Below are 56041 nucleotides of genomic sequence, written 5' to 3' on the forward strand. Positions count from 1 at the left end.
GCTAAATCCCGAGGCAGCAACCGAATTGCTTGACGACCATAGAGCGTTGGAACCACCTGATCCCATCCCGAACTCAGCAGTGAAACGACGCATCGCCGATGGTAGTGTGGGGTCTCCCCATGTGAGAGTAGGTCATCGTCAAGCTTCTACACCAAACCCCCGGCCCTCGTAAGAAGGTCGGGGGTTTGTCTTTGCGCGACAGTAATTATTAAGCTGTTAGACGCGGTTCTACGATGTGTACTTGGCTATGAGGGCTTATGAACAGCTTGCTAAGGCTACTCTGGTATCAAGGCGGCAGCCTATTGGCGTCAGCTCCGGTGACACGGTGATGCCGGCCTAGGAGCTGGCCGACGGATGGAACAGATCCGCGAGCTGCTGGGCAAGAAGACGATGGAAGCAGAACTCCTCAAGACGCAGTAGAGATTGCCCGTTCGCGAAAATGGATTGCGCGCTCGTCCTTGTTGCCGGGGGCGACTAGTGAAGCTGGTCAGCAAAAGTCTCGATGTGTCGCGCTCGCAACTGACGGCTCGAATCAGACAAATCCCGAAAGCATAGAATTCGATGGCAGCGTGTGCTCAACGATGCAGCGCTGGTGGAGCGGATAAAGGCTTCGATCTACGATTTACCCAGCTATGGCGTTACTTGCGGACGGCCGACAGGCCTGGGTGGCACCCTGGATCACGGCGTTGTGTCGGTGCGCCTCCTCACGTAACGGTAACAACAGCACGCGAGCATGACGCAAGGTCAGCTGGGCAGTGCTCTGCATCTAAGGTTGCGTGCATGAGCGCGTAACGGTAGGTCGTCGTCCACCAACTGGCCGAGTCGCTGCCGCTCGCCGAGCAGCTTCATCAGCACTTACTCGACGCGGCACACGCCTTGCTCGGAAGCGCCATCTGACGCGGCCAGTTGGATCATCGGCTCGACGTATTCATCCAGGTCGCCGGCATCTTGGCATAGTGTGATGCAGCGGAATCTGCCGATCGCTGTGGCCACGCTGATCAGCGCTGCTCATCGTTGGCGAGCTTGTCAGCACGTCGTGCACGCGCATACGAGCAGGCGCAGCCGGCAGACGGCAGACGGGGCCTGGCCATCGCGGATTTCGACGGCGTCCTGAGGATGCCCTGCCAGGCGTTCGAGGTGGCGCAAGTAGGCTTCGATATCCAAGCACAGCCGAGCCGATGTTCGTGGCGCAGAAGACAGGAAGCCGTGGATCTACGCGTTCAGCTCGAAGCGATTCGGGCTTTTCGCCATCGAGGCCAGGATGTCCAGGCGGATCCAATTGGACTGCCTGAACCCGGTGCAAATCAGCCCAAACCGATTGTTGGATTCGCGCAATGAGCCGCTCGGCCTTCCCGCGTTGTGGGTTTCCGGCCACAATTCACACCTGAGGCGCCGCCTGAGTCCGCACGGCTGGCCAAGAGGAATTCGACATGAGCAGCAACGACCGCGTCATCATCTTCGACACCACCCTGCGAGACGGCGAACAGAGCCCCGGCGCTTCCATGACCGGCGAAGAAAAACTGCGCATTGCCAAGTCCCTCGAACGGCTGAAGGTTGACGTGATCGAAGCCGGCTTCGCCATTGCCAGCCCGGGCGATTTCGCCGCGGTCAAAGCGGTGGCCGATAACATCAGGGACAGCACCGTATGCAGCCTGGCTCGCGCCGTCGATGCCGATATCGAGCGCGCTGCCGAAGCGCTGACCGGTGCCAACTCAGGGCGTATCCACACCTTTATCGCCACCAGTCCGATCCACATGCAATACAAGCTGCGCATGCAGCCGGACCAGGTCGTCGAGCAGGCCGTACGCGCCGTGACCAAGGCTCGCAACCTCTGCGCCGACGTGGAGTTTTCCTGTGAGGACGCCGGGCGTTCGGAAATCGATTTTCTCTGCCGTATCATCGAAGCGGCGATCAATGCCGGCGCGCGCACCATCAATATTCCGGACACCGTCGGCTATGCCATTCCGCATCAATATGCCGACACCCTCCGCCAGTTGCTCGAACGCATTCCCAATGCCGACAAGGCGGTGTTCTCCGTGCATTGCCACAATGACCTCGGCCTTGCCGTCGCCAACTCGCTGGCGGCCGTTGTAGCGGGCGCGCGCCAAGTCGAGTGCACCATCAATGGCCTCGGCGAGCGCGCCGGCAACGCCGCGCTGGAAGAGATCGTCATGGCGATCAAGACTCGCCAGGATCTGCTCAACGTGCACACCCGCATCGAGACCGAGCACATTCTCAGCGCCTCGCGCCTGGTCTCCGGCATCACCGGCTTTCCGGTGCAGCCAAACAAAGCCATCGTCGGCGCCAATGCATTCGCCCACGAGTCTGGCATCCACCAGGACGGCGTGCTCAAGCACCGCGAAACCTACGAGATCATGTCCGCGCAATCGGTCGGCTGGAATGCCAACAAGATGGTCATGGGCAAGCATTCCGGCCGCGCCGCGTTTCGCTCGCGGCTCGATGAGCTGGGTATCGTGCTGCCCGGCGAGGGTGAGCTGAACGCTGCCTTTGCGCGCTTCAAGGAATTGGCCGACAAGAAGCACGAGATTTTCGACGAAGACTTGCAGGCGCTGGTCTCCGACACCCTCACCGAAGACGTGCAGGAGCACTTCAAACTGGTGACCCTTGAGGTATCGAGCAAGACGGGTGAAGTGCCGGATGCCAGGCTCGTCCTGAGCGTGGACGGCAGTGAGCGGCCTGCATCGGCGCAGGGCTCCGGTCCGGTCGATGCGACCTTCAAGGCCATCGAATCGGTAGCCAATTCCTGCGCCACGTTGCAGCTGTATTCAGTTAACGCCATCACCAAGGGCACCGATTCGCAGGGCGAGGTCACGGTGCGGCTGGAGAAAGGGGGGCGCATCGTCAATGGCAACGGGGCCGATACCGATATTGTCGTGGCCTCCGCCAAGGCCTACCTGAATGCGTTGAACTTGATGCAGGTGGGTGCCAAGGCCCATCCGCAGGTGACCGGGGTTTGATTACCGAAAGCCGACGTCGGGCCTTCCTCGACGCTATGCAGGTCAGCACTTGGCTGCCGAGGACCGAGCTGCCCTTCGCCGCGCCTTCGCGTCCAGAGCTGCTGCAATTCGTCGAGCCTGAACCCGAACCCGCGCCAGTCATCGAACTCGAACAGCCAGTCGCGCAGCCGGCCCCTTTGACGCCCAAGCCGGTAACCGCTACACCGGCTGCCGCGGCGAGCCCGGCGGCAGATGCGGTTCGCTCGGTTATGCCGCGCATCGCCATGCCCGAGCCTAAAAAAACGGCCCTGAAATCCGACGAGCAGCAGGCGTCCGCCGTCGAGCAAAAAGTCGCAGTGCCGCCGCCGCGTTTCGCCTTGCAGTTGCTGCGTGCGGGCAACGTGCTGCTGTTGGTGGAGCTGCCGACGGGCGAGTCCTTCCAGAGCCGCGACCCAGCTTACATCCTGCTCAAGGACTTGCTGCGCGCCGCCAGGCTACCGGACAAGCCGCAGCAGGTCGGTGACGGCGAGCCGATTCGCTGGCCGCTGTTGCATCGCGGCAGCCTCGATCAGGGAATCGAGGCCGCACGCGATTACGTGCAGGGTGTGGTCGCCGCTGAACTGGAGGAAATGGGGTGTGCCTGCCTCTGGCTAATCGGCTCACCAGCCCTTCGTTTCGCTGGCGAAGTCGAGGCGGATGCGTGCTATCGCGAGCACACCGTCGAAGGTTTGGGGCTTGTGCTGACCATGCCTGGGCTCGAACAGCTGATGGAGCAGCCTGAAAGCAAGGCGCAGCTGTGGAAGGCCATGCGTCGTAGCATGCCCCGCTGGGTAACCGGTTTATGAGTGGCTCCCTTGAGTAGTGTTGAATGAGTGATGCAGTCAGCTTCCGCCCGATGACCGCGGCGGATATCGAAACCGTCCTGAAAATCGAATACGCCGCGTTCAGCCATCCTTGGACCCGAGGCATCTTCACCGATGCGCTGACGGCTTATGAATGCTGGGTCATGTTCGAAGGTGAGCAGCAGGTCGGGCATGGTGTGATCAACGTCATCCTGGACGAGGCGCACCTGCTGAACATCACCGTCAAACCGCAGAGCCAAGGCCATGGCCTCGGTTTGCGGCTGCTCGAACATCTGATGCAGCGGGCCCACGAGCGTGGCGGTCGAGAATGCTTTCTGGAAGTGCGCGCCAGCAATGCACCGGCTTACCGGCTGTACGAGCGCTACGGTTTCAACGAAGTGGGGCGCCGCCGGGGCTATTACCCATCGGCTGATGGACGAGAAGATGCCTTGGTGATGGCTTGCACCCTGATCGACTGACCAGCGAAAGGGAATTGAAAAGGCCGGGTTCGGATGAGTCCGGCCTTTCGTTTGGTGCTCGACGAAACCTTTCGGCCTGAGCCCGATGAGCGTCACCTGACGAGATTACCGCCCCGGCGCTTTGTCCCGCCCCGAGTCCAGCGGGGCGTCGCCGCCCAGTTCGTTGTCATCCATCAGGTCATCGTTTTCGTGCAGTACGGCATCGCCACCACCTAGGCCAGTATCCGGATCGCCATCGGCAGGACCATCCCAGGCCTTGCCATCCAACGGGTCATAGCGGGCCTCTTCGGCCTCGTCCAGATCCACGCCGGCGCCGATGCGGTGTTCGGAAACTTCACTCAGATCCTGATCGGCTGGGCCGCCATGGCCGCGTTCGTGGGGCGAACGTGCACCGTCCTCCTTGATCAGCGTTTCCGGTGCTAGGTCATCCATGGTGGCGCCGTCATCCAGCACTTCGCCGGAGGACATGCCGGCTTCGGCGACACGCTCCGGCGGGAACTCATCCTCTATCTCTTGCGCAGGGGCCTCGTCACCGATACGGCCCTTGCGTTCGTCCCGACGCTGATCGAAATCGAGCTGCTCGATCGAGCCCATGCGGTCTTCGGTATCGTCGATTTCAGTGGGGGTGTAGGGCTTGCGATCGTTCATGACAACCTCCTGCGAAATTGCGGTCTTGCAGATTGTGACCCGGTGTCGCGGTGAAGATTCAGGCTGACCGCTGGCCGGCTCGGGCTTTATAAACCAAGCTGCAAGAGCCCTTCGCGTAACGCTTACGGGGCTGTCGCGTTGCAAAACGAGCGAACCACTGGCGAGGATCGAGAGTCTCAGAAACATGAACGAATCCGATGATCTATCTGGGCTGGACGTCCGCCACTGCGCTTTTTTCTTCGACGTCGATGGCACGCTGGCTGAGATACAGCCTCGTCCCGAACTCGTTTTCATCCCGCCTCGCTCGCTGGTGGCGCTCGAACATCTGCATGTCAGCGAGATCCCCATAGCGGTCATTTCGGGACGCCCGCTCAGCCAGCTCGACGATCTTCTCTCGCCATTGCGCCTGCCGGCTGCCGGTGTGCACGGTGCTGAAAGACGTACTGCCGAAGGCCAGTTACGGAATCTGGCGCTGGACAACGTTCTGTTCGACCGCATCCACCAAGAGCTGGAAAAAGCGTGCGCTGAGCTTCCCGGTCTATCGCTGGAAAACAAGGATGTCGCCTTCGCGTTGCATTTCCGGTTGGCTCCAGAACTGGAAGATGCCGCTCGTGCTCTGTCTGAAGACTTCATCGGGCGCTACGGCGACGTGCTGGCCCTGCAGCCAGGCAAATGCGTGTTCGAACTCAAGCCGCGTGGCGCCAGCAAGGGCGAGGTGATTCGCACCTTCATGCAGGAAGCGCCTTTCAAGGAGCGAACGCCTGTTTTCATCGGTGACGATTTGACCGACGAGGCGGGCTTCAAGGTTGTCAATGAGCTGGGCGGGTTAAGCATCAAGGTCGGCACCGGCGCGACCGAAGCCACGCAGCGTCTGGATTCGGTAGAAGCCGTCGGCGCCTGGCTCGAAAGCCTACTTAGCGCACTATCCGAACAGCCGGTAAATCCAATAAAACCAGACTGAAGCGAGAACCATCCATGAGCCGATTAGTAGTGGTTTCCAACCGCGTAGCGCCGATTAAGGCCGGGAAGGTCGCTGCTGGCGGACTTGCAGTGGGCGTCTATGACGCGTTGCGCCAGGCCGGAGGCATCTGGTTTGGCTGGAGCGGTGAGGTAAGCAGCTCCCCGCAAACCAACAGCGAGACCATCGGTAACATCACCTACGTGACCCTGGGGTTGACCAAGCAAGACTACGATCAATATTACCGTGGCTTTTCCAACGCCACGCTCTGGCCGATCTTCCACTACCGCATCGATCTGGCTCGCTACAACCGTCAGGAATACGATGGCTACAGACGGGTCAATGCCATGCTGGCGGAGAAGCTCAAGCCGCTGCTCAAACCCGACGACATCATCTGGATCCACGATTACCACCTGATCCCCTTCGCCGAATGCTGCCGTCAGTTGGGCATTCGTAACCGCATCGGCTTTTTTCTTCACATCCCGTTTCCGCCGCCGGAAATTCTTACCGTCATCCCGCCGCATAACGAGCTGCTCAAAACGCTCTGTTTCTACGACCTCATCGGGTTTCAAACTGAAACCGATCGTCTCGCCTTTCAGGACTACATGACCCGTGAAGTGCGCGGCATTCTGGAATCCGACGGCAGCCTGACCGCCTATGGGCAGAACTTCCGCGCCGGCGTCTATCCGATCGGGGTGGTCCCGGATGAAATCCACGACTTGGCCGAATCCTACAAAGGCCGTCGCAAGCCCATGCGCCGCACCACCGACATTGCCCGCAAGAAGATCATCAGCGTCGATCGCCTGGACTATTCCAAAGGTCTGTTGGAGCGTTTCAAGGCCTACGAGGCCTTTCTCGAGCGTTACCCGGAGCACCGTCGCTCGGTCGAATTCATTCAGATCGCGCCCACCTCCCGTTCTGATGTGAAGACCTATCAGCACATCCGCCAGCAACTGGAAAGCGCGGCGGGGCACATCAACGGTTGGCTGTCGGATCTGGACTGGACGCCGCTGCATTACCTAAACAAGAGCCATGATCGGCGTGTGTTGATGGGCCTGTTCCGCAATGCCGACATTGGTTTCGTCACGCCGTTGCGCGACGGTATGAATCTCGTGGCTAAGGAATACGTCGCATCGCAGGATCCGGAAGATCCCGGCGTGCTCGTGCTGTCGCGCTTCGCCGGGGCCGCCCGTGAATTGACCTCCGCGCTGATCGTCAATCCCTATGACTGCATAGGCATGGCCGAAGCACTGGACCGAGCCCTGCGCATGTCGCTCGCTGAGCGCAAGGATCGCTACGAGCACATGATGCGCGCCATCCGCGCTGCCGACCTCGATGCCTGGCGCGACAACTTCCTGCGTGATCTGCGCGCCTTTTCATCCCGACCGCGTGCCGAAGTGCCTTCGAATCCGCTCTTCACTGTTTAGCTTGTGACGTCCCGGCCGGCGTGCTTGTCAAAACGTGGTCCGGTTCGTAACGTGCGTATCGGATTACAAAGGGGCTATCGATGAGCAAAGATCTTCAACAACTAATCGAAAACAACGCGCGTTGGGCTGAAGCCATCAACGAGGAAGACCCGACGTTTTTCGCCAAACTGGCCAAGCAGCAGGTGCCGGAGTACCTCTGGATCGGCTGTTCGGACGCACGCGTGCCTGCCAATGAGATCGTCGGCATGCTGCCGGGCGATCTGTTCGTCCACCGCAACGTCGCCAACGTCGTGCTGCATACCGACCTCAACTGCCTGTCCGTCATTCAGTACGCAGTAGACGTGCTCAAGGTGAAGCACATTCTGGTCACCGGCCATTACGGCTGCGGTGGCGTTCGCGCCTCCATGCGTGACGACCAGCTGGGTCTTATCGACGGCTGGCTGCGCACCATCCGCGACCTGTATTACGAGCACCGCGAGCACATCGCCAGCTTCCCTACCGAGGAAGCCCAGGTTGACCGCATGTGCGAACTGAACGTCATCCAGCAGGTCGCCAACGTCAGCCATACCAGCATCGTCCAGAATGCCTGGCACCGTGGCCAGGCACTGTCCGTGCATGGCTGCATCTATGGCATCAAGGACGGAATCTGGAAGGACCTCAACGTCACCATCAGCGGCCCGGAACAGGTGCCACCGCAATACCGTTTGCGCCCGCATCGGCCAGTCTGATGGCGAACCGCCAAGGATGGGCCTTCGCTGGTCTTCTGCTCGCCGTGCTCTGCTGGAGCGGCAATGCGCTGGTAGCGCGCGCCTTCCACGATGCGATCCCACCGCTGGCCTTGTCCTTCTGGCGCTGGGTGCTGGCGACCTGTCTGCTGTTACCGTTCGTTGCGCACTCGATCTGGGCTCACCGCGCGGCATTGCGTGCGGCAGGCTGGCGCTTGCCGATCGTCGCCGCGCTGGGCATCAGCAGCTATAACTCGCTGCTGTACACGGCAGCGCAAAGCACCGAAGCCATTAATCTCACCTTGGTAAACACCTGCTTGCCGCTGTTCACCTTTATCGGTGGCGGCCTGCTGTTGAACGAATGGCCGGCACGGCGCGCCTGGTTCGGTATGGCCATTGCGGCTGGAGGGCTGGTCTATCTCATTAGCCGGGGCAGCTGGGAGGTGTTCAGCGGACTGTCGTTCCAGGCAGGTGATTTGATCATGCTGGTGGCGGTGCTGGTCTGGGCGCTTTACACCTTGCTCCTGCGGCGCTGGTCAGGCTTTCTCCAGTTGCCACCGCTGACGCTGCTGGGCGTGCTGATGCTGCTCGGCGTACCGATGATTATGCCGTTCTACCTGTACGAACTGGGCCAAGTGGGCGGATTCACACCAACCCCGACCAACCTCGCCGCCATCGGCTACACGGCCATCTTTGCCTCGCTGGCGGCCTATTTGTCATGGAACCACGGCGTCAAAACCGTTGGCGCGGCGAAGGCTGCCATGACGACCTACCTGATGCCGGTTTTCACCGCGATTCTCGCCTGGCTGGTGCTGGGGGAGGGAGTGCAGCTGTTCCATCTGGTTGGTGGTGGGCTCATCTTCGCCGGTTTGCTGCTGGCGACCCAGACTACGGTGCGCCGGGCGGTTCGCTGATGCCGAGCCCGACTATCTGCAGTTAGCCCCGCCTCGGCGCCATGCAAGTCACTTAGCAAGTTCGATTCGAGATCCGACCGTCCACGAAAGCAGCAGGCGCACACCGGCTCCAGTGGGAGGCGCGACCTCGCGGCGGATACAGGCCGCAGGCCGGTCCGAAACGCAGGCGTGCCTAAGTCGACAGCGTTTGAACAGCAATCACGCTCTTCGGCGGGGCTTGTCGTCGTCCGGCTATTTTTCTATCGCTGTGTCCTTCAGCGCTTGCTGTTACCGCAAACCATATGGCCCTTCATGGCCTCCTGCTTGACGATGAACTCACCCACCAGCGGGCGGCTGTGCAGAAAGTGCTCGGTGGTCTTGTGGTGAGCCAAAGCCGCTTCATCGCGGTACAGCTCGTAGAGATAGACGAGATCGGGATCCGCCAGATCCTGGATGACATCGAATACCAGGCAATCCGGCTCGTTCTGCACCGAAGCGGCGGCGTTGACGCGCATGGCCTCCATGAACCTGTCGAACGAGCCCGGCGCGAGTTGGGTTTTCAGAATGAGGCAGTACATGAACACTCCATTTTGTTTTAATGTGAGCGTTCGATTGTATACAAGGAATAAAAAGATGCCACAGCGTCCCGGTCGCCTTAATGGCCTGCGTCATCTGGCGCTCACCGCGCCGAACCTCGAAGAATGCGAACGTTTCTACGTCGACGTGTTGGGCATGGAGGTCCTCAACCGCGCCAGCAAGGATCTCGTCTACCTGACCTGCGGCAACGACAACCTTTCCCTCGGCCGCGCTCGGGAAAAAAGCAGCGGCGTCCAGGCGATGGATCACTACGGCTTTATCGTCGACAGCCTGGACGAACTGCACGCCTGGTACGAATACCTGAAAGCCCAAGGCGTAACCATGCTCGACCGCCCCTTCGCCCACCGCGACGGCGCCCATAGCTTTCATGTGCTCGATCCCGCAGGGAATACTGTCCAGCCGCTTTACCATCCGGCGATATCGGGGCAGCGGTTTAGTTGAGGTGAGGGAACGGCAGCGACGCTTTGCTGAACACCTTTCCTTGATATGGCGGTTTCGATAGCGTCCGGCGCGTTATGCCTGGCTGGCTTTGCTCGGTTATCGCTGCAATATGGCGACACTGATTATCAGCGTAGCCAACGCGCTAAGGATGACGAGTCCGCCTAGTGCGTAACACAACCCATCCCACAGGCTTCCTGGCTTTGGATAGCAGCCTTTAGTAACCAGTCGTATGGTCGATCGACCGAGTTGGTAGCACAGTACCTCTATCAGGAAGTCGCAGATCAGCCCGAGCATGCCGAGGGCTCCTATACCGGTGCGTGTTGTTCAGGCGCTAGTGAACAGGCTAAGAAGCCCAGGGCGCAACGATCTGCAAATCCCCAACAAACAAATGAGCCGCCACCATCTAGACCACCGCACCAATCAACCCCAACGAGATGCCCAACCACAATTCCAAGCGCGATCTGTTTCCAGAGGCCGGCGTAGTTGTTGAGCGAAATAGCGGCGATGCGGTAGGGCGTTTCGCGCTCGGCGCGGATGTTGTCGAAGTCGTCTTTCATGGCGTGCTCTCGGGGCGGTGGGCTGAACGGCGGGCACAAAAAAGGGTTCAGCTTTCGCTGAACCCTTTCTTGAATTTGGCTACGCAGGAACTTGAACCCCGGACCCCAGCATTATGAGTCACTTGAGTAGAACTCTATTAATGCATAAGGTCCCATAATTAGCCCTCCGCGGGACCCCTTTGGCCTCACTAATACAGCGTGTTCCTTGAGAGCGAATTTGGGTAGTCACGCTTTAGAACGGGGTCCTGCCCTTGTTCTCCCCTGCGGCTCTTATCAGCTTTGCTGGAATAGCTTTTGTCGAGGTTTTGACTTGCTCCTCGGAAATATCTTCAACTTCCAAGACAAACCCTAGGCCCAGCGTCGAGATTTTTTGCTTAGTGTCGCCAATGACCAGCTTCCAACGCCGCTCTAGGAATTCTAATAGGTAAATCCCTCGTCGCAAAATTTCTATCGCGTTCCATTCTTCGGACATCGAAACTTGGATTTCAGAAAGACATCCGTATCTATAACCAACTTGGTTTATCTCGGATCCTTTTTTAATGTCAAAACCCTTGTTGCTAAGAGAGGAGTTTTTACCATGCGAAACGGGTAGCAAGTTACCTAGAGAGTTTCGTAGTGCGTTTCTCTGCTTTACATTGTAATTCTTAAATCTATCTTTCCAATAGTTGTCGTGCGCTCGCTGTGGAAATATATGTTCGATGGTTTTATGATCTTTTTCGTAACTGTCTTTGTTTTGATCTTTTGCCCATATTAGCAATTCCCTAGTTGTTTTGGATTTCTTCCTTAATTCTTGCTCATACTCGTACAAGAAATATCTTATAAGGCCCCAGCCATAATAGGCGTATCTAGAGTTATTGCCTATTGATCGAATGGATTCATGGAATTCTGTGGACTTTGAATAAGCCTCGGTTATTTCAGTTATTGATCTAACAATCTGCTCTGCATTTTTCCTTTTTGAAATCAGGTCAACAGTTTCCTCTAGTATGTCAACCGCTCCGAAACTGCTGAAGTGATACGGTGTAAGCCTATGGCAAAGTTATAACGCTCAATAGCTTCGAGCAAGCGCTCGCGCTCCTTGGGCGCTTTGACCGTATTCATAGTTGCGAGAGCCATATATCCGCTATTGCCAATCCGATTTATCTGAGCTAGGCGGTTTTTCTCGATCTCACTAAACGAGCTTTGTTCCGGAACCTTAACCTCGTAGTACGCACGCACCAGTTCTTTTAAGCTTTGGGAGTAATTAAATATATCTTGAATGGTCAGGGAGCTATCAGACGATTCTAGTTTTTTTGCTGTAAAAATATCTTCTAATAGCTTGTCTTTGAACTGTTCTTGAAAGAGATGCTCGCGCCGGAAGGTATTGAGATAGGCCTCGTCTTTATTATTCAATTTCGGCGAGAAATAAAAAACGTAGTGAGTTCCTAAAAAGCCATCATCATCAGATCCGCTGTCATCGATCTTGCCTAGGTAATGATAAACTGACTTCCAGCTTTCATTAATAGCTTTACGTAAGTGGTCGCTCTCAGTGCGCTCACCGTTCATTTTAGTCGAGAGATATATCAATCGATTTTTCAATAGTTCCAAGTGGGAAAGAGGCTTGCCTCTGTTGTTCATTGTCTCAAATGTCACGAAGACATCGAGGTCTTTCTCAATGTAAAATATGTTAAAAAGAAAATGCTGTGTCAGCTTTGTGTAAACTTTCTCAACATTTTCCTTCGTTAGTTTTGAAAGTTTTTCGAAAAAAAACTCTTTTGCAGAGCGCAAGTTTTTTGTATATATAGTTTCTTCTTGGGTGGAATGGATTATGGACTGATCACAAAATATGCTCTGCTTGAGATACTCGTAACTTGGATTGTCTTTTTCATAGCCAAACAAGTAAGATTTTGATATTCCTCTTCCTTTCGTTTCATATATATACTTTTTTAATATTTCGCTTTTATCCGTATAGTTGAGTAACTCCCCATCTTCCATCCTTTCAAGTATGGCTTGTATTAAGATAACCGCTGTCGTTAGGCGCTGCTGTCCATCTACGATATACATTGGAGCATAATTTTTTGACTCTATTATCCATGTATCATCTTCCCAGCGTTCATAGTTTTTCTTGCTTACAGGCTCTAATGTCAAGACTCCTGTGTAGTGGCTTTTGCCTGAAGGTAGTTGCTCAATGTCTCCCCAGAAATCCTTAAGATGTTTTTTGCCCCACGAGTATCCACGTTGATAGTCAGGGATTCTAAAAACTACTTCTGTGAAAATTTTCGAAAGAGATTTTAATTCTGATTGCATTACGTCGCCCTCTCACCGCTTTTTATACGCTTGTCCATACACAGCTGATAGCCGCTTATTTAGCTATTACCAGTCTATTCTTCTAGTTCCATCGATGCAGTCTTTGACGTCTTCATCAATGACGTTTCCAGGCTTAATGCATTCCTTCATGGTGCGGCGAACCCCGCGATTGGCTTCGCGTTCGCGTTGGTCCTGAGCTTTGAGGTTGGTGCGGGCGGCTTCGCCCATTACGCCGTTGGAACCAGCGAAGAACTCGTTGACTAGGCGCGTCATGGTGTTGCCGTAGGCTTCGGCAGTAGGCCGCATTGCATCACCGACCTGGGTGGCAATGGGTTTGGACTCTTCAGCGAGGGCGGGGTTTGAGACTAGGGCTAGTGCCAGCAAAATCCGTTTCATTGGTCTTCTTCATTCCTTCGGCGTACCAGCTCTAGCTACTTTCTGCTGATCGCTATCCCGCGTTTGGATTGGCCAAACTTCGGTTGGCCTCGTCGTAGTTTGACTCGTCGGGCCATTCTCTGATGGCGCATCGCTATTGGGCAATGCCACTTTGGCTATCTATGCATTTCCGACCAAGGTGCAACGATCTGCAGATCGCCCACGAGCAACTGCGCCGCCACCATCCAGACCACCGCGCCGATCAACCCCAACGACAGATGCCCGACCACGATGCCGATGGCTATCTGTTTCCACAGCCCGGAATGCTGGTTAGCTTGGATAGCAGCGGTGCGGTAGGGCGTTTCGCGCTCGGCGCGGATGTTGTCGAAGTCGTCTCTCATGGTGCGCTCTCGGTGCGGTTGGCTAAACGGGCACAAGAAAGGGTTCAGCTTTCGCTGAACCCTTTCTTGAATTTGGTGGCCGTGCAAGAAAAAAAGAGGATGCGCTATGCACATTTGCCACCGGATCATCTGCGGTCTGCACTACGGCTATCTACGTTGGTTCAGAGCGCTCCTAGAGTTCTATGAGCCACGCCTGCTCCAAGGTCTTTACCTGTAGGCGCTCCACAGTATCACCGGGTTTTGCCCAGGCGTGTCCTCTGCTTGAGCTGTGATCAGGCCATTCCTCACTCGCCATACCATTAACTTTTTCCCAAATGAATCAGTTCCGAATCTGGCACCTGACATTTGGTCTAGGCGTGGGAAGTCCGCAAGCTTTCTTGAAAGATAGTCTTGCAACTGATCAAAGCTCCCGTCAGCAAATTCGATGCGTACGTTGCTTAGCTTTTCTTGAGTGAAGAAGAACGTTACCAGTCGTGCTGGAATGTTGTCGTACGCATTGCTGATATGCGCTGAGCATAAGTAGTCATTTTGAGCTGTGATGCGTTCTGACGGGCCAAGATTGCCGTAGCATTTAAGCTTATGGCCCCGTGCCTGATTCTCGCTGATGACCGACGCTTGGTCTTGCGCGAAGAAACCGTCTGGCGAATATGAGAAGGTGGGCGTACCCAGACGACCATACCAGTCGATGACCTTGTGTTGATAATGCAGCGGCAGTAGCGGGAATAGGAGTTTCCCAACTCCAAAAAGGACAACCGCGAATAAGATGGACTTTAGAAGTTTCATAAGCATCCTGCTTTTGAAGGTGTAGGCGTCAGGTAGTCAAGCTGTAGTCACGAGCGGGCACAAAAAAAGGGTTCAGCTTTCGCTGAACCCTTTCTTGAATTTGGTGGCTACGCAGGGACTTGAACCCCGGACCCCAGCATTATGAATGCTATGCTCTAACCAACTGAGCTACGTAGCCAAGTGGCGCGCATTATTCGCGCCGCGCGGTTGTGTGTCAACCCTCCGGGTGCGCTTTTTCTACCTGCTTTTTCAAACGCTTATGCCGCCGGTCCGACCGTTGCCGGTGCGCTGTCGATCAATCCCATTTTGGCGCGAAGTCGGGGTTGGCCAGGCGCTCGTTGCGATCCAGCGTGGCGATCTGCTGCATCTCTTCATCGGTCAAGCGCAGCTCCTGAGCAGCCAGATTGGCGGCGAGGTTTTTGCGCTTGGTGGAGGAGGGGATTACGGCGAAGCCCTGTTGCAGCAACCAGGCAAGGGCGATCTGTGCGGGGCTGGCGTTGTGGGCTTCGGCGATGCGCTGCAGCACTTCTTCCTGCATCACCTTGCCGTAGGCGAGCGGCATATAAGCGGTGATGTGGATGCCCTGGCTGCGGGCGAAATCGATGACCTTGCGGTTCTGCAAGAAGGGATGCACCTCGACCTGATTGGTGGCGATGTTCTCGGCACCGATGGCGTCGATGGCCTGTTGCATATGGCTGATGGTGAAGTTGGAGATGCCGATGGCGCGAGTCAGGCCTCGCTGCTTGGCGTCCATTATCCGGGCTAGGTAGTCGGCGACGGCCAGCTCGTCATTGGGCGACGGCCAATGCACGAGGGTGAGGTCCACCTGTTCCATGCGCAGTTTGCTCAGGCTTTCCTCTAGGCTGGGGATCAGGCGGTCGGCGCCAAGGTTGCTGGTCCAGACCTTGGTGGTCACGAACAGCTCGTCGCGCGGGACGCCGCTCTCGGCGATGGCCTGGCCGACTTCCGCTTCGTTGTCGTAGATCTGCGCGGTGTCGATGTGGCGATAGCCGAGTTCGAGGCCCATCTTCACCGAATCGATGACTTGCTGACCCTTGAGGCGAAAGGTGCCGAGGCCGAATGTGGGAATGGTCATTGAGGGTTCTCCTGTGGGGTTCTCTTAGGGTGAGTTCAATGCGAGGCGGTAAGTACCGGCTCGTGAGTATCGGTGCCTGAGGTATGGGCTGGTGCTGTACCGGCCTTGCGATCCAGCCGGCCGCTCCAGAACGTCAGTGCCAGGGCTCCCAGCACGACCAGCGAGCCGATCCACGCGGTATGGATCAGACCCATGGAAGCGACGATATGTCCGCCGAGCCATGCGCCACCGGCAATACCGAGGTTGAACGCGGCGATGTTCAGGCCCGAGGCGACGTCCACAGCCTTCGGCGTGTAGTGCTCGGCCTGGCGTACCACATAGACCTGCAGGCCGGGCACGTTGCCGAAGGCCACGGCACCCCAAAGCAGTACGGTTGCCAGCGCCAGCCAGGGATTGCCGGCTGTGAAGGTGAGGGCGAAAAGCACAACAGCCAGGAGCGTAAAGATCAGCTTGAGTGCATTGATCGGCCCGCGGCGGTCGGCCAGCTTGCCGCCCCAGATATTGCCCACTGCCACCGAGACGCCGTAGACCAGCAGAACCAGGCTCACCGCGCCTTCACCAAAGCCGCTGATCTGCTGCAGGATCGGCGCGAGAAAGGTAAACGCGATAAAGGTGCCGCCGTAGCCGACGGCCGTCATCGCGTAGACCAACAGAAGGCGCGGCTGTTTCAGTACGGCCAGTTGCTGAACGATGGAGGCGGGCTTGCTGTGCTGAATGTTGCGGGGCACGAAGAGCAGGCTGCCGATAAAGGCGATCACACCGAGCAGCGACACGGCGAGAAAGGTTTCCCGCCAGCCGAACTGCTGACCGATGAAAGTGCCGAGCGGCACGCCGGTTACCAGGGCGACGGTGAGTCCGGTGAACATAATGGCAATGGCGCTGGCGGCCTTTTCCTTCGAGACCAGGCTAGTGGCGATGGTCGAACCGATGGAAAAGAACACGCCGTGGGCGAGGCCGGTGACGATGCGCGCCAGGATCAGCGACTCGTATCCCGGTGCCTGCCAGGCCAGTAGGTTGCCGGCGGTGAATAGCACCATCAACGAAAGCAGCAACAGCTTGCGTGGGACCTTGCCGGTCAGGGCGGTGAGCAGTGGCGCACCGACCGCGACGCCGAGGGCATAGAGGCTGACCAGCAACCCGGCGGAAGGCAGGCTGACGGCCAGATCATTTGCGATGGTGGGAATCAGGCCGACGATGACGAACTCCGTCGTGCCGATGGCGAATGCGCTGAGGGTTAGCGCGAGCAAAGCGATGGGCATGGGATAAAACTCCGGTTGAATTGCATGGCGCGCAGTGTCTACCGCAGACTCATGCGGAAAAACCGGGTCTCAGGCCAAACATAATTGACTGCGAGTCACAGATGAAAACCACGCTCGACGAATTGCAGGCCTTCACAGCTGTCATCGATACCGGCTCCATCTCCAGCGCGGCCATGCAGCTGGGGCAGACCGCCTCGGGCGTCAGCCGGGCCCTGAGCCGGCTCGAAACCAAGCTCGCCACCACGCTGTTGCGCCGCACCACTCGGCGTCTCGAGCTGACGGAGGAGGGCGCGGCCTTTCTGATTCAGGCCAGGCGGATTCTCGAAGCGGTGGAAGAGGCCGAGGAGCAGATGTCGCGCCGGCTGCAGCGACCGGCCGGGCGGTTGCGGGTGAATGCTTCCGCGCCTTTCATGCTGCATATCCTGGTGCCGCTTATTGGCGGATTCCGCGAGCGCTACCCGGACATCGAGCTGGAGTTACACAGCAGCGACCAGATCATCGATTTGCTCGAGCACCGTATCGACCTGGCGCTGCGCCACGGTCCGCTACGCGATTCCACCCTGCATGCCCGGCCATTGGGCCGCAGCCGGATTCGGGCCGTGGCCAGCCCGGACTATCTGGCGCAGCGCGGCATGCCGCAGCAGGTCGAGGTCCTGGCGAAGCACAGCCTGATCGGCTTCACCCAGCCGGAAAGTCTCAATCACTGGCCGCTGCGTCATCCGCTCGGCGAGACCTGGCCCATCGTGCCGGGCTTGTGGGCATCGAGCGGCGAGACAGTGAGGCAGCTGGCGCTGGCCGGCCAAGGCATCGCTTGCTTATCTGACTTCATGACCGCGCGCGATCGCGCCGAGGGCACGCTGGTCGAGGTGCTGGCCGAGGCGAATGCCAGGGTGCTGCAGCCGATCCACGCGGTGTACTACCGCAATACCGCGCTTGCTGCGCGCATCACCTGTTTTCTCGATTACCTCAGCGAGTGCCTGGCGGAGCAGGCCTGGACGCGTCACGGATGACCGGTTCGAACGATGCAGGGCAGTGCCTGCCTAACTTTGCAGGCATACCTGCGAGGAGACCCTCATGCTCAGCACAGCCTTTCCAAGCGATCCGCCGCTGCATCCGTGGTTGGCGGACGAGTCGCCTCTGAACGATCTCGATGACGCCGAGAGCGATACTGAACTAGACGACGGCGACACCTTGCCCGACGAGGTGCTCGAACAGCTGGAAAAAGAGCCGCCGCCACCCGACCCGATGCCCGACCCAGGGGTGATGTAGCTGCGGTTGTCTTCTGGCGATGCGTCGGGTTGCAATGTGGCTTGAGCGCTGGCCCGTCTCAGAGGATTCTTCGGTAGGTCGACCACACTGCTAGCGGCTAGGTCTGCGCGGAATATGCTGAGCGTGCCCATGCGTCTACGTGGGCGCCCTACCTTTGAGAATCTTGCCTCCGACCGGGCGGGCTGCTCGTTCCACCGATGACAGTCCCCACTATGGCGCTCCAGCAACCGCTCCGCTGTACACGAAAAGCAGAACGGCGGTATTGCAAGCGTCGAATGCAGCGTGATCGAGGCGCTGAAAACATGAGCGCCGGCGAATTTGAGCTAGAACACAGTCAGAGAAGTACGCTGCGCATCCAGGCGTGTCCTCCTTTTCTCCAGAGACGAAGTGCATGAGCAGGCGACTGTTGGTTGGAGTATTGCTGATTGGCCTGCATGTGTTCGTTGGCGTCACGCTGATTCCGGATCTCCCGTTCGGGCTGCTCGGCAGCGTTCTGGCTTGGGTATACCTCGCACTGTCTGCTGTGCTGATGCGCTACGGCGTGCTGGTACGCGGGGCTGGCAATGCGCTGCTGGCGTGGTCCGGATTGCTGGCGATGGGCATGTTTTCCAGCCTCTCGATCTTTTCACTGCTGCGCGCGTTTACGTTGGCACTGGCATCGCTGCTGGGTTGGGAGTCGTCGGGCTTCGCGCGTGGCTCGGCGCTTGTCGTCATCGTTGCGGTGATGGCGGTGACACTTTTCGGGGTGCTCAACGCCCGGCGAACGGCGCGGGTGGTCGAGCGCGACATCGCTTTGCGGAACCTGCCTGCCGTGCTGGAAGGGTTCAGCATCGTGCAGCTCAGCGACATCCATGTGGGGCCGACGATCAAGCAGGGCTATATCGATGCGATCGTGAAACGGGTCAATGGACTCTCGCCTGATCTCATCGTCATCACCGGCGACCTGGTGGACGGCAGCGTTGCCGACCTGGCTGAAGATATCGCACCGCTGGCGCAGCTAAGCGCTCGACACGGTGTGTACGTGGTGACTGGCAATCACGAGTATTACTCCGGCGCGGACAGTTGGATCGCCGAGTTCGAGCGGCTGGGAATGGTGGTGCTGCTCAATCGCCACGTCCAAATCGAACACGGCGGCGCCGGTCTGGTGCTGGCGGGTATCGCTGACTATTCGGCTGAACTGTTCAGGCCCAGCCATCGCAGCGATCCGATTGCGGCATTCGCTGGTGCCCCGAACGACATGCCGCGCATTCTGTTGGCGCATCAGCCGCGTTCGGCGAAGGCTGCGCTGGAGTCGGGCTGCGATCTGCAGCTGTCCGGTCATACGCACGGCGGGCAATTCTGGCCCTGGATGCACTTCGTGCAGTGGCAGCAGCCCTGGGTGGCGGGGCTACAGCGGGTCGGCGAGATGCAGGTCTACATCAGTCGCGGCACCGGTTACTGGGGGCCACCACTGCGCTTCGGGGCCCCTTCGGAAATCACCCGGATTCGTCTGGTGAGAGCCGACGACTAGGCGTCGCTGACTAACGCCAACAGCTCGCGGCGCAGCATGACGTAGTCCTGGCCTTCCAGTTGCCCACGGCGCAGCGGATTGCGCGTGCAGTGCGCGGCAAAGCCCGCATCAACGAAACGGTAGGGTAGATGCTCGTCGCGACCGGCCGGGATGCCCAGTCGCGTGGTCTGGATGATGTCGGGGCGCGCACCGATGTCGTCCACGCGCAGACGGGCAGGGTCCATGCGCTGGGCGTTCCACTCCGTGACGGTCAAACCCAATGCCTTGCATAACAGCGTCTGACCGGAGCAGAGGCGGGTCAATGGTCGTGGCCCGCCAGCGGCGGCCGGGCTGTTGTTGCGCATTCTGGCAATGGATTCCTCGCACGACAGCGAGTCGACCCAAGGATAGCCGGCCTTGATGCACACCGCATTGCCGTCACCCTGCACGCTGAAGTTCAGCGAATCCCCGCCACGCGAGTAATACAGATAGAGATGGCCGGCCGGCATGAACATCGCGCGCCGTGACGGGCTGTAGCCGAGCGAGGAGTGGCTGGCCTTTTCGTCGACGTAATAGGCTTCGGTCTCGATGATGCGAGCCGACAACCACAGCCCATCGACGCAATGGCGAATCACGGTTCCCAACAGATCCTGGGCGACCCGCTGCGCGTCCCGGTCGAAGAAAGCGTCGTCGAGAAACTGTGATGGCGGTTCGGTAAGGCTGTTCATCTGCGCTCCGGCTTCGGCAAGTCTGCCTGTTCCGACCGCATAAGCGGGGCGAATATTCCGCGTCTGATGAATGGATTCCGTGCCGGTCGTCAGACAGATGTCCGGGATAGAGCCATTTTTCGGTGTTTCAGAGCGGGTGGTTCGGCCCCTGAATGCACCAAAGCCTCGCGTTGGCGAGGCTTTGGTGCAATTAGCGAGTGCCAATCTGGAAGATTCGCTTAGAGGTAACGTACTGAGCTAGTGCCGGCCCGGCAGCACCGCGACTGCTGGCGGCAATAAGCTTTAGCGCTGCACTACGCGCGCCGAGTTGGTAGAGCCACTCTGGAGAACGCTGGCACTGTCGCTGGCGCCATACTGCGAAACGTCTACAAAGTTTGCAGTGCCGGCTTGGCTGACAAGCGCGTAGTTGCCCTCGTTGAATTGCGAGGCCTGGATGATGTTGCTCTCACCGTTCTGCTCCAGATCCAGTTCGTTTACCTCACCCACTCCAACCTGAACGGTCACGATGCTGTTGTCGTTTCCTGTTGTCACGGCATTCAATACGTTGCCGACCGCGGTCTGCGAGAGGCTGGCCCTGTTGCGATTGCCGGTCTGCACTATGGCGACGCTGCTGTCTCTGCCGGCTTGTGCAAGTTCGATTGCGTTGTCATTGCCGGTCTGGGAAGAAACGGATGTGTTCTGCCGGCCACCTTGGCTCGCTACGACTTCGTTGCGGTCGCCATTCTGCTCGCTCGAGAAATTCATCAAGATATCGGATTGGGTGACCGTCGCGCTGTTGTAGTTGCCAGTGCCTTCAATCTCGGCTTTCGAGGCGATGGCAGAGGACTGAACCACTGTCGCCGAATTGCCAACGCCAAAGGACAAAATCGTGACATCAGAGACACTGCCGAAGTCCTGCCTCACGCTGGCAATGTTCGCAGTGCCATCCTGCCAAACATAGGCCGTGTCGCCTAAGGCATCGTTTTGGAGGGTATTGCTGACATTGTCGTTACCGTACTGTTGGCTGGTGGATTTTGCTTCGGCGAATGATTGGCTCGCGGTAGCAGAATTCCCGTCGCCTACTTGCAGCTGGTAGAGCTCTGCTCCGACGGAGTCCGACTGGGTACCCTCCGCAGAGTTCGAGCTGCCATGTTGGCCTTGTGAAATGACACTGCCGGTTGAATTGGTCTGAGTGGCGTTCGCGACATTCCCAGAACCAACGGCCTGGTGCTGCAGGATCATGTTGCCTGAAGCGAGGTCCGCTACGGTGTTGTCCGACTGACGCGCTTCACTGTAGTTAGAGCTGCCTTGCTGATACTGATTGATCGAGTCGCCTATACCACTTAGCTGGACGGCAACCGCTTCGTTGGACACGCCGCCCTGGGTGATTGAGGTTGTGTTATCGATACCACCTGTCTGTGTGACAGTGGCTATCAGCGAGACGCCGGACTGATCAACGTGGGCAGAGTTTTGAGCGGCGAATGCCGGTGACGACATTGCAGCAATCACAGCAAGGGCAAACGGCTTCAGGGTGCGCATGGCGTAGCTCCGATGAGGTGTATTTCTGCTTACGAAATCAGTCCTGATTGATCACGGCTGTGTCGGACTTTGAAGAACCATAGCCCTATTTCCCGACCTCTATGGCCCCTATGGCCCCATCGGAGCTGCCCTGATCCGGTGTTGTGGTGTTCTTTGATCCAGATTCGGTAATGACCGTACTGTTGCGCTTAATGCGGTCACGGAGAGTGGTGACGCCTGTCCTTGGTGCGGCCGACATGACAGACCTCTGAGTACCATTGCCTTGCGGAGCCGGCAGCCTCTGCCATGCGCTGGGGCTGGTCTGTCTCAGCATTGAAAGCCATCTGAGGCAAATGCTGCGGGCGAGACGCAGGAGCGCAAGAAGGGCTGTGAAAAGCCCTGGTTCATTCCTCGTCTAATCTGTCCTGGGCGCGCACTTGTTTTATCTCAGTCGTGTCGCACCATCATGCTCGCGCATACGCAGCCAGGCGTATCCCCTATTCGATTGAAAAAGAGGGACTAACGCCGTGGGAGCATCGGGACGAGCGCGCCTCGCTGGCCAGCCTCACTGGTCGTGCTCCGGCAACGAGGGCAAATGCAAATTCCATTTCGTGAGCAAGTGATTCGGGTAGTTTTTGAACAAAAAAAGGCCGCGTTAATGCGCGGCCTTTTTATTGTTTCGTTACCTTCAGGAGTTTCACGAAGCTTGCTGAAGTTACTGCTTCGGCTTAGACGTTGAAGCGGAAGTGCATCACGTCACCATCCTTGATGATGTACTCCTTGCCTTCCAGGCGCCATTTGCCAGCTTCCTTGGCGCCAGCTTCGCCCTTGTATTGGATGAAGTCGTTATAGGCGACTACTTCAGCACGGATGAAGCCCTTTTCGAAATCGGTGTGAATGACACCTGCGCCCTGGGGCGCGGTAGCGCCGACCTTTACGGTCCAGGCGCGAACTTCCTTCACGCCAGCGGTGAAGTATGTCTGCAGGTTAAGCAGTTCGTAGCCGGCGCGGATCACGCGATTCAAGCCCGGCTCTTCGAGGCCGAGGGATTCGAGGAACATGTCCTTTTCCTCGCCATCGTCCAGTTCGGCGATTTCCGCTTCGATCTTGTTGCACACAGGCACCACGACGGCGCCTTCTTCTGCGGCGATGGCGTTGACCACGTCCAGGTGCGGGTTGTTCTCGAAGCCGTCTTCGGCAACGTTGGCGATGTACATCACCGGCTTGCTGGTCAGCAAGTGAAAGCCTTTGGCCAGTTGTATCTCATCGTCACCCAGCTTCTTCAGCAGCGTGCGAGCCGGCTTGCCTTCGGTGAAGTGGGGAATGAGTTTTTCCAACAATGCCTTTTGCGCCACGGCTTCCTTGTCGCCGCCCTTGGCGTTGCGGGTGACGCGCTGCAGCTGCTTCTCGCAGCTATCGAGGTCGGCGAAGATCAGCTCGAGCTCGATGATTTCGATGTCGCGCTTGGGATCGACTGAATTGGAAACGTGGATGACATTGTCATCTTCGAAGCAACGCACCACGTGGGCGATGGCATCGGTCTCGCGGATGTTGGCCAGAAACTTGTTGCCCAGACCTTCGCCCTTGGAAGCGCCTTCGACGAGGCCGGCGATATCGACGAACTCCATGGTCGTCGGCAATATCCGTTCCGGCTTGACGATATCGGCCAGGGCCTGCAAGCGCGGATCGGGCATCGGTACGATGCCGCTGTTCGGCTCGATGGTGCAGAAAGGGAAGTTTTCCGCAGCGATGCCGGATTTGGTCAGTGCGTTGAACAGGGTGGACTTGCCGACGTTGGGCAGGCCGACGATGCCGCAATTGAATCCCATGGTGTCTTTGCCTCGGTGTGGCTGGCAGCTGGAAAGCTACCGGCGTTGCCAAACTGCTTTAACGGCGTCGGGATGCGCTGTGATGCAAGCATCCTGTCCAGCCGTCGCCTTGTCGTGTGTGCTTGCGCCTCAGGCTTTCTGGCTATGCAGCTTCTGCATCGCCCGCGTCCAGTCACCTGCAAGGACCTCGGGCAGCACGTCGAAACTGAAATCGATACTGGCGTCCAGCTTTTCGCGCTCGGCCTGAGGCGCTCGCCCCAATACGTAGCCCGTCACCAGGCTACTGTGCCCGGGATGGCCGATGCCCAGACGCAGGCGGTAGAAATTGTTCTGGTTGCCGAGCTTGGCGATGATGTCGCGAAGCCCGTTGTGCCCGCCATGGCCGCCGTCCTGTTTGAGCTTGGCGACGCCGGGGGGCATGTCGAGTTCATCATGGGCGACCAGGATGGACTCAGGGGGAATTCGGAAAAATCCGGCCAGTGCCGCCACCGCCTGACCGCTGCGGTTCATATAGGTGGTGGGGATCAGCAGGCGGACGTCTTCGTCCTGATGGCGAAACTTGCCGACCAGACCGAAGTATTTGCGATCGACGCTGAGGTTGACGCCCTTGCGGGCGGCCAGACGCTCAACGAAAAGGGCCCCTGCGTTATGCCGGGTCTGGTCGTACTCAGGGCCTGGATTACCCAGGCCAACGATCAGTTTAACGGCGGTCACGGCAGAGGCCCTTCCTCAGGTGATGACGAGTGGATTACTCGGCAGCGCCTTCTTCTTTCGGTGCGTCTTCCTTGCTCACGCGCGGAGCGTGAACGTTGGCAACCGGCAGGTCGCTGCCATGTGCCAGGGAGACCAGCTCAACACCTTTCGGCAGCTTGATGTCAGTCATGTGCAGTACCTGACCGACTTCAACGTTGGCCATGTCGACCTCGATGAACTCCGGCAGATCCTGCGGCATGCAGGAGACTTCAACTTCGTTGAGGTTGTGCAGGATTTCGCCACCCTGCTGCTTCACGCCAACCGAGGTTTCCTGGTTGATGAAGTGCAGAGGAACGATAGCGGTCAGCTTCTGGCCAGCGACAACGCGAACGAAGTCAGCGTGCAGAACGAAGCCCTTGGCCGGATGACGCTGCAGCGCCTTGATCAGAACGGATTCGTTCTGGCCATCGACGTCCAGGGTCAGCACGTGGCTGAAGGAAGCTTCGTTTTCCAGCATCTTGGCCAGGTCTTTGGCCAGCAGGCTGATGGATTGCGGAGCCTTGTCGCCACCGTAGATTACGGCTGGGACGAGGTTGGCGTTACGACGCAGGCGGCGGCTCGCACCTTTCCCCAGGTCGGAACGCACTTGGGCATTCAGAGTGAAGTCAGTCATTGTGTTTCTCCAGGATAACAACGCGCCCGAAACACTCGCGACCAGTGCTATCGGGCGGTTGGGCAAAAAGCCCCGCACGCGGCGGGGCACATTTTCGTTCGGCGCGAAGGGCCAAGCTTTCGGCTTAGCGGAACATCGCGCTGATCGATTCAGCATTGCTGATGCGGCGAACCGCCTCAGCCACCATTGGCGCGATGTCCAATTGGCGAATACGGGTACAGGCTTGTGCCGCTGCGGACAGCGGAATGGTATTGGTCACCACCAGTTCGTCGAGTACCGAGCCGTCGATGTTCTCGATGGCGCGACCGGACAGAATCGGATGCGTGCAATACGCATAGACTTTCGAAGCGCCGTGATTTTTCAAAGCGGTCGCAGCGTGGCACAGGGTGCCGGCGGTATCGACCATGTCGTCGACGAGGATGCAGGTACGGCCTTCGATATCACCGATGATGTGCATCACTTCCGACTGGTTGGCCTTCGGGCGACGCTTGTCGATGATGGCCAGATCCACGCCCAGCGACTTGGCCACGGCGCGAGCACGCACCACACCGCCAATGTCGGGGGAAACGATCATCAGGTTCTCGAAGCGCTGAGCCTGGATATCATCGACCAGGACCGGCGAGCCGTAGATGTTGTCTACCGGCATGTCGAAGAAACCCTGGATCTGATCGGCGTGCAGATCGACGGTGAGGACGCGGTTGACCCCAACCACATCGAGCATGTCGGCCACGACCTTGGCGCTGATCGGTACGCGAGCGGAGCGCGGACGGCGATCCTGGCGGGCGTAACCGAAGTAGGGAATGACTGCCGTGATGCGGGTAGCGGAGGAGCGGCGGAAGGCATCTGCCATCACCACCAATTCCATCAGGTTGTCATTGGTAGGGGCGCAGGTCGGCTGAATCAGAAAGACGTCCTTACCGCGAACGTTCTCGTTGATCTCGACACTGATCTCGCCGTCGGAGAATTTTCCGACGTAGGCGTCACCGAGGGGGATATGCAGCTGACGTACAACACGCCGGGCCAGGTCGGGGTTGGCGTTCCCCGTGAAGACCATCATCTTGGACACGCGCAGTACCTGCCTGAGGGTGGATCCGATGAAACAAAAAGCTGTTCAAAAGGCCAGGCGTTTTGAACAGCTCTCGTGATGTTTGGCAGGGGCGGCTGGATTCGAACCAACGCATGGCAGGATCAAAACCTGCTGCCTTACCGCTTGGCGACGCCCCTGTGGATATAAAACTTGAAGTGTTGCTGCTGCACTAACCCGAAGGTTATGGCAGGGGCGGCTGGATTCGAACCAACGCATGGCAGGATCAAAACCTGCTGCCTTACCGCTTGGCGACGCCCCTGTAACGTACAACCTCTAACCACTTACTTCCTGCGCCAGTTGCGCGAGCCTTCGGTGCAGCATCGAAATGTTGCGGCCTTGAGCTACGAAAGCTGGTAAATCGGCTGGAAGTTGGCGGCAAACTTTATCAGCCTCACCTTTGTTTGGGAAGCTCCCAAACACACAAGCTCCAGTGCCGGTCATTCTTGCTGGAACGAAATTGTTCAACAAGCTCAAAGCGTTACGAACTTCTGGATAACGCTTCTCGACCACCGGCTGACAGTCGTTATGACCGCCCCCTGCAAGAAGGCTGCGAACTGTAATGGCGGGGGTATTGCGTGTCAACTCTGGGTCGGAAAATATTTCCGCTGTACTAACAGAGACTTGCGGGGCGATTACGAGGAACCACGGCTCGCTCAATTCGACCGGTTGCAAGCGCTCGCCCACCCCTTCGGCAAAGGCCGCATAACCCCGCACGAATACCGGCACATCGGCCCCAAGCGACAGGCCGATCTTCGCCAGCTGGTCCTCGCCCAGCTCTGTCTGCCAAAGGTAATCGAGCCCGATAAGCGTGGTTGCCGCATCGGAGCTGCCGCCGCCTATGCCGCCGCCCATGGGCAGGCGCTTGATCAGTTCGATGTCGGCGCCCTGGCTGCATCCGCTGTGGCTCTGCAGCAGGCGCGCGGCACGTACAATCAGGTTGTTTTCGTGATCGACGCCAGGCAGTTCGGTGTGCAGTTGGATCTGGCCATCGGCACGAGGCGTGAAGGTCAGTTCGTCGCCGTAATCGAGAAACTGAAACAGCGTCTGCAGCTCGTGGTAGCCATCGGCGCGACGACCAAGGATGTGCAACATCAGATTGAGTTTGGCCGGGGCCGGCAGGGTCAGCCTGTGCATCATTGGCCGAGCTGGCGCGGCTGCCAGTCCTTGACTACCAATGTGATCTGCAGGTCGCGGCCTGCCAGCTTGATGCGCGACGGCAGAGCGTAGCCGCCTTCTTCGCTGTAGCCGAGATACTGGATGTCCCAGCCTTCCTGCTGCAGGTTGGCGAGGCGGCCGTTGGCGTCCAGCGCGATACGGCTGCGGCTGTCCGGCGCGGGGAGTCCGCGCACCCACCAGAGCAGGTTCGATACGGGCAATTGCCAGCCGAGCTGACTTTCCACCAGCGCTTCCGGGGATTCGGCTTCGAAACGGCCCTGGCCCGCGACTTCCAGCGCGACGGCGTCAGGCCGGCCAGTCAGGCGAGTGGCGCCACGCCCCAGTGGGCCGGAGAGACGAATATCGAAATAATCCTGACGCTGCAGCCAGAACAGCGTGCCGCTGCCCGAGTCCTGCGGCGCGCGAATGCCGATCTTCCCGCTGATCTGCCAGCCATCGATTTCACTGACCCGCGCCTTGTGAGTCGTCCAGTCTTCCTTGTTGCCGGGGCCTTCGATCGATTCCTGCGGGCCGAGACCGGCGCAGCCGGCGAGCAACAGCACGAGAGCGGGGATCAGCAGGTTGCGCATCAGCTTCATGGGTCAGGGATTCTCCGAGCCTGTCAGGCGTTTGATAGTTTCACGCAGTATCTGGCTGTCCGGCTGTTGCTTTAGCGCTTCGGCCCAGACGGCCCGCGCTTCACGTTTTTTGCCAGACACCCAGAGCACCTCGCCGAGGTGGGCGGCGACTTCGTGGTCTGGAAAGCGCTCGAGGGCCTTGCGCAACTGGGTTTCAGCTTCCTCCAGGTTGCCCAGGCGATAGTTGACCCAGCCGAGGCTGTCGAGAATAGCGGCGTCATCGGGGCTGAGCCGGTAGGCCTGCTCGATGAGGGCGAGGGCTTCCTCGTATCGATCGGTGCGATCGGCAAGGGTGTAGCCCAGCGCGTTGATGGCCATGGCGTTGTCGGGTTCGCGCTCGATGATGAAGCGTAAGTCCTGCTCGAGTTGCGCCAGGTCGCCACGCTTTTCGGCGATCATCGCGCGGGTATAGAGCAGGTTGAGGTCTTCTGGAAACTGCTGCAGCGCTTGCTCGGTAAGTCGCCAGGCCGCATCGAGGCGCTGTTGGCCAGAGAGTGCTTCGATCTCGATCAGATACAGCTGGATGGCATAGTCGGGCTGTTCGTCGCGGGCGCTAGCCAGCAACCGCGAGGCTTCTTCGTTGCGATCGAGGGTGAACAGCAGCTCCGCCTGCATCAACTTTGCCGGCAGATACTCATTGCCAGGGCCGACCTTGGAAAAGGCACTTAGCGCCTGCTCGGGCTGGTTCAGCTCGCGATAGGCGCGGCCGAGGTTGAAATGGGCCGCATCGCGGTGACTGCCGCGCGCTATCAGGTCTTCCAGATACACGATCGCTTCGCGCCAGGCTTGTGCTTCGAGGCATACCAAGGCCATCGAAAAACGCAGGTCGTCATCGCTGGGGTGCTGCTGGACCAGCGTGGCGAATTCACCCATGGCCTCGTCGAGGCGATCCTGCTCGACCAGCAGGCGCGCGTAGGTCAGGCGAAGGCGTTTGTCTTCGGGATGCCGGCGCAGACTCTTCTCCAGCAGCGGCAGCGCTTCCTTGCCACGTTCGAGGATCTGTAGCAGGCGAGCCTGGAGCAGTATCGACGGCACTTCATGCTCGCCGGCGGACTGCGCTTCGAGCAATGCGAGCGCTTCTTCCGGACGACCGTCCTGCTGCAGCAGCACCGCCTTGCCAAATTGGAGCTGGGGGTTGTTCGGGTGTTTGGCCAGCAGCTGGTCGAAGCTCTTCAGCAGGCCGGTTCGAGTATCGGGGTCGGTCTCGGCGGCGGATAAGGCAAGGAAGTCGAAGTGGGTGTCGCCCTGACCCTGCAGCACCTTTTCCATGTATTCCATCGATTGCTCATAACGCCCAGCACGCGCCAGCTGCACTGCCGCGGCGCGCTGGGCGTCGAGGTTGTCTGGGGCGTTGCTCGCCCAGATCATCGCCGTGTCCAGCGCGGCCTGCTCGGCGCCGAGGTATTCGGCGATGCGGAATCCGCGCTCGGCGACGCCCGCATCCTGGGTCGCATTGGCCTGCTGGACGTAATTGCCCAGGGCGATGTCGAAGCGATTGCGTTGGCCTGCCAGTTCGGCCACCAGCAGGGCATAAAGCGTGTCGCTGCTGAACGAGCCATATGTGCCGGTATCTGGCTCAACGGCTTGCGGAGAGGCCTCCTCGACCGGCGGGCTGCTTTCGGGCGTGCTCTGCATGATGCTTTGGCAGCCACCGAGAAACAGAAGGGCGCTGAGGGCGAGGAGTTTTTTCATAGGGGATTACAAGGCTGGTCTGGGGTCGCGGCATCATGACACAAGCCGTCAGGCAAGCGCACGGGCTGGCATGCGAGGCGAGTGGGAAGGCTCGATAGGTACAGACAATGAAGGGCAATGGTTGTTCTGAGACAGGCGAAGTAGGAGAATCGCGCGCTCCGTTTTCGATCAGCGACCCTGCATGGCTTTCATCGCGCTTGGCATTAATCACAAGACCGCATCGGTGGACGTGCGCGAGCGTGTTGCATTCACGCCTGAACAAACGGTCGAGGCGCTTCAGCAGCTGTGCCGTGTCACGCCGACGCGAGAGGCCGCGATTCTTTCGACCTGTAACCGCAGCGAACTTTACCTAGAGCAGGACCAGGTCGAGGCCGAGGCGGTGCTGGCCTGGTTGGCCAATTATCATCGGCTGAATCTCGAAGATGTCCGGGCCTGTGCCTACGTTCATACCGACGATCAGGCGGTGCGCCACATGATGCGCGTCGCGTCCGGGTTGGACTCGATGGTGCTCGGCGAGCCCCAGATTCTCGGGCAGATGAAGTCGGCCTATGCCGTCGCGCGCGAAGCCGGCAGCGTCGGTCCGCTGCTGGGGCGTCTGTTCCAGGCGACGTTCAGCACCGCCAAGACCGTGCGGACCGATACCGCCATCGGCGAGAGTCCTGTCTCGGTGGCCTTTGCCGCGGTCAGTCTGGCCAAGCAGATCTTCGCCGACCTTCACCGCAGCCAGGCTCTGCTGATCGGTGCTGGTGAGACCATTACGCTGGTTGCTCGTCACCTGCACGAGCAGGGCGTCAAGCGCATCGTGGTTGCCAACCGTACCCTCGAGCGCGCCAGCGTGCTGGCGGAGCAGTTCGGCGCCCATGCGATCCTGCTCGCCGACATCCCGCAGGAACTCTATAACAGCGACATCGTCATCAGCTCCACTGCCAGCCAATTGCCGATTCTGGGCAAGGGCGCCGTGGAGCAGGCGCTGAAGAAGCGCAAGCACAAGCCGATGTTCATGGTCGATATCGCCGTGCCCCGCGACATAGAGGCGCAGGTCGGCGAGCTGGACGATGTCTACCTCTATACCGTCGATGATCTGCATGAGGTGGTGGCGGAGAATCTCAAGAGTCGACAAGGTGCCGCCCAGGCCGCCGAAGAGCTGGTCGCCGCTGGAACCGATGAGTTCATGGGGCGGCTACGGGAGCTGGCTGCGGTAGACGTGCTCAAGTCCTATCGACAGCACGCGGAGCGCATTCGAGATGAAGAGTTAGTTAAGGCACAGCGGCTGCTGGCCAATGGCGGTACGCCCGAGGATGCGCTGGCCCAGCTGGCGCGAGGGCTGACCAACAAACTGCTGCACGCACCCAGCGTTCAGCTGAAAAAACTTTCTGCCGAAGGGCGAGTGGAGGCACTGAACATCGTTCAGGAACTCTTCGCCTTGCCGGACAGCACGGACAAACCATGAAAGCGTCGCTGCTCAATAAACTCGACATTCTGCAGGACCGCTTCGAAGAGCTGACGGCGTTGCTTGGCGACGCCGAGGTGATCAGCGACCAGACGCGGTTTCGTGCCTATTCGCGCGAGTACGCCGAGGTAGAACCGGTCATCGCCACCTACCGTGAATTCCTCAAGCTGCAGTCGGACCTCGAAGGCGCCCAGGCGCTGCTCAAGGATAACGACCCGGATGTGCGCGAGATGGCCGAAGAGGAAGTGGCCGACGCGCGCGCGAAGCTGGAGGAAATTGAAGCCCGCCTGCAGCGCATGCTCCTGCCGAAGGACCCGAAGGACGGGCGCAACGTCTTTCTCGAAATACGCGCCGGTACGGGCGGTGACGAGGCGGCGATCTTCTCGGGCGATCTGTTTCGCATGTATTCCCGCTACGCCGAACGGCAAGGGTGGCGCGTCGAGATCCTCTCAGAAAGTCCGGGTGAACACGGCGGCTATAAGGAGGTCATCTCGCGCGTCGAGGGCGACAATGTCTACGCCAAGCTGAAGTTCGAGTCTGGCGCCCACCGCGTCCAGCGCGTCCCGGAAACCGAATCCCAGGGCCGTATCCATACCTCAGCCTGTACTGTGGCTGTGCTGCCGGAGCCTGACGAGCAGATTGCCATCGAGATCAACCCGGCCGATCTGCGCGTCGATACCTATCGAGCATCCGGCGCCGGCGGGCAGCACATCAACAAGACCGATTCGGCCGTGCGCATCACCCATATGCCCAGCGGTATCGTCGTCGAGTGCCAGGAAGAGCGCTCGCAGCACAAGAACCGCGCCCGCGCCATGTCCTGGCTGGCGGCCAAGTTGCAGGACGTGCAGGATAGCGCCGCCCACAAAGAAATCTCCGATACCCGCAAGCTGCTAGTTGGCTCCGGTGACCGCTCCGAGCGCATCCGCACCTACAACTTCCCGCAGGGACGCGTGACCGATCACCGCATCAACCTGACCCTGTATTCGCTTGGCGAAGTCATCGGCGGCGCGGTGGAGCAAGTTATCGAACCGCTATTGCAGGAATATCAGGCGGATCAGCTGGCAGCGTTGGGAGATTAACGACGGCGGCAAGCCTCAAGCCATAAGTTGAGTATGTGGCGTGTTGTCGTTTGAGGCTTTCGCTTGAGGCTTAACCTTATGGCCACCATTGAATCCCTGCTGAACGACAGCAACTTGCCCGACTCACCAAGCGCCAGGCTCGACGCGGAGCTGTTGCTCGCCCATGTGCTGGGCAAGTCGCGCAGCTATTTGCACACCTGGCCGGAAAGGGAGCTCGATACCGAGCAGTGTCGCGCCTTTAGCGAATGCCTGGCGCGCCGCCGCCGTGGCGAGCCGGTGGCCTATATCCTCGGTCGGCAAGGGTTTTGGAGTCTGGATCTCGAAGTCGCGCCGCATACGCTGATTCCGCGCCCGGACACCGAACTGCTGGTGGAAGCCGCGCTGCAACTGATTCCGACAACAGCGGCGCAGGCTCTCGACCTCGGCACCGGCACGGGTGCGATTGCCTTGGCATTGGCCAGCGAGCGTCCGGCCTGGCAGGTGACGGGTGTAGACCGCGTCGCTGAGGCGGTTGTCCTGGCGGCCCGTAACGCCCAACAGCTGCGCCTGGATAACGTGCGCTTCCATGAAAGCCATTGGTTTTCCAGGGTGGAGGGGCAGCGCTATCGGCTAATTGTCAGCAATCCGCCTTATATCCCTGCCGGCGATCCGCATCTGGAGCAGGGCGACGTGCGTTTCGAGCCGGGCAGCGCGCTGATTGCCGGTGTGGATGGTCTGGATGACATTCGCCAGATCATCGAGCAGGCACCGGCGTATCTGCAGGAAGACGGCTGGTTACTGCTGGAACATGGCTACGATCAGGCAGCGGCGGTGCGGGAGCTGCTTGTGGTGAGCGGATTCAACGACGTCGAAAGCCGCAGGGATTTTGGCGGGCACGAGCGCATCAGTCTGGGCCGTCGACCATGATTTCATCATCCAGGAGAGCAACATGCTGAGCGATGAGGAGCTGCTGCGTTACAGCAGGCAGATATTGCTGAAACAGGTCGACATCGAGGGTCAGCTGAAACTCAAACAGAGCCGGGTGCTGATCGTTGGGCTGGGCGGGCTGGGGGCGCCCGTGGCGCTTTATCTGGCCGCCGCCGGTGTGGGAGAGCTGCATCTGGCGGATTTCGATAGCGTCGATCTGACCAATCTGCAGCGGCAGATCATTCATGATTCGTCTTCGGTCGGGGTGCAGAAGGTGGACTCGGCGATTGCGCGTTTGTCGGGGCTCAATCCCTTGGTGAAGCTGGTGCCGCACCGCGCCGCGATGGATGTCGATACCCTTGACGCGGCTGTGGCTGAGGTAGATCTGGTGCTCGATTGCACCGACAACTTCGCCGTGAGGGAAGCCGTGAATGCCGCTTGCGTCAGCGCGAACAAACCCTTGGTGAGCGGTGCTGCGATCCGGCTCGAGGGGCAACTGTCGGTGTTCGATCCACGAGTGCCGACAAGCCCGTGTTACCACTGCCTTTATGGTCATGGCAGCGAAGCCGAACTGACCTGTAGCGAGGCCGGCGTAGTGGGGCCCTTGGTGGGAATGGTGGGTAGTCTGCAGGCGCTTGAAGCGCTGAAGTTGCTCGCCGGCTTCGGTGAGCCTTTGGTAGGCCGGCTGCTGTTGATAGACGCGCTGTCTGGTCGCTTTCGCGAACTGAGGGTCAAGCGCGACCCGGCCTGTGCGGTTTGCGGCGACCGCCATGGCTGATAACGCGCCGATTGGCGTCTTCGATTCCGGCGTGGGCGGGCTGTCGGTGCTGCGGGAGATTCGCGCGCGCTTACCGCAGGAGTCGTTGTTGTACCTGGCCGACAGCGGTTATGTGCCCTACGGCGAAAAAAGTCCGGAATTCATTCGTCAGCGGTGCCGATCAATCGCTGACTTCTTGCTGGGGCAGGGCGCCAAGGCTTTGGTGCTGGCTTGCAATACCGCAACTGCCGCGGGTGTAGCCGAGCTTCGCGAGCTGTATCCGAATGTCCCGTTGGTGGGGATGGAGCCGGCGGTAAAGCCCGCCGCACAGGCGACTCGCAGCGGTGTCGTGGGGGTGCTGGCGACCACCGGCACGCTGAAAAGCGCGAAGTTTGCCGCATTGCTCGACCGCTTTGCCAGCGATGTACGGGTCATCACCCAGCCCTGTCCCGGTCTGGTCGAGTGCATCGAGGCCGGTGAGCTCAATGGCGACACGACGCGTTCGTTGCTGCAGGGGTTCGTCCAGCCTTTGATCGAGCAGGGCTGCGACACACTGATACTGGGGTGCACTCACTATCCGTTCATCAAGCCGCTGCTAACCGAGCTGCTGCCGTCTAACGTAACTCTGGTGGACACCGGGGCCGCGGTGGCGCGGCATCTCGAAGCGGTACTGGCCGCGCGCAACCTGCTAGGACATGGCGAGCCGGCGACACGATTCTGGAGCAGCGGCGATCCCCGCCAATTGGCCGGCGTACTCCCGGTACTTTGGGGCGAAAACGGCACGGTGGCCGACTACTCTAATTAGGAACTCCCCGCTGCGCCTGCTTTCTGTATTCGAGTTAATGCTCGAAAAAAAACAAGCGACGCCAACTTTTCGATAAGGAAATTCCGATGAAAAAACTGATCTCCCTCGCTGCGATTGCCGCCGTTTCGCTGGGTCAGGTGGCTGCTGTTCATGCGCTGGACCTGACAGCTGCCGTCGGCCAGACCGGTGAGTCGACAATGACTTATCGCCTTGGTGCGCAATTCGACTTCAACCGCAGCTGGTTCCAGACGAGCGTGGGGCGGCTCACCGGATATTGGGATGCTGGGTACACCTATTGGGAAGGTGACGAAACCTCGAGTAACCATAGCGTGTCGCTGGCACCGGTGTTCGTCTACGAGTTCGCCGGAGATGCGGTGAAGCCTTATCTGGAACTGGGTATCGGTGTTGCGGCATTCGAGAACACCAAAGTAGAAGATAAGGATCTGGGGTCATCGTTCCAGTTCGAAGATCGCTTCGGCGCGGGGCTGCGATTCGCAGGCGGGCACGAAGTTGGTATCCGGGCAATTCACTATTCCAACGCCGGGATCAAGAATCCGAACGATGGCATCGAAAGTTACGCAGTGCATTATCGGGCGTCGTTCTAAGCGCCGGAGGCCACGTGCCCGTAGCATGGTGCGGGCCGCGCAGGTGAAACCCATCGGCTATTTATGCTCGATGGGTCTTACTTAACGTTGCGCTCACCCGTTCACTCCCGCCCGCTCAGTCCTGATAAGCCCGTTCAGAGCCCTTTCGCTCCTCCAGGCAATCCTCCGAGCCGAGTTCGAACTCTCTGCAGATCAGCGGGCGCTTCTCATAGATGGTGCAGCGCATGCTGTCGCGGTCGAGCGCCGCGCACCAGCCATCATCGAGACGGCGCATGACCTGGCCACCCCAGGCGTCCTCATCGATAAAGCGCTCCGGTACGCCGGTATCGGTGATGAGAAGAACCTCAAGTCGACAGCAACAGGCGGCGCAAGTGGAGCAGCTCACAGCAGCTCCGCTCAGTTGTCGATGGGGGATGTTGGGCAGGCTCATCGGGGCAGTCTACCCCTCCTGCCCAGCGATAGCTGCAACGGTGATGACAGACCGCTCGACGCGCAACGGCGAAGGCCAGCTCAAGAGAGGCGGCTGGCCAGAATCGCGTCAGCTATTTTCTTCGAGCTGCTTGTTCTTCCAACCTTCTCCGCCCGGCAGCAGCAGGTTGAGGAGCAGTGCGATGATCGCGCAAAGAGAGATGCCTGACAGCGTGAATTCGCCATAGCCGATCGCCATGCCGCCAATGCCGAACACCAGTGTCACCGAAACGATGATCAGATTACGCGCTTCCGCCAGATCCACCTGATGGCGGATCAGCGTGCTCAGGCCGACTACGGCAATCGAACCGAACAGCAGGCAAAGGATGCCGCCCATCACCGGCACTGGAATGCTCAGCAAGCCCGCTCCGAACTTGCCGATGAAGGCCAGAACGATGGCGAAGATGGCTGCCCAGGTCATGATTTTCGGGTTGTAGTTCTTGGTCAGCATCACCGCGCCGGTGACTTCCGCGTAGGTGGTATTGGGCGGGCCGCCGAACAGGCCAGCGGCCGAGGTGGCCAGGCCGTCACCTAGCAATGTGCGGTGTAGCCCCGGCTTTTTGATGAAGTTGTTGCCAGTGACCCCGCCGATGGCCACCACGCCACCGATGTGTTCGATCGCAGGGGCCAACGCCACCGGGACCATGAACAGAATCGCGCCCCAATGAAATTCCGGAGCGACGAAGTTCGGAACCGCCAGCCAGGGCGCCGCGGCGATGCCGGTGGTATCCACGACGCCGAAAGCGAACGATAGGCCATAGCCCACTGCGACGCCTGCAAGTATCGGCACCAGCCGGAACAACCCTTTGCCGAGTACGGCCACCAGCAGCGTCGTCAACAGCGCCGGCATCGAGATCAGCATGGCGGTCTCGTACGGCACCAGTTGGGCGCTGCCGTCGCCGGCCTTGCCCATTGCCATGTTCACCGCGACAGGCGAGAGCGCGAGGCCGATGGAGATGATGACCGGAGCGATTACAACGGGTGGCAGCAGCCGGTCGATAAAGCCTGGGCCTTTAAGGCGAACCGCAAAACCGAGAACTATATAGACGATGCCCGCCGCGACTACGCCGCCGAGTACCGCAGGCAGGCCGAAGTCACCTTTGGCCGCGATGATCGGCGCGATGAAGGCGAAGCTCGATGCCAGAAACACGGGCACCTGACGCTTAGTGACCAGCTGAAACAGAAGGGTACCGATACCGGCAGTGAACAGCGCAACGTTGGGATCCATGCCGGTGATCAACGGCATCAGCACCAGTGCGCCGAACGCCACGAACAGCATCTGCGCGCCGGCGAGAACTTGGCGGCCGAGCGCTTCTTCCATGGGTTGCGACATCTTAGATGTCCTTCTGCTTGGTGCCGAAGATCTTGTCCCCCGCATCGCCCAGGCCGGGCACGATATAACCATGCTCGTCCAGGCGCTCATCAATGGAGGCGGTATAGATGATGACGTCCGGGTGAGCCTTTTCCACGGCATCGATGCCCTCCGGCGCAGCGACCAGCACCAGCGCACGGATCTCCTTGCAGCCAGCTTTTTTCAACATGTCGATTGCCGCGACCATGGAACCGCCTGTTGCCAGCATCGGGTCGATGATCATCGCCAAGCGCTGATCAAGATCGTCTACCAAGCGCTCCAGATAGGTGTGTGCCTGCAGAGTTTCCTCATTACGGGCGATGCCTACCGCGCTTACCTTGGCGCCGGGAATCAAAGTGAGCACGCCGTCGAGCATCCCGATGCCGGCTCGAAGGATCGGTACCACAGTGATTTTCTTGCCGGAAATCTTTTCCACCTGGACCGGGCCGCACCAGCCCTCGATGCTGTAATTCTCCAGCGGCAGGTCGCGAGTCGCCTCGTACGTCAGGATCGACCCGACCTCCTGCGCCAGTTCGCGAAAGTTCTTGGTGCTGATATCGGCGCGACGCATCAACCCAAGTTTGTGGCGAATTAGCGGGTGGCGGATCTCTCGAATGGTCATGGTGGCTCCGGCGGTCGAATAAACCGGCGTAGATTAATGCATCGGGGTGTTAGCGGCTATTGATGTATCAATCAGGGCTTGCCTTGGTCGCAATGGCATCGGTATCGTCGCGCCCCTTATTTTGTGCGCAGCCGACTGAGCTGCTTCCTTCTCTTCTCTGTCTTGGAGCATCGCCCATGTCCGTCGATCTCGCACATATCCGCCAGATCATGGCCGAAGCCGATTGTCTTTATTCCGAAACCGAAGTTGAGGCGGCAATCGATGCGGTGGCCGCAAAAATCAATGGCGAGCTGGCCGACCGTAACCCGGTGGTGTTCTGCGTCATGAACGGAGGGCTAATCTTCTCCGGCAAGCTGGTTCCGAAGCTCAACTTTCCGCTGGAGCTCTCCTACCTGCACGCCACGCGGTATCGCAACGAGACGAGCGGTGGCGACTTGTTCTGGAAAGCCAAGCCGGAGATTTCCTTCATTGACCGCGATGTGTTGATCATCGACGACATTCTGGATGAAGGGCATACCCTCGGCGCGATCATCGATTTCTGTCGTCATGCGGGTGCCACTGCGGTGCATACCGCGGTGCTGGTCGACAAGGAGCACCAGCGCAAGGCCCGTCCAGACCTGAAAGCGGATTACGTCGGGCTCAGCTGTGCTGATCGCTACGTGTTCGGTTACGGCATGGACTACAAGGGCTATTGGCGCAACGCTCCTGGTATCTATGCCGTTAAAGGAATGTAAGTCGGCTTGCCTTGATATCCCGTCAGGGCCGAATGCTCGGCTCTGATTTCTGACTAAGCGGCTATCTCGCCACATTTCCTGTTCCGGTTGGGCTATCCCTTCGCGCCGAGCGACTAGCGTTTGCTCGGCTTCTCCCTGTAGACCGGCGCGAATGCCCTATCAGCGGCTTTCGACCTTTCAGTTGTTTCGTTTCGCCCCAGGGCGCTGTGCTTGGGTAACGCTCCGACTCGCCGATAGCGTTTTGCCTTCCTTACAGCCTGTGAGTTGCGATGCCGATTACGGGCGCTTCGGTTCAAGTCGCCTGGGGTTGATTGAGCATAGTTCTGCAGATTTTCCGCAAACGGCGTCGCAGCTGCTCTATTTCGGGGCTTGCACCAATTTGCCTTGCGGCTAAGCTCTTCGATAGCTTCGCTGGGGGCGGCATTTCCGATAGGGTGATGCTCCGTTGCAAGCCAGTAACGGGAAGGCCGTTCATACTTTAGGATTACAAAACAAATCAAACCTTAGTGCGCTTAACCCTCCGCTGCCGTGTGGTTAGGGTGAGCCTACTTCGAACCAACCAGGAGCGCCTCATGACAAAAACAACAAGGCAAGGAATCTTCCAGCCCAAGGCATTGGCTCTCGCCGTTGCGCTGGGAACTGCCGCACCGGCTTATGCCGTTAGTTTCAATATCGGGGAAATCGAGGGGCAATTCGACTCGGCAATGTCCGTTGGGGCTAGTTGGGCAATGGATGATCCCGATATGGATCTCGTAGGTGCAGCCAATGGCGGTACCGGCTTTACTCAGACTGGTGACGATGGCCGTCTGAACTTCAAAAAGGGCGAGACCTTCTCGAAAATCTTTAAAGGCATTCATGACCTCGAACTGCGCTATCGCGACAGTGGCGCATTCATTCGTGGCAAGTACTGGTATGACTTTGAACTGAAGGATGAAGATCGTCTGTTCAAGGATATTAGCGACAGCAACCGTAAAGAGGCTGCGCAGTCATCTGGTGCCCAGATTCTCGATGCTTTCCTCTACCACAACTATTACTTAGGCGACCTGCCTGGCACGGTGCGTGTCGGTAGGCAGGTCGTGAGCTGGGGTGAAAGTACCTTCATCGGTAACTCGATCAACTCCATCAATCCGCTCGACGCCGCCGCCTTCCGCCGCCCTGGTGCAGAAATCAAGGAAGGTCTGATTCCAGTCAATATGCTGTATCTGTCCCAAAGTCTGAGTGATCGCCTGAGCATGGAGGCGTTTTATCAGTTGGAGTGGGACCAGACCATCATCGATAACTGCGGAACCTTCTTCTCTGGAGCGGACGTAGCGGCTGATGGCTGTGATAGCAACTATCATGTAGGGCCCGCGGCACTGGCAGGTGCGCTGAATAGCCCTCTAGGGGCATACGCAGGTGCGAATGGCGTAACCTACACGAGCGAGGGGGTAATGATTCCTCGCGGTGGCGACCGTGACGCACGGGATTCAGGGCAGTTCGGCCTCGCGCTGCGTTGGCTCGGAGATGCCACTGAATATGGTTTTTACTTCATGAACTACCATAGCCGTACGCCGATCTTGAGTTCCCAGACGGCGGGTATGGCGACATTCGGCACATCGCAGACGGTCGGTGGTGTCGCCGGTGGTGTCGCTGGTGACGCCGCCTTCGCTCAAGCTATCGCCGCCGGACTTCCGCCAGCCCAGGCTGCTGCACTCGCTGCCCAGGTGGGCGCTCAGGCGGGCGAGGCAATCGGTGGTGCCATCCTGTTGGGCAACGGGCAGTACTTCCTCGACTATCCTGAAGATATCCGCCTCTACGGCATGAGCTTCTCGACTACTCTCCCTACAGGTACCGCCTGGTCGGGTGAAATCAGCTATCGCCCGAATGCACCCATTCAGATCAATACTACTGACGTAACGCTGAACCTGACCGATCCAGCGCGAGCAGGTTTGGAGAACCGTGGTTACAACCGCAAAGAAATCACTCAACTCCAAACAACCTTTACACACTTTTTTGATCAGGTGCTAGGTGCTGGTCGTGTAACCGTTGTTGGTGAAATTGGATATGCCCATGTCGGCGGCCTCGAGAGCACCAGCGAGGTACGTTACGGACGTGATGCGATTTTTGGTACCACCACCGACGCGCTTGCGCTGGCTGCCAATGGTAGTCACGGCTTCGTAACCGCCAACTCCTGGGGCTACCGTCTGCGCGCCCTCGCCGACTACAGCAACGTATTCGCCGGCGTTAACCTGACGCCGAACCTGTCCTTCTCCCATGACGTCGATGGTTACGGCCCGAACGGCTTGTTCAACGAAGGCTCCAAGGCCGTCAGTGTTGGCGTAGACGCGGTATACCAGAACACCTACACCGCCAGCCTTTCGTACACCGACTTCTTCGGTGGCGACTTCAACATGCTGACCGACCGTGATTTCCTCGCACTGAGCGTGGGTGTGAACTTCTAAAGGAGGCCGCTTCAAAAGTCGCCGAGCGGAGCCTGCAAAGGCTCTGCCGCGCGACTAGCTTCATGCAAGGCCTCCGGCCAAAACAAGATCAAGAGGAACTGGAAGCGTATGAAAACAACAAGAAAACTATTCAGTGTCTTGGCCCTCTCGCTGCTCGCAAGCAGCGTCATGGCCGCTGTATCTCCCGAGGAAGCCGCGAAGCTCGGCAATTCATTGACTCCGCTCGGTGCCGAAAAAGCCGGTAACGCCGACGGGACCATCCCTGCGTGGACTGGCGGTCTGCCTACTGATGCCGCTCCGTTGGTTAACGGCCACCTGACCAACCCCTTCAAGGACGAAAAACCCGAGTTCGTCATCACCGCGCAGAACGTCGAGCAGTACAAGGACAAGCTGACCGCAGGTCAGCAGGCGATGTTCAAGCGTTATCCGGAAACCTACAAGATTCGCGTATTCCCGACGCATCGCAGCGCTGCCGTGCCTGACGCCATTTACGAAGCGGCCAAGAAAAGCGCATTGAATACCGAACTGGTTGGCGGGGGTAACGGGGTCGACAATTTCGCCGACAGTCGCTACTACGCCTTCCCGATTCCGAAGAGTGGTCTGGAAGTCGTCTGGAACCACATCACCCGTTACCGTGGGGGTAACGTACGCCGCAATATCGTCCAGGCCACCCCGCAAACGAACGGCAGCTACACCCTGGTGCACTTCGAGGATGAAGTGGCGTTCCCGAGCGACATGACGGATCTGGATCCGGAGCGCGCCAAGAATGCGCTGCTGTTCTTCAAGCAGCGGGTAACGGCGCCATCACGCCTCGCCGGTAATGTGTTGCTAGTGCACGACTCGCTTAATCAGGTGAAAGAGCCGCGTCAGGCCTGGATCTACAACGCCGGTCAGCGTCGCGTCCGTCGCGCTCCGCAGGTTGCCTACGACGGTCCGGGCACCGCGTCCGACGGTATGCGTACCACGGACAACTTCGACATGTTCAGCGGCGCGCCTGATCGCTACGACTGGAAATTGATCGGCAAGAAGGAGCTGTATATCCCGTATAACAGCTTCGAAATCAACTCCAGCGATGTGAAGTACAGCGACATCCTCAAGGCCGGTCACGTCAACCAGGATCTAGCTCGTTACGAGTTGCATCGTGTCTGGGAGATCGAAGCCAACCTCAAGGATGGCGAGCGCAACATCTACGCCAAGCGCCGTTTCTTCGTCGACGAGGATAGCTGGACCATCGTGCAATCCGAACTCTATGACGGTCGCGGCCAGCTGTGGCGCGTCGGTGAGGGGCATATGGTGCAGTACTATCAGCATCAGGTTCCAACCTTCGCCTTCGAAGCGCTCTACGACATCATCTCGGGTCGCTATATCGCGATCGGCATGAGCAACGAAGAGAAAGCGCATGAGTTCGGCTACAAGGCGTCGGCTCGGGACTTCACACCCGCCGCTCTGCGTAATGCCGGGGTGCGCTGATCGATTGAAATCCACGTAGTGAATAAGGCGGCCGTTTGGCCGCCTTTTTTTTTCTTGCGAAGCGGAGGATGATACTTTTTAGCCAGTAGTGAGGCCGGATATCGCGCAGAGCAGGCTGAGCACTTTGCTCGAGTCGACAAAAGCAGCGGGATCGTGCAGGTTATTACCGCAAAAGCGCAACGATACGGTTCAAGGTTGTAGGCCCTCGGAGCAGGGTCTTTGGCTGCGCTCATCGCGTTTTCAATGGACTGACACGAATAAGAGAAACCTCGCCATGTCCGTACGCTTCAACCCTGGTGCACTTAGCACAGAGGCCGCCGCGCAGGTTCAAGTTGCGACTATTCCGCGTTTACCCCCCATTCATATTTCCAGACCGCGGCTGGTAGAGGCACTGCTCGAAGCCCATTGCCGCCTGCGTTTGATCTGCGCACCAGCGGGTTTCGGCAAAAGCGTGTTGATGAACGAGTGTGCTCGGCGAATGCCTGCTGACACGCATCTCGTATGGCTTGATCTTGGCGGGCGGCCGTTCTCCGTCGAGGCGCTGCATGCTCAACTGAGTCGGGTCCTCGGTATCCCCTCGGCACCGAGCGGAGACGTGCAGCAGGATCTCGTCGATCTGTTGAATGACTTTCCGCGACCGCTCTGGATCATGCTCGATGACTATCCGCGTGAGGCCGCCGTACAGTTCGATGCCTGCCTTGACCTGCTTCTGGAAAGAGGTCCCGAGTCCGTCAGTTGGTGGGTGAGTAGCCGCCGGCAACCAGCGTGGAAATTGCCCCGGCTTTTGCTGCAGGGTGACCTGTTCGAACTGGAAGCCGAGGCGTTGGCGCTCACTGCCGGCGAGCTCAGGCAGTTGCTCGAAGCACACCGTCTGGAGTTGGCTGACGACACCTTCAAGAGATTGTTGGCCGGTAGCGAAGGTTGGTTGGCCGGCGTCAGCCTGTTGCTGCTGAATGCAGATGAGCAGGCGGTGCGCGAGCGACTGGTAGCGGGAACGCCATTGCTGAGAGATTACGTTCAGCGAGAAGTGCTCGAAGGGCAGAGCGAAGACGTTTGCCGGGCACTGTTCGCGCTGGCGCAAATGCCACGTTTTTCACCGCAGCTTTGCGAACATGTGCTCGACGGAAGCGGTAGCGACATTCTGGATGTGCTGAAGACCTTCCAGCTGTTCATTCGGCAGATCGACAATTGCGGTGAGTGGTTTCGTCTGTGGCGCCCCTTTGCATCGATGCTACGACGGATGCCGGAGACCGTTTCACCGACTCAGGTCCATTTGCGTGCGTGCCAGTGGTTCGCCAACCGCGGCGAGATGCGTGAGGCAGTGGAACATGCGCTTTGGGCGGGGCAGCCCGAGGTCGCCGCCAATTTCTTGCAGCGTTACGGACAGGAGCAATTACTGATCGGCGACAACGTCTCGCATTTTCTGAAATGGCGCAGCGAGCTGCCGCAGGATTTGTTCAACAGCACTACTCGACTGATCGTGCTGCATGGCTGGGCACTGATCATCTCCGCCCGGCTCGATGAGGTAGATAATTGTCTTGCCGATCTGGCGAAGTTCTTTCCCCAGCCCGACGCCCGTCGCCAGGCGCAACTGCTGGCCCAATGGCAAGCGCTACGTGGCTTTCTTGCGCGACTGCGAGGGGAGCCGGAGGCCAGGAGTTATTGCCTCCAGGCGCTTGAGGTTTTGTCAGATCATGCCTGGGCGCAGCGAGTACTCTGTTATCAGGCGTTATCTCAGCACGCAATGGCTGAAAGCCAGCTCGAGCTTGCGCAGCACTACAACAGCGAAGGAATGAAGCTGGCTCGGCTCAAGGGCAGCGTGTTGTATGAAGCGATGCTCAACGTCGACCGAATTCAGCTGCTGGAGCTGACTGGGGAGTTCGAGCGCGCGGTAGGTGTGCTGGACGAGTCGCTGCTGGTGCTGCGCGACAACGTCAGGCACAGCCCCATCATTGGTCGCCTAAAGTTGCTGCAGGGCCATCTGTTGGCGTATCAGGGGCTCGACGAGCTGGCGCGGGAAGCTTATCAGCAGGGGCGAATCGAGACTGAAACCTGCGGAGATTCCTACGTTTTCTTTGGCTACGCCGGGCTGGCGGAGCTGGCGGCTCGCAAGCAGGAATTTCCGACGGCGTACCATTGGTTGCGTGAAGCTGAGCGGCTGGCGCAGTGGCGGCATGTGCCGGAGGCGCGATTCCGCGGCATCCTGCTATTGATAACGGGTCTGACCTGGCTTCATCAGGAGCAATTGAAAAAAGCCAGGGCTGTTTTCATGCAGGTGCTGGAGCTTTACAAAGGACACAGCTATCTGGCCCCGTCGGGGTTTTACGAGTTGCTGCCACGGGTGCAGCGCTATCTTGCCGTGATCGATCTGCTGTCGGGACGTTGCTCGCTGGCCATCGACACGCTGCGCGAGCTGATCGAGCAGAATCTGCGTTCGCAGCGATTAGGTCTGGCCTGTGAGTGCCGGTTCACGTTGGCCGAAGCGCTGCAGCTGGATGGTCGGCATGAAGAGGCGGAAGTGGAGCTGCGCAAAGCCCTTGGGGAGGCGGCCAGGCAGCACTTGATCAAGCCGCTGTACGAATTGCAGCATCGTCAACCACAATGGCTCGCCAGAATTTTGCCAGTCAATAAAGGTGAAAGTCTGCGAGATCGGCTTCTGCAGTTCGAGCGTGAGCCTGACGAGGCTGTTGCGTCAAACGAGGAGGTGGTTCTGAGCAATCGTGAGCTCACGGTACTGCGCCTTATCGCTCAGGGATGTTCGAATCAGGAAATTGCCGAACAACTCTTTATTTCGCTTCACACCGTCAAAACCCATGCTCGTCGTATCAATACCAAGCTGGGCGTCGCCAGGCGTACGCAGGCTGTAGCTCGCGCCAAGGCTTTGGCTTGGCTCTGATCGGTTCGGATGAAGGCGAAAGCGACCGAGACGGGCGCAGCGGTGCGGCGCGCGGCGCCAAAACATCGCGTCGGCAGAACCAGAAGTCTTTTTATTTTTGTCGGAAGAACAGCGCGGGGGTAGCAGCTACTGCAGGCGTCAGGCGTCGATTATTGAGTGGCTGAGGTTGAATGCTTGGCCAGCCGATAGAGGCTGGCGTGTTCACCACGTTCGATCGCCAAGCTGAACTGCAGGCTGGTGATCAAGCGTTCGAGCTGCTGCTGGTCCCGCCATTGGCTGGTGCTAATGAATCGTTTGACCGCCACGCCAGCTGCGTCAGTCAGCGTCAGCAGAATACTGCCGTCAGGTTTTTCGATGCTGAAATTGACGTTGTAGTGGGGCTGAAACACATCGCTGATTTTTTTGAATGGACTGTCCATGCCGGTTACCTGGTTTGGATGACTGCACGCAATGGACCGGCGGATCGAATGACAAGTTTCGCCCGTTGGGCGTGTTTCCCTGTGGCGATACGTAGCACCGGACGGGTGCGATGAGGGGGGCGCCATCACTCTTCGGTCGTGGCTGGCAGCTCAGTAAGTACTTCTGGATTGTTCTTGAAAGCCTTGGCAAACAGGTCTCGATGCCGGGCCATGAAGATGCCTATGTCATCGGCCTGCTGTTCGCTCAGGGATGGAGAGGCCTTCTGCAACGCTGCAGCGAGGGCTTCGGCCAGCTCAAGCATTTTGTCGTGACGATCGGCTTCGGCTTTATCCATGAATAAACGCTCCAGGTCCCGGCTGCTGCGGTACACCACTTCGACGGCCATCAACCACCTCGGCTAAATTGAGTTACTGGTTTTTTATACAGCATATGCCGCCCGGCGACGAATGAAAAGCGCTTGTGTGTCCTATGGCCATCTCAATGATCGAAGTGCCCTTGAAGCCGCTCGGCCCGAAACTCCAGGCTACTGCCGCGATAGCCGGCGCGCAGCGGCGGCAAGGGGAAGCAGAATTCCCAGCGTTGGCCGGGTTGCAGGTCACCCGGCCCGCGGTATTGAGGCGCGTCGTAGTTCGATGTCACCAAATCTAGGCTGGAGCCGGGCGGATAGGCGCCGATCTCCCAACGCAGGCTTCGCAATGGCTGCGGACTATGGTTGTCGATCGTGATACGCAGCGGCTGTGCCGCCGGACAGGTCGCGGGTGCGTATTCCAACCGTAGTTCGAGCTGAGCAAGCAGGCGTTCTTCACGTTGTTCCTGCCAGATCACCCACGCGGCAACCAGGCCCACCCCGAATAATGCTCCCAGTGAGATTGGAATCGCTCGAACGGGATAGCGAATCAGCAGGATCACCCAGGTGGCGATCAACAGGGCGCCGATCAGCACGATCGGTCGCCTTTCGAGTGGGCAGGCATCAATACCTCGATTTCGATTGAGTCCGCGAACATGCTAACGCTGACTAGGTTGGGTTGCGACCGCGTCATGCGCAGGTACGCGCTGGTCAGTCGTCTTTGGCCGGTTGGGCATGGCTGGCGAGTCGCTCAAGCGCGGCCTTGAGTCTCGGATCTGTAATGCCCTGCGCGGTTTGCTGGATGTTGTCCGCCGCGCTTGCCGACAGTTCCGGTGCCGGCCCGGGTTTATATCGGGGCGCCTCGGGAGGTTGGACTTTGAACTGGATCCGGTTCAGCCCGGTGAATTCGTTCATGCCTTGCAGTTGCCGTTGCAAGCGGCGTTGTTGATAGCGCAGACGCGTCGCCCAATGGCCGTCGGTGACGATGAGGAGAAGAGTGCCCTCACGCCACGAGGCCACACGGCAATACTCTCGCGCTGCGGGCTGCAACTGGCTTTCGACCAGCCGCTGCAGGTGGTCGAGCCGTCTTGCCTCGCCGAACAAGGCTTTCAGCGGCTTCGCCTCGCGTAGCAGCGCAACGGGTGCACGGGCCGGCAGGGGACGCAGCGACATGGTCAAGGCTCGAACTGGAAAGGATGAGCGGGCTATCTTAGCAGAAGCCTCGGATATCGCCGGGTCGGCCGATCGAGGCGGTGAACGTAGATAGGCAACTGGCCCATCTGTAGTTGGGCCGCATGTGCTGGCAGATAGCCCTTGCGGCTTCGGACGTGACCGTGCGGTCGGCAACTTACCGCATGCTTGGCTGCCTTGGCTGCGCAGTAAGGCACCTTTCCTCTCGGACGTTTCCGAGTAGAATGCCCCCTTTGCACGCAGCCGTGGTGGCCCTGCGGCCGTGCCTCCATCCCCAGCATGGAAGTCCTTGTCGATATGTTTGCGCCTTTAATGAAGAAGCTCTTTGGTAGCAAGAATGACCGTGAGGTCAAGCGCATGCTCAAGGCGGTACAAGCCGTCAATGCGCTCGAAGAGCAGATGCTGTCTCTATCTGACGAGCAATTGCGAAGCAAGACCGAAGAGTTCAAGGCCCGCCTCGGCCAAGGCGAGACCCTCGACCAGATTCTCCCCGAAGCCTTCGCGGTCTGCCGCGAAGCCGGCAAGCGCGTGATGGGCATGCGTCACTTCGATGTACAGCTGATCGGTGGCATGACCCTGCATGAGGGCAAGATCGCCGAGATGCGCACCGGTGAAGGCAAGACCCTGGTGGCAACGCTCGCGGTCTACCTCAACGCGCTCGCTGGGAAGGGCGTTCACGTGGTCACGGTGAACGACTACCTGGCGCGCCGCGACGCCAACTGGATGCGTCCGCTATACGAGTTCCTCGGTCTCTCCGTAGGCATCGTCACGCCATTCCAGCCACCGGAAGAAAAGCGTGCCGCCTATGCCGCCGACATTACCTACGGCACCAACAACGAGTTTGGCTTCGATTACCTGCGCGACAACATGGCGTTCAGCCTTGCGGACAAGAACCAGCGCGAACTCAACTTCGCGGTGATCGACGAGGTGGACTCGATCCTCATTGACGAAGCGCGGACGCCGCTGATCATTTCCGGTCAAGCCGAGGACAGCTCCAAGCTTTATCAGCAGATCAACCAGCTGATTCCGCTGCTCACGCAGCACATCGAGGAAGAAGAGGGTGTCGTCACTCAAGAGGGCCACTTTTCCATCGATGAAAAGACCCGCCAGGTCGAGCTGAACGAGCAGGGCCACCAGTTCGTCGAGGAGATGCTCACCCGCGCCGGGCTACTGGCCGAAGGCGAAAGTCTTTATTCCGCACACAATCTGGGATTGCTGACACATGTCTATTCCAGTCTGCGCGCGCACAAACTGTTCCATCGCAACGTCGAATACATCGTGCAGAACAACCAGGTTCTGCTGATCGACGAGCACACCGGTCGTACCATGCCGGGTCGCCGTCTTTCCGAAGGTCTGCACCAAGCCATCGAGGCGAAGGAAAACCTGCCGATCCAGCCGGAGAGCCAGACCCTGGCCTCCACGACCTTCCAGAATTACTTCCGTCTGTACAGCAAGCTTTCCGGTATGACCGGCACCGCCGATACCGAAGCCTTCGAGTTCATGCAGATCTACAGCCTGCCGGTCATGGTCATTCCGACCAACAAGCCGCTCGCGCGCAAGGACTACAACGACCTGGTCTATCTGACCCAGGAAGAGAAGTTCGCTGCGATCATCACCGACATTAAGGATTGCCAGAACAACGGCCGCCCGGTTCTGGTCGGTACGGCGACGATCGAGAGTTCCGAGTACGTGTCGCGGCTGCTGGAAAAGGAAGGCATCGAGCACAAGGTGCTCAACGCCAAGCACCACGACAAGGAAGCCGAGATCATTGCGCAGGCCGGTCGCCCGGGCGCGGTGACCATCGCCACCAACATGGCCGGTCGCGGTACCGACATTCTTCTCGGCGGCAACTGGGAGGTTGAAGTCGCTGCGCTGGAGAACCCCACAGAAGAGCAGATTGCGCAGTTGAAGGCCGACTGGCAGAAACGCCATCAGGCGGTTCTTGAAGCCGGTGGTTTGCATGTGATCGCTTCCGAACGTCACGAATCGCGTCGTATCGACAACCAATTGCGCGGTCGTGCCGGTCGTCAGGGCGATGCCGGTTCCAGCCGTTTTTATCTGTCCCTTGAAGACAGCCTGATGCGCATCTTCGCCTCGGATCGCGTCAAGAATTTCATGAAGGCGCTGGGCATGGAATCCGGCGAGGCCATCGAGCATCGCATGGTTACCAACGCCATCGAGAAAGCGCAGCGCAAGGTCGAAGGTCGAAACTTCGACATGCGCAAGCAGCTGCTGGAGTACGACGACGTTGCCAACGAGCAGCGCAAAGTCATCTATCACATGCGCAACAGTCTGCTTGCGGCCGATGAAATCGGCGAGACCATCGCCGAGTTCCGACGTGAAGCGCTCGATTCCGCTATCAGCCAGCACATTCCGCCGCAGTCGCTGCCAGAGCAGTGGGATATCACCGGCCTAGAAGCGGTGCTGTACAGCGATTTTGGTGTTCGTTTGCCGGTTCAGCAGTGGCTTGACGAAGACGAGAAGCTCTACGAGGAAACCCTGCGCGAGCGCATCCTGCAGGCCCTGATCGACGCCTACAACGAGAAGGAAGAAATGGCTGGCGCAGAGGCGCTGCGATCCTTCGAGAAGCAAATCGTCCTGCGTGTGCTTGATGATCTGTGGAAAGATCATTTGTCGACCATGGATCATCTGCGTCACGGTATCCATCTGCGCGGTTACGCCCAGAAGAACCCGAAGCAGGAATACAAGCGTGAGTCGTTCACGCTGTTCCAGGAGCTGCTCGAATCGATCAAGCGCGACAGCATTCGCGTCCTTTCCCACGTCCAGGTCCGCCGCGAGGATCCTGCCGAGGAAGAGCAGCGCCTGCGTCGCGAGGCCGAGGAACTGGCGCAGCGCATGCAGTTCCAACATGCCGAGGTCTCGGCGCTGGAGCAGTCCGATGAAGAGCCGGAAGCTGCGGAAGGCGCGGCCGCTGCTGTCGCTCCGGTGCGAGTTGAGCCGAAGATCGGACGCAACGAGCCGTGCCCCTGCGGCTCCGGCAAGAAATACAAGCATTGTCACGGGCAGGTCCAATAACCTGAACCATCCGTTATGACCCGCGCCGCGACCGGCTTAGCCGCTCGCGGCGTTTTTATCCCTGCTTCGCGGTGGCCGAAGGCCATCTATTCGTCCTGAGGAGTGCATCAATGGCTGTCGGTCTTGGTCCTTTACCTACATTGCACCCGGTACCGGGGTTCGAACTCGGCATCGCTTCGGCCGGTATCAAACGGCCCGGGCGTAAAGATGTAGTGGTGATGCGCTGTGCGGAAGGTTCGACCATTGCTGGCGTGTTCACACTCAACGCCTTCTGTGCCGCGCCGGTCATCCTGGCCAAGCAACGTGCACAGGGAGCGGTCCGCTACCTGCTCACCAATACCGGGAACGCCAATGCTGGCACCGGTGGGCCGGGCATGCAGGCAGCGATTCGTAGCTGCGCCAGCCTCGCCAAACTGGCCGGCGTCGATGAAACGGCCATCCTGCCATTCTCCACCGGTGTGATCGGTGAGCCGCTTCCCGTCGAGAAAATCGAAGCGGCATTGCCCGCCGCCTTGGCTGACCTGGACGAAAATCGCTGGGCCGAAGCGGCAACCGGCATCATGACCACCGACACCCTGCCCAAGGGTGCCAGCCGTCAGTTCGAGCACCAGGGCGTTACCGTTACCGTTACCGGCATATCCAAAGGCGCCGGCATGATCCGCCCGAATATGGCCACCATGCTCGGCTACATCGCTACCGATGCGAAGGTCAGCCAGGCCGTATTGCAGGACCTGCTACGCGATGCGGCTAACAAGTCCTTCAACCGCATCACCATCGATGGCGATACCTCGACCAACGACTGCTGCATGTTGGTAGCGACCGGAAAGGCGGCGTTGCCGGAAATCACCGAAGCCAGCGGCGAGCTGTTTGCCAAGCTCAAGCAGGCCGTGTTCGAGGTGAGCATGGACGTTGCGCAATCCATCGTGCGCGACGGCGAAGGCGCCACCAAGTTCGTCACGGTGACAGTCAACGGCGGCAAGAACCATCAGGAGTGCCTGGATGTCGGCTATGCCGTTGCCCACTCGCCGCTGATCAAGACCGCACTGTTCGCCTCCGATCCGAACTGGGGTCGCATCCTCGCGGCGGTTGGCCGTGCCGGCGTGCCGGAGTTGGATGTCAGCAAGATCGATGTTCATCTCGGCGCGGTCTGTATCGCCAGCAAAGGCGGCAGATCGCCGAGCTACACGGAAGAGCAGGGCGCTGCGGTGATGGCCGAGGAGGAGATCGAGATTCGTATCGAGCTGGGCCGCGGTAGCTGCAGCGAGACCATCTGGACCACCGATCTGTCGCATGAGTACGTGCGGATCAATGCCGAATATCGAACGTAAAGCAGTTGAAGCCTTAAGCTGGAAGCTTGAAGACAGAGCGCGGCAGGCCGTGCGGACTGCCCCGACACTTCTTTCCACCTTCCAGCTAATGAATTAGCCATGAACCGAATCCATGTCGCCGCCGCGGTGATCCGCTCCCCTGACGGCCTCGTTCTGATCGCCAAGCGCCCGCTCGACAAACATCAGGGCGGGCTCTGGGAGTTCCCAGGCGGTAAGGTCGAAGCCGGCGAAACCGTCGAGGCCGCGCTGGCGCGAGAGCTGCAGGAAGAGCTGAACATCGCCGTCACCGAAACTCGTCCGCTGATTCAGGTGCGCCATGATTATCCTGACAAGCAGGTTCTGCTGGACGTCTGGGAGGTGCTGGCCTTCTTGGGTGAGCCGCATGGCGCCGAGGGCCAACCGCTGGCCTGGGTGAAGCCTGCGGACTTGCCGAACTACCGTTTTCCGGCGGCGAACCGGCCGATCATTACGGCGGTGCGTCTGCCCGATCAGTACCTGATTACGCCTGATGGCCTGTCTCCTCAACAGTTGCTGGACGGCGTTGCTCGGGCACTGGATGCGGGCATCCGGCTAATCCAGTTTCGAGCGCCATCCCTGTCCCACGTCGCTTACCGAGCGTTGGCGGCCGAGATCATAGCGATGTGTTCCGGGCGGGCGCAGTTGATGCTGAAGGGACCGCTGGAATGGGCGGACGAATTTCCCGTGGCCGGCTGGCATCTGACGGCTGAACAGCTGCGTGATCATGCCGGACAGGGCAGGCCGCTCCCGCTCCGGCAATGGCTCGCAGCCTCGTGTCATGATGCCGCTGAGCTGGACTTGGCCATGGCGATGGGAGTCGACTTCGTCACGCTCTCACCGGTACTGCGGACCGCCACTCATCCTGGGGCACAGCCTTTGGGTTGGCCACGCGCCGCTGAATTGCTGGTAGGCTTCAGCCAGCCCGCTTATCTGTTGGGCGGGCTCGGTCCCGCCGATCTGGCGCAGGCCCTGCGAGTGGGCGGCCAAGGCGTCGCAGCGATCCGGGCGTTCTGGCCGCATTGATAACTGGCGCGATCACACGCATCGACAGGCCTGATCCGAATTGCCGGTCAATGCCGTGGTCGTATCCGATGCCGTCGCAATAGAAGAGATGGTTGCGATAGTTAAAGTTTATCGCTGCTATTTTCTCAATCAATTAACCGTATGCGGTCAGCTGCGTTATCGTAGGCCCCGTTAAATTTCTGAATCCCAAAAGGAGTTAGCAGATGTCTCTGATCAACACCCAAGTTCAGCCGTTCAAAGTCAACGCTTTCCACAATGGCAAGTTCATCGAAGTCACCGAAGAGTCCCTGAAGGGCAAGTGGTCGGTGCTGATCTTCATGCCGGCAGCTTTCACCTTCAACTGCCCGACTGAGATCGAAGACGCTGCCAACAGCTACGCCGAATTCCAGAAGGCTGGTACCGAGGTGTACATCGTTACCACCGATACCCACTTCTCGCACAAAGTCTGGCACGAGACTTCCCCGGCAGTAGGCAAGGCGCAGTTCCCGCTGATCGGTGACCCGACTCATCAACTGACCAACGCTTTCGGCGTACATATCGCTGAAGAAGGTCTGGCTCTGCGTGGCACTTTCCTGATCAACCCGGAAGGCGTGATCAAGACCGTGGAAATCCATTCCAACGAAATCGCTCGCGACGTATCCGAAACCCTGCGCAAGCTGAAAGCTGCCCAGTACACCGCCGCGCATCCGGGCGAAGTCTGCCCTGCCAAGTGGAAAGAAGGCGAGAAGACTCTGGCTCCTTCGCTGGATCTGGTCGGCAAGATCTAAGGTTCATTCGCTCGAATGCCTTGCATGCTATAGGGGCTGTAACCCAGCCTCTCTAGCCCAACGCCTGGATGCGGTTTATCCAGGCGTTTTATTTTCTGCATTTTCATATTCGGACTACGGGGTACCGCCGCTCATGCTGGACACCAATCTCAAGACCCAGTTGAAAGCCTATCTGGAAAAGGTCACTCAGCCGTTCGAGATCGTCGCGTCCCTCGATGACGGTGAGAAGTCCCAAGAAATGCTCGCCCTGCTGGAAGACATCGCCAGCCTGAGCGACCAGATCACCCTGCGCACCGATGGTGATGATGCTCGTCGCCCGTCGTTCGCACTCAACCGCATCGGTGGCAACATCAGCCTGCGTTTCGCCGGCATCCCGATGGGCCACGAGTTCACCTCTCTGGTGCTCGCCCTGCTGCAGGTCGGCGGCCATCCGTCGAAGACCGCACCGGAAGTCATCGAGCAGATCAAGAACATCGAAGGCGACTACAGCTTCGAGACCTACTTCTCGTTGTCCTGCCAGAACTGCCCCGATGTGGTCCAGGCGCTGAACCTGATGGCCGTGCTCAACCCGAACATCCGCCACGTCGCCATCGACGGCGCGCTGTTCCAGGACGAAGTCGAAGCCCGGCAGATCATGTCCGTACCGAGCATCTACCTCAACGGTGAACTGTTCGGCCAAGGCCGCATGGGCGAAGAAGAAATCCTCGCCAAGCTCGACACCGGCGCCTCGGCGCGTGATGCCGAGAAGCTCAGCGCCAAGGAGGCCTTCGACGTACTGGTTGTGGGTGGTGGGCCGGCTGGCGCCGCGGCAGCTATCTATGCTGCGCGTAAGGGCATCCGTACCGGCGTGGCGGCCGAGCGTTTCGGCGGTCAGGTGCTGGACACCATGGCCATCGAAAACTTCATCTCGGTCAACGAGACCGAAGGCCCGAAGCTGGCCCGTGCGCTGGAAAACCACGTGCGCGAATACGACGTGGACATCATGAACCTGCAGCGCGCTGCGGCATTGGTTCCGGCCTCGGCCGAAGGCGGCTTGCACGAGATCAAGCTGGAAAACGGCGGCTCGCTCAAGGCCAAGACACTGATCCTCGCCACTGGTGCGCGCTGGCGTGAAATGAACGTACCCGGCGAGCAGCAATACCGCGGCCGTGGCGTCGCATACTGCCCGCACTGCGACGGCCCGCTGTTCAAGGGCAAGCGCGTAGCGGTGATCGGTGGCGGCAACTCGGGCGTGGAAGCGGCCATCGACCTGGCCGGCATCGTCGCTCAAGTCACGCTGATCGAGTTCGACAGCCAGTTGCGTGCCGACGCCGTGCTGCAGAAGAAGCTGCACAGCCTGCCCAACGTCACCGTGATCACCAGCGCGCTGACCAGTGAGGTCATCGGCGACGGCCAGAAGGTCACCGGACTGATCTACAAGGACCGCAACTCCAGCGAGTTCCACAACCTGGAACTGGAAGGCATCTTCGTGCAGATCGGCCTGCTGCCGAACTCCGATTGGCTGAAGGGCACCGTCGAACTGACTTCGCGCGGCGAGATCATCGTCGATGCGCGGGGTGAGACCTCGCTGCCGGGCATTTTCGCGGCGGGCGACGTCACCACGGTGCCGTACAAGCAGATCGTCATCGCCGTCGGCGAAGGCGCCAAGGCTTCGCTGAGTGCCTTCGACCACCTGATCCGCAGCTCCGTCGAAGACTGAGCCTGACGGGCACGAAAAAGGGGGAGTAGATTTCGGTCTGCTCCCCCTTTTCGTTTTTTGGGGATCGCTACGCTGAGGGCTGAGGGCTGAGGGCTGAGGGCTGAGGGCTGGCCGCGAAGGATAGATAGCGGCGTTCCGGGGTCTATTTCATTACACCGGATCCGCGTCGGTCGGGTGGAAACGAGCGAAAGATGCGGCAATGGACCGCTTCGTCGCACATGTACCAGTCGTCCATGGAGCGAATCCATCTATGAAAAAAGCGGATACGCCGCAAGACGTCCGAGGCGCTGTTGTAACGCTTGCCAATCGATCCAGTGAACCTCAACACGAAAGAGTCGTGCACGAGCAGCTCGCCAAACGCCTGGCTGAGTTGCAGGGCTTCGTCTTTCTCGGCGACTACGACCGCAGCACCAGTTATCCACATCAGCTTTACTTCGTTCCCTCCGGCACCGTGATCGGCACCGAGCAGGCACGTGAGCTGGGGCTTGAGAGCGAGCAGGATCTGTTCGGCGGGGTCGTACCGCATGCATTCATCGAAACCAAGGCCATCACGCATCCGCTGGTACGGCCGGATGCCGACTCGCCGTTGGGCTGGTCGCGAGGTTTCACCCGGCGCGTCACGGGCGGCGTTCTGCCCGGTTACAGCGTTTTTTCCCTACACGATGCGCGAGAGGCCGGACGGCGATTGCTTAACGAAGGCGCGCTGCGCATCAAACCGGTGCGTGCCACCGGTGGGCGAGGGCAGGAGCGGGTGACGACCGAGCAGGAGCTCGACCATGCCCTGGAAAATATCGACGAAACCGAACTCAGCCAGTACGGGCTGGTACTCGAAACGCACCTGGATGACGTGACGACTTTCAGCGTCGGGCAAACTCGCGCAGCGGGGAGGGTACTGAGTTACTACGGTACCCAGCGGCTGACTCAGGACAACACGGGTGTAGCGGTCTACGGTGGCTCGGATCTGTTGGTCGTTGAAGGCGATTTCGATGCCCTGCTAAACCTGAATCTGCCCGAAAAGATCCGTCTGGCCATCTCCCAGGCTCAAATCTACGACGCTGCCGCCTCGGCCTGCTTTCGCAATTTCTATGCTTCTCGGCGCAACTACGATATCGCTCAGGGCGTCGATGGCAGAGGGCGCGCCTGCTCCGGTGTGCTGGA

At 59.1% G+C, this 56041-nt stretch carries 53 protein-coding genes, 3 tRNA genes, 1 rRNA gene and 1 pseudogene (1 of these 58 cut by a window edge); 28 read left to right on the forward strand and 30 right to left on the reverse strand.

Annotated elements, in window-relative coordinates; translation table 11 throughout:
* Positions 1–28: 28 nt before the first annotated feature.
* A 5S ribosomal RNA gene (gene rrf, locus V6943_RS07120) occupies positions 29–144 on the forward strand.
* 514 nt (positions 145–658) lie between these two features.
* Here rrf and V6943_RS07125 read toward each other — a convergent pair.
* Positions 659–1278: pseudogene (locus tag V6943_RS07125) on the reverse strand (Mks condensin complex protein MksB); the annotation flags it as partial.
* 152 nt (positions 1279–1430) lie between these two features.
* On the opposite strand from V6943_RS07125, the gene V6943_RS07130 reads away from it, so the two are divergent.
* The 3 genes from V6943_RS07130 to rimI are packed head-to-tail and all read left to right on the forward strand — an operon-like array spanning position 1431 to position 4278.
* Positions 1431–2978: a 2-isopropylmalate synthase gene (locus V6943_RS07130; protein ID WP_340553045.1), complete on the forward strand. Its 1548-nt coding sequence runs from the start codon at positions 1431–1433 to the stop codon at positions 2976–2978.
* Positions 2975–3802 carry an energy transducer TonB gene (locus tag V6943_RS07135; RefSeq protein WP_340553046.1) on the forward strand — a complete coding sequence of 276 codons (828 nt, stop codon included), beginning with the start codon at positions 2975–2977 and terminating at the stop codon, positions 3800–3802. The genes V6943_RS07130 and V6943_RS07135 overlap by 4 nt, the downstream gene beginning before the upstream one ends.
* A gap of 23 nt (positions 3803–3825) precedes the next feature.
* Entirely contained in the window at positions 3826–4278 is a 453-nt protein-coding gene (gene rimI, locus V6943_RS07140) for a ribosomal protein S18-alanine N-acetyltransferase (protein ID WP_181105368.1), read from the forward strand.
* Between the two features lie 105 nt (positions 4279–4383).
* On the opposite strand, the gene V6943_RS07145 is transcribed toward rimI, so the two are convergent.
* On the reverse strand, positions 4384–4926 hold the full coding sequence (locus V6943_RS07145; protein ID WP_340553047.1) for a hypothetical protein: 543 nt from the start codon (positions 4924–4926) through the stop codon (positions 4384–4386).
* Positions 4927–5110: 184 nt separating this feature from the next.
* Here V6943_RS07145 and otsB point away from each other — a divergent pair, with 184 nt between their 5' ends.
* From otsB to V6943_RS07165, 4 genes are all read left to right on the forward strand, one after another.
* Positions 5111–5887 (forward strand): trehalose-phosphatase, encoded by a 777-nt coding sequence (gene otsB / locus V6943_RS07150; protein ID WP_340553048.1) that lies wholly within the window; start codon positions 5111–5113, stop codon positions 5885–5887.
* A gap of 14 nt (positions 5888–5901) precedes the next feature.
* On the forward strand, positions 5902–7311 hold the full coding sequence (gene otsA, locus V6943_RS07155; RefSeq protein WP_340553049.1) for an alpha,alpha-trehalose-phosphate synthase (UDP-forming): 1410 nt from the start codon (positions 5902–5904) through the stop codon (positions 7309–7311).
* Between the two features lie 80 nt (positions 7312–7391).
* Positions 7392–8039 carry a carbonate dehydratase gene (gene can, locus V6943_RS07160; protein WP_131650972.1) on the forward strand — a complete coding sequence of 216 codons (648 nt, stop codon included), beginning with the start codon at positions 7392–7394 and terminating at the stop codon, positions 8037–8039.
* Positions 8039–8950 (forward strand): DMT family transporter, encoded by a 912-nt coding sequence (locus tag V6943_RS07165; RefSeq protein ID WP_340553050.1) that lies wholly within the window; start codon positions 8039–8041, stop codon positions 8948–8950. The genes can and V6943_RS07165 overlap by 1 nt, the downstream gene beginning before the upstream one ends.
* A 254-nt stretch (positions 8951–9204) precedes the next feature.
* Here the strand turns inward: V6943_RS07165 and V6943_RS07170 are convergent, their stop codons facing one another.
* Complete coding sequence (locus tag V6943_RS07170) at positions 9205–9507, reverse strand: putative quinol monooxygenase (protein ID WP_340553051.1); 303 nt, start codon at positions 9505–9507, stop codon at positions 9205–9207.
* Positions 9508–9562: 55 nt separating this feature from the next.
* Between V6943_RS07170 and V6943_RS07175 the strand changes: the two genes are divergently transcribed.
* Positions 9563–9967, forward strand: a complete 405-nt coding sequence (locus V6943_RS07175) for a VOC family protein (protein WP_340553052.1) — start codon at positions 9563–9565, stop codon at positions 9965–9967.
* A gap of 305 nt (positions 9968–10272) precedes the next feature.
* Here V6943_RS07175 and V6943_RS07180 read toward each other — a convergent pair whose 3' ends face one another.
* The 9 genes from V6943_RS07180 to V6943_RS07220 form a co-directional block, all read right to left on the reverse strand.
* Positions 10273–10524: a hypothetical protein gene (locus V6943_RS07180; RefSeq protein ID WP_340553747.1), complete on the reverse strand. Its 252-nt coding sequence runs from the start codon at positions 10522–10524 to the stop codon at positions 10273–10275.
* A 232-nt stretch (positions 10525–10756) separates the two neighbouring features.
* The gene (locus V6943_RS07185; RefSeq protein ID WP_340553670.1) at positions 10757–11509 is read right to left on the reverse strand and encodes an HNH endonuclease family protein; all 753 of its coding nucleotides are present in this window, start codon (positions 11507–11509) and stop codon (positions 10757–10759) included.
* Positions 11503–12807 carry a DUF262 domain-containing protein gene (locus V6943_RS07190; protein WP_340553053.1) on the reverse strand — a complete coding sequence of 435 codons (1305 nt, stop codon included), beginning with the start codon at positions 12805–12807 and terminating at the stop codon, positions 11503–11505. Before V6943_RS07190 ends, V6943_RS07185 begins: the two co-directional genes overlap by 7 nt.
* Before the next feature lie 66 nt (positions 12808–12873).
* Complete coding sequence (locus V6943_RS07195) at positions 12874–13203, reverse strand: hypothetical protein (protein ID WP_340553054.1); 330 nt, start codon at positions 13201–13203, stop codon at positions 12874–12876.
* A 155-nt stretch (positions 13204–13358) separates the two neighbouring features.
* The gene (locus tag V6943_RS07200; protein ID WP_340553055.1) at positions 13359–13583 is read right to left on the reverse strand and encodes a hypothetical protein; all 225 of its coding nucleotides are present in this window, start codon (positions 13581–13583) and stop codon (positions 13359–13361) included.
* Positions 13584–13790: 207 nt separating this feature from the next.
* Positions 13791–14366, reverse strand: a complete 576-nt coding sequence (locus V6943_RS07205) for a hypothetical protein (protein WP_340553056.1) — start codon at positions 14364–14366, stop codon at positions 13791–13793.
* 101 nt (positions 14367–14467) lie between these two features.
* Positions 14468–14544: transfer RNA gene (locus V6943_RS07210), tRNA-Met, on the reverse strand.
* 117 nt (positions 14545–14661) lie between these two features.
* Positions 14662–15462: a 2,5-didehydrogluconate reductase DkgB gene (dkgB, locus tag V6943_RS07215; protein ID WP_340553057.1), complete on the reverse strand. Its 801-nt coding sequence runs from the start codon at positions 15460–15462 to the stop codon at positions 14662–14664.
* 35 nt (positions 15463–15497) lie between these two features.
* Positions 15498–16721 carry an MFS transporter gene (locus V6943_RS07220; RefSeq protein WP_340553058.1) on the reverse strand — a complete coding sequence of 408 codons (1224 nt, stop codon included), beginning with the start codon at positions 16719–16721 and terminating at the stop codon, positions 15498–15500.
* A 101-nt stretch (positions 16722–16822) separates the two neighbouring features.
* Between V6943_RS07220 and V6943_RS07225 the strand changes: the two genes are divergently transcribed.
* From V6943_RS07225 to V6943_RS07235, 3 genes are all read left to right on the forward strand, one after another.
* The gene (locus V6943_RS07225) at positions 16823–17731 is read left to right on the forward strand and encodes a LysR substrate-binding domain-containing protein (RefSeq protein ID WP_340553059.1); all 909 of its coding nucleotides are present in this window, start codon (positions 16823–16825) and stop codon (positions 17729–17731) included.
* Positions 17732–17795: 64 nt separating this feature from the next.
* Positions 17796–17990 (forward strand): hypothetical protein, encoded by a 195-nt coding sequence (locus V6943_RS07230; protein ID WP_131650980.1) that lies wholly within the window; start codon positions 17796–17798, stop codon positions 17988–17990.
* A 391-nt stretch (positions 17991–18381) separates the two neighbouring features.
* Complete coding sequence (locus V6943_RS07235) at positions 18382–19500, forward strand: metallophosphoesterase (RefSeq protein WP_340553060.1); 1119 nt, start codon at positions 18382–18384, stop codon at positions 19498–19500.
* Here V6943_RS07235 and V6943_RS07240 read toward each other — a convergent pair.
* The 11 genes from V6943_RS07240 to V6943_RS07290 all read right to left on the reverse strand — a co-directional run bounded on the left by V6943_RS07240 (position 19497) and on the right by V6943_RS07290 (position 29471).
* Positions 19497–20207 (reverse strand): DNA-3-methyladenine glycosylase, encoded by a 711-nt coding sequence (locus tag V6943_RS07240; protein WP_340553061.1) that lies wholly within the window; start codon positions 20205–20207, stop codon positions 19497–19499. The genes V6943_RS07235 and V6943_RS07240 overlap by 4 nt on opposite strands.
* Positions 20208–20489: 282 nt before the next feature.
* The gene (locus V6943_RS07245; protein ID WP_340553062.1) at positions 20490–21725 is read right to left on the reverse strand and encodes a hypothetical protein; all 1236 of its coding nucleotides are present in this window, start codon (positions 21723–21725) and stop codon (positions 20490–20492) included.
* A gap of 707 nt (positions 21726–22432) precedes the next feature.
* A complete protein-coding gene (gene ychF, locus V6943_RS07250; RefSeq protein WP_181105354.1) occupies positions 22433–23533 on the reverse strand; it encodes a redox-regulated ATPase YchF in 1101 nt (366 codons plus the stop codon).
* 129 nt (positions 23534–23662) lie between these two features.
* Positions 23663–24247 carry an aminoacyl-tRNA hydrolase gene (gene pth / locus V6943_RS07255; protein WP_340553063.1) on the reverse strand — a complete coding sequence of 195 codons (585 nt, stop codon included), beginning with the start codon at positions 24245–24247 and terminating at the stop codon, positions 23663–23665.
* 34 nt (positions 24248–24281) lie between these two features.
* A complete protein-coding gene (locus tag V6943_RS07260) occupies positions 24282–24899 on the reverse strand; it encodes a 50S ribosomal protein L25/general stress protein Ctc (protein WP_340553064.1) in 618 nt (205 codons plus the stop codon).
* 124 nt (positions 24900–25023) lie between these two features.
* Positions 25024–25965: a ribose-phosphate pyrophosphokinase gene (locus V6943_RS07265; RefSeq protein WP_131650986.1), complete on the reverse strand. Its 942-nt coding sequence runs from the start codon at positions 25963–25965 to the stop codon at positions 25024–25026.
* An 83-nt stretch (positions 25966–26048) separates the two neighbouring features.
* Positions 26049–26123 (reverse strand) — tRNA-Gln (locus V6943_RS07270).
* 47 nt (positions 26124–26170) lie between these two features.
* Positions 26171–26245, reverse strand: a tRNA-Gln gene (locus V6943_RS07275).
* A gap of 14 nt (positions 26246–26259) precedes the next feature.
* On the reverse strand, positions 26260–27120 hold the full coding sequence (gene ispE / locus V6943_RS07280) for a 4-(cytidine 5'-diphospho)-2-C-methyl-D-erythritol kinase (protein WP_340553672.1): 861 nt from the start codon (positions 27118–27120) through the stop codon (positions 26260–26262).
* The gene (gene lolB, locus V6943_RS07285) at positions 27120–27740 is read right to left on the reverse strand and encodes a lipoprotein insertase outer membrane protein LolB (RefSeq protein WP_340553065.1); all 621 of its coding nucleotides are present in this window, start codon (positions 27738–27740) and stop codon (positions 27120–27122) included. The genes ispE and lolB overlap by 1 nt, the downstream gene beginning before the upstream one ends.
* A 3-nt stretch (positions 27741–27743) precedes the next feature.
* The gene (locus tag V6943_RS07290; RefSeq protein ID WP_340553066.1) at positions 27744–29471 is read right to left on the reverse strand and encodes a tetratricopeptide repeat protein; all 1728 of its coding nucleotides are present in this window, start codon (positions 29469–29471) and stop codon (positions 27744–27746) included.
* Positions 29472–29652: 181 nt separating this feature from the next.
* Between V6943_RS07290 and hemA the strand changes: the two genes are divergently transcribed.
* The 6 genes from hemA to V6943_RS07320 all read left to right on the forward strand — a co-directional run bounded on the left by hemA (position 29653) and on the right by V6943_RS07320 (position 35073).
* Positions 29653–30921 (forward strand): glutamyl-tRNA reductase, encoded by a 1269-nt coding sequence (hemA, locus tag V6943_RS07295; protein WP_197446048.1) that lies wholly within the window; start codon positions 29653–29655, stop codon positions 30919–30921.
* Positions 30918–32000, forward strand: a complete 1083-nt coding sequence (gene prfA, locus V6943_RS07300) for a peptide chain release factor 1 (RefSeq protein WP_256050266.1) — start codon at positions 30918–30920, stop codon at positions 31998–32000. Before hemA ends, prfA begins: the two co-directional genes overlap by 4 nt.
* A gap of 78 nt (positions 32001–32078) precedes the next feature.
* The gene (prmC, locus tag V6943_RS07305; RefSeq protein WP_340553067.1) at positions 32079–32906 is read left to right on the forward strand and encodes a peptide chain release factor N(5)-glutamine methyltransferase; all 828 of its coding nucleotides are present in this window, start codon (positions 32079–32081) and stop codon (positions 32904–32906) included.
* 22 nt (positions 32907–32928) lie between these two features.
* The gene (locus tag V6943_RS07310) at positions 32929–33684 is read left to right on the forward strand and encodes a molybdopterin-synthase adenylyltransferase MoeB (RefSeq protein ID WP_340553068.1); all 756 of its coding nucleotides are present in this window, start codon (positions 32929–32931) and stop codon (positions 33682–33684) included.
* Positions 33677–34468: a glutamate racemase gene (murI, locus tag V6943_RS07315; RefSeq protein ID WP_340553069.1), complete on the forward strand. Its 792-nt coding sequence runs from the start codon at positions 33677–33679 to the stop codon at positions 34466–34468. Before V6943_RS07310 ends, murI begins: the two co-directional genes overlap by 8 nt.
* 86 nt (positions 34469–34554) lie before the next feature.
* Positions 34555–35073, forward strand: coding sequence for an acyloxyacyl hydrolase (locus V6943_RS07320; RefSeq protein WP_131650994.1), 519 nt, complete (start codon positions 34555–34557; stop codon positions 35071–35073).
* Between the two features lie 115 nt (positions 35074–35188).
* On the opposite strand, the gene V6943_RS07325 is transcribed toward V6943_RS07320, so the two are convergent.
* The 3 genes from V6943_RS07325 to upp all read right to left on the reverse strand — a co-directional run bounded on the left by V6943_RS07325 (position 35189) and on the right by upp (position 37514).
* Positions 35189–35503 (reverse strand): YkgJ family cysteine cluster protein, encoded by a 315-nt coding sequence (locus V6943_RS07325; protein ID WP_131650995.1) that lies wholly within the window; start codon positions 35501–35503, stop codon positions 35189–35191.
* A gap of 108 nt (positions 35504–35611) precedes the next feature.
* Positions 35612–36874 (reverse strand): uracil-xanthine permease family protein, encoded by a 1263-nt coding sequence (locus V6943_RS07330; protein ID WP_131650996.1) that lies wholly within the window; start codon positions 36872–36874, stop codon positions 35612–35614.
* Between the two features lies 1 nt (position 36875).
* Entirely contained in the window at positions 36876–37514 is a 639-nt protein-coding gene (gene upp, locus V6943_RS07335; RefSeq protein ID WP_131650997.1) for a uracil phosphoribosyltransferase, read from the reverse strand.
* Between the two features lie 176 nt (positions 37515–37690).
* On the opposite strand from upp, the gene V6943_RS07340 reads away from it, so the two are divergent.
* The 4 genes from V6943_RS07340 to V6943_RS07355 all read left to right on the forward strand — a co-directional run bounded on the left by V6943_RS07340 (position 37691) and on the right by V6943_RS07355 (position 45055).
* Positions 37691–38248 (forward strand): hypoxanthine-guanine phosphoribosyltransferase, encoded by a 558-nt coding sequence (locus tag V6943_RS07340; RefSeq protein WP_131650998.1) that lies wholly within the window; start codon positions 37691–37693, stop codon positions 38246–38248.
* Between the two features lie 572 nt (positions 38249–38820).
* Complete coding sequence (locus tag V6943_RS07345; protein WP_340553070.1) at positions 38821–40689, forward strand: DUF1302 domain-containing protein; 1869 nt, start codon at positions 38821–38823, stop codon at positions 40687–40689.
* 108 nt (positions 40690–40797) lie between these two features.
* Positions 40798–42159, forward strand: coding sequence for a DUF1329 domain-containing protein (locus V6943_RS07350; RefSeq protein ID WP_340553071.1), 1362 nt, complete (start codon positions 40798–40800; stop codon positions 42157–42159).
* A 274-nt stretch (positions 42160–42433) separates the two neighbouring features.
* Positions 42434–45055: a LuxR C-terminal-related transcriptional regulator gene (locus V6943_RS07355; protein ID WP_340553072.1), complete on the forward strand. Its 2622-nt coding sequence runs from the start codon at positions 42434–42436 to the stop codon at positions 45053–45055.
* A 149-nt stretch (positions 45056–45204) separates the two neighbouring features.
* Here V6943_RS07355 and V6943_RS07360 read toward each other — a convergent pair whose 3' ends face one another.
* The 4 genes from V6943_RS07360 to V6943_RS07375 all read right to left on the reverse strand — a co-directional run bounded on the left by V6943_RS07360 (position 45205) and on the right by V6943_RS07375 (position 46994).
* Positions 45205–45474 carry a DUF3509 domain-containing protein gene (locus tag V6943_RS07360; RefSeq protein ID WP_131651002.1) on the reverse strand — a complete coding sequence of 90 codons (270 nt, stop codon included), beginning with the start codon at positions 45472–45474 and terminating at the stop codon, positions 45205–45207.
* Positions 45475–45599: 125 nt separating this feature from the next.
* Positions 45600–45860, reverse strand: coding sequence for a YebG family protein (locus V6943_RS07365; protein ID WP_131651003.1), 261 nt, complete (start codon positions 45858–45860; stop codon positions 45600–45602).
* Between the two features lie 92 nt (positions 45861–45952).
* The gene (locus V6943_RS07370; protein ID WP_340553073.1) at positions 45953–46417 is read right to left on the reverse strand and encodes a multidrug transporter; all 465 of its coding nucleotides are present in this window, start codon (positions 46415–46417) and stop codon (positions 45953–45955) included.
* Between the two features lie 115 nt (positions 46418–46532).
* Complete coding sequence (locus V6943_RS07375; protein ID WP_131651259.1) at positions 46533–46994, reverse strand: DciA family protein; 462 nt, start codon at positions 46992–46994, stop codon at positions 46533–46535.
* A 315-nt stretch (positions 46995–47309) separates the two neighbouring features.
* Between V6943_RS07375 and secA the strand changes: the two genes are divergently transcribed.
* The 6 genes from secA to V6943_RS07405 form a co-directional block, all read left to right on the forward strand.
* Positions 47310–50048 (forward strand): preprotein translocase subunit SecA, encoded by a 2739-nt coding sequence (gene secA / locus V6943_RS07380; RefSeq protein WP_340553074.1) that lies wholly within the window; start codon positions 47310–47312, stop codon positions 50046–50048.
* A 110-nt stretch (positions 50049–50158) separates the two neighbouring features.
* Entirely contained in the window at positions 50159–51376 is a 1218-nt protein-coding gene (argJ, locus tag V6943_RS07385) for a bifunctional glutamate N-acetyltransferase/amino-acid acetyltransferase ArgJ (protein WP_340553075.1), read from the forward strand.
* 99 nt (positions 51377–51475) lie between these two features.
* Entirely contained in the window at positions 51476–52417 is a 942-nt protein-coding gene (locus tag V6943_RS07390) for a Nudix family hydrolase (RefSeq protein WP_131651007.1), read from the forward strand.
* A gap of 203 nt (positions 52418–52620) precedes the next feature.
* Positions 52621–53184: an alkyl hydroperoxide reductase subunit C gene (ahpC, locus tag V6943_RS07395; protein ID WP_131651008.1), complete on the forward strand. Its 564-nt coding sequence runs from the start codon at positions 52621–52623 to the stop codon at positions 53182–53184.
* 133 nt (positions 53185–53317) lie between these two features.
* A complete protein-coding gene (gene ahpF, locus V6943_RS07400; RefSeq protein WP_340553076.1) occupies positions 53318–54883 on the forward strand; it encodes an alkyl hydroperoxide reductase subunit F in 1566 nt (521 codons plus the stop codon).
* A 250-nt stretch (positions 54884–55133) separates the two neighbouring features.
* Positions 55134–56041 carry the 5' portion of a DUF3182 family protein gene (locus V6943_RS07405; RefSeq protein ID WP_340553077.1) on the forward strand. It continues 217 nt past the right edge of the window, so only the first 908 of its 1125 coding nucleotides appear in the window; its start codon is at positions 55134–55136; its stop codon lies off the right edge, out of view.

Origin of the sequence: Pseudomonas sp. CBC3 (genome assembly GCF_037967085.1) — a bacterium.
Lineage (GTDB): Bacteria > Pseudomonadota > Gammaproteobacteria > Pseudomonadales > Pseudomonadaceae > Stutzerimonas.

What these genes read in the sequence shown, in the direction of transcription:
- V6943_RS07130 (WP_340553045.1), top strand. Translation starts at nt 1,431, where the DNA reads ATGAGCAGCAACGACCGCGTCATCATCTTCGACACCACCCTGCGAGAC.
- rimI (WP_181105368.1), top strand. Translation starts at nt 3,826, where the DNA reads ATGAGTGATGCAGTCAGCTTCCGCCCGATGACCGCGGCGGATATCGAA.
- V6943_RS07145 (WP_340553047.1), bottom strand. Translation starts at nt 4,926, where the DNA reads ATGAACGATCGCAAGCCCTACACCCCCACTGAAATCGACGATACCGAA.
- otsB (WP_340553048.1), top strand. Translation starts at nt 5,111, where the DNA reads ATGAACGAATCCGATGATCTATCTGGGCTGGACGTCCGCCACTGCGCT.
- otsA (WP_340553049.1), top strand. Translation starts at nt 5,902, where the DNA reads ATGAGCCGATTAGTAGTGGTTTCCAACCGCGTAGCGCCGATTAAGGCC.
- can (WP_131650972.1), top strand. Translation starts at nt 7,392, where the DNA reads ATGAGCAAAGATCTTCAACAACTAATCGAAAACAACGCGCGTTGGGCT.
- V6943_RS07165 (WP_340553050.1), top strand. Translation starts at nt 8,039, where the DNA reads ATGGCGAACCGCCAAGGATGGGCCTTCGCTGGTCTTCTGCTCGCCGTG.
- V6943_RS07170 (WP_340553051.1), bottom strand. Translation starts at nt 9,507, where the DNA reads ATGTACTGCCTCATTCTGAAAACCCAACTCGCGCCGGGCTCGTTCGAC.
- V6943_RS07175 (WP_340553052.1), top strand. Translation starts at nt 9,563, where the DNA reads ATGCCACAGCGTCCCGGTCGCCTTAATGGCCTGCGTCATCTGGCGCTC.
- V6943_RS07180 (WP_340553747.1), bottom strand. Translation starts at nt 10,524, where the DNA reads ATGAAAGACGACTTCGACAACATCCGCGCCGAGCGCGAAACGCCCTAC.
- V6943_RS07190 (WP_340553053.1), bottom strand. Translation starts at nt 12,807, where the DNA reads ATGCAATCAGAATTAAAATCTCTTTCGAAAATTTTCACAGAAGTAGTT.
- V6943_RS07195 (WP_340553054.1), bottom strand. Translation starts at nt 13,203, where the DNA reads ATGAAACGGATTTTGCTGGCACTAGCCCTAGTCTCAAACCCCGCCCTC.
- V6943_RS07200 (WP_340553055.1), bottom strand. Translation starts at nt 13,583, where the DNA reads ATGAGAGACGACTTCGACAACATCCGCGCCGAGCGCGAAACGCCCTAC.
- V6943_RS07205 (WP_340553056.1), bottom strand. Translation starts at nt 14,366, where the DNA reads ATGAAACTTCTAAAGTCCATCTTATTCGCGGTTGTCCTTTTTGGAGTT.
- dkgB (WP_340553057.1), bottom strand. Translation starts at nt 15,462, where the DNA reads ATGACCATTCCCACATTCGGCCTCGGCACCTTTCGCCTCAAGGGTCAG.
- V6943_RS07220 (WP_340553058.1), bottom strand. Translation starts at nt 16,721, where the DNA reads ATGCCCATCGCTTTGCTCGCGCTAACCCTCAGCGCATTCGCCATCGGC.
- V6943_RS07225 (WP_340553059.1), top strand. Translation starts at nt 16,823, where the DNA reads ATGAAAACCACGCTCGACGAATTGCAGGCCTTCACAGCTGTCATCGAT.
- V6943_RS07230 (WP_131650980.1), top strand. Translation starts at nt 17,796, where the DNA reads ATGCTCAGCACAGCCTTTCCAAGCGATCCGCCGCTGCATCCGTGGTTG.
- V6943_RS07235 (WP_340553060.1), top strand. Translation starts at nt 18,382, where the DNA reads ATGAGCAGGCGACTGTTGGTTGGAGTATTGCTGATTGGCCTGCATGTG.
- V6943_RS07240 (WP_340553061.1), bottom strand. Translation starts at nt 20,207, where the DNA reads ATGAACAGCCTTACCGAACCGCCATCACAGTTTCTCGACGACGCTTTC.
- V6943_RS07245 (WP_340553062.1), bottom strand. Translation starts at nt 21,725, where the DNA reads ATGCGCACCCTGAAGCCGTTTGCCCTTGCTGTGATTGCTGCAATGTCG.
- ychF (WP_181105354.1), bottom strand. Translation starts at nt 23,533, where the DNA reads ATGGGATTCAATTGCGGCATCGTCGGCCTGCCCAACGTCGGCAAGTCC.
- V6943_RS07260 (WP_340553064.1), bottom strand. Translation starts at nt 24,899, where the DNA reads ATGACTGACTTCACTCTGAATGCCCAAGTGCGTTCCGACCTGGGGAAA.
- ispE (WP_340553672.1), bottom strand. Translation starts at nt 27,120, where the DNA reads ATGCACAGGCTGACCCTGCCGGCCCCGGCCAAACTCAATCTGATGTTG.
- lolB (WP_340553065.1), bottom strand. Translation starts at nt 27,740, where the DNA reads ATGAAGCTGATGCGCAACCTGCTGATCCCCGCTCTCGTGCTGTTGCTC.
- V6943_RS07290 (WP_340553066.1), bottom strand. Translation starts at nt 29,471, where the DNA reads ATGAAAAAACTCCTCGCCCTCAGCGCCCTTCTGTTTCTCGGTGGCTGC.
- hemA (WP_197446048.1), top strand. Translation starts at nt 29,653, where the DNA reads ATGGCTTTCATCGCGCTTGGCATTAATCACAAGACCGCATCGGTGGAC.
- prfA (WP_256050266.1), top strand. Translation starts at nt 30,918, where the DNA reads ATGAAAGCGTCGCTGCTCAATAAACTCGACATTCTGCAGGACCGCTTC.
- prmC (WP_340553067.1), top strand. Translation starts at nt 32,079, where the DNA reads ATGGCCACCATTGAATCCCTGCTGAACGACAGCAACTTGCCCGACTCA.
- V6943_RS07310 (WP_340553068.1), top strand. Translation starts at nt 32,929, where the DNA reads ATGCTGAGCGATGAGGAGCTGCTGCGTTACAGCAGGCAGATATTGCTG.
- murI (WP_340553069.1), top strand. Translation starts at nt 33,677, where the DNA reads ATGGCTGATAACGCGCCGATTGGCGTCTTCGATTCCGGCGTGGGCGGG.
- V6943_RS07320 (WP_131650994.1), top strand. Translation starts at nt 34,555, where the DNA reads ATGAAAAAACTGATCTCCCTCGCTGCGATTGCCGCCGTTTCGCTGGGT.
- V6943_RS07325 (WP_131650995.1), bottom strand. Translation starts at nt 35,503, where the DNA reads ATGAGCCTGCCCAACATCCCCCATCGACAACTGAGCGGAGCTGCTGTG.
- V6943_RS07330 (WP_131650996.1), bottom strand. Translation starts at nt 36,874, where the DNA reads ATGTCGCAACCCATGGAAGAAGCGCTCGGCCGCCAAGTTCTCGCCGGC.
- upp (WP_131650997.1), bottom strand. Translation starts at nt 37,514, where the DNA reads ATGACCATTCGAGAGATCCGCCACCCGCTAATTCGCCACAAACTTGGG.
- V6943_RS07340 (WP_131650998.1), top strand. Translation starts at nt 37,691, where the DNA reads ATGTCCGTCGATCTCGCACATATCCGCCAGATCATGGCCGAAGCCGAT.
- V6943_RS07345 (WP_340553070.1), top strand. Translation starts at nt 38,821, where the DNA reads ATGACAAAAACAACAAGGCAAGGAATCTTCCAGCCCAAGGCATTGGCT.
- V6943_RS07350 (WP_340553071.1), top strand. Translation starts at nt 40,798, where the DNA reads ATGAAAACAACAAGAAAACTATTCAGTGTCTTGGCCCTCTCGCTGCTC.
- V6943_RS07355 (WP_340553072.1), top strand. Translation starts at nt 42,434, where the DNA reads ATGTCCGTACGCTTCAACCCTGGTGCACTTAGCACAGAGGCCGCCGCG.
- V6943_RS07360 (WP_131651002.1), bottom strand. Translation starts at nt 45,474, where the DNA reads ATGGACAGTCCATTCAAAAAAATCAGCGATGTGTTTCAGCCCCACTAC.
- V6943_RS07365 (WP_131651003.1), bottom strand. Translation starts at nt 45,860, where the DNA reads ATGGCCGTCGAAGTGGTGTACCGCAGCAGCCGGGACCTGGAGCGTTTA.
- V6943_RS07375 (WP_131651259.1), bottom strand. Translation starts at nt 46,994, where the DNA reads ATGTCGCTGCGTCCCCTGCCGGCCCGTGCACCCGTTGCGCTGCTACGC.
- secA (WP_340553074.1), top strand. Translation starts at nt 47,310, where the DNA reads ATGTTTGCGCCTTTAATGAAGAAGCTCTTTGGTAGCAAGAATGACCGT.
- argJ (WP_340553075.1), top strand. Translation starts at nt 50,159, where the DNA reads ATGGCTGTCGGTCTTGGTCCTTTACCTACATTGCACCCGGTACCGGGG.
- V6943_RS07390 (WP_131651007.1), top strand. Translation starts at nt 51,476, where the DNA reads ATGAACCGAATCCATGTCGCCGCCGCGGTGATCCGCTCCCCTGACGGC.
- ahpC (WP_131651008.1), top strand. Translation starts at nt 52,621, where the DNA reads ATGTCTCTGATCAACACCCAAGTTCAGCCGTTCAAAGTCAACGCTTTC.
- ahpF (WP_340553076.1), top strand. Translation starts at nt 53,318, where the DNA reads ATGCTGGACACCAATCTCAAGACCCAGTTGAAAGCCTATCTGGAAAAG.